Source organism: Aquabacterium soli (genome assembly GCF_003933735.1).
Classification (GTDB): Bacteria; Pseudomonadota; Gammaproteobacteria; order Burkholderiales; family Burkholderiaceae_C; genus Aquabacterium; species Aquabacterium soli.
This window is the reverse complement of sequence record NZ_RSED01000004.1, coordinates 224,551-281,624: the sequence shown is the minus strand read 5'-3', so window position 1 is coordinate 281,624 and position 57,074 is coordinate 224,551. Positions and strand designations below refer to the sequence as shown.

The following is a 57,074-nucleotide window of genomic DNA, read 5'->3' as shown; positions in this document are numbered from 1 at the left end:
CCGTACCAGGCCGGTATCTGGTGGCCCCACCACAGCTGGCGGCTGATGCACCAGTCCTGGATGTTCTTCATCCACTGGTTGTAGGTGTTGACCCAGTTCTCGGGCACGAACTTGACCTCGCCGCTCTCGACCACGTCGATGGCCTGCTGGGCGATGCTCTTGCCCGAGGGGCCAGGCTTGGTCATGGCCACGAACCACTGGTCCGTCAGCATGGGCTCGATCACCTGGCCCGTGCGGGCGCAGCGCGGCACCATCAGCTTGTGCTTCTTGACCTCCACCAGCAGGCCTTCGGCCTCCAGCTGCGCGACGATCTTCTTGCGGGCCACGAAGCGGTCCAGGCCGCGCAGCTCGGCAGGGATCTCGGCCAGTTCATCGACCACCTTCGCTTCGAGCGTGAAGATGGTGATCATGGGCAGGTCGTGGCGCAGGCCGACCTGGTAGTCGTTGGTGTCGTGCGCGGGCGTCACCTTGACCACGCCGGTGCCGAAGGCCTTGTCGACGTAGTCATCGGCGATCACGGGCACCAGGCGGCCCGTGATGGGCAGGCGCACCTGCTGGCCGATCAGGTGGGTGTAGCGCTCGTCTTCAGGGTGCACCATCACGGCGGTGTCGCCCAGCATGGTCTCCGGACGCGTTGTGGCCACCACCAGGGTGTCGCTGCTGCCCTCGACTGGGTAGCGGATGTGCCAGAGCGAGCCGTCTTCTTCTTCGCTCTCGACTTCCAGGTCAGAGACCGCAGACTTGAGGATAGGGTCCCAGCTGACCAGGCGCTTGCCGCGGTAGATCAGGCCTTGTTCATACAGCTTGACGAAGGTGTCGTTGACCACCGTGGACAGCTTGTCGTCCATGGTGAAGTACTCGTGCTCCCAGCTGACCGAATCGCCCATGCGGCGCATCTGGCGGGTGATGGTCGAGCCGCTCTGCTCCTTCCACTCCCAGATCTTGGCGACGAAATTCTTGCGGCCCAGGTCGTGGCGGCTCTGGCCCTGCTCTTGCAACTGGCGCTCCACCACGATCTGCGTGGCGATGCCGGCGTGGTCGGTGCCGGGCACCCACAGGGTGTTGAAGCCGCGCATGCGGTGGTAGCGCGTCAACGAGTCCATGATGGTCTGGTTGAAGGCGTGGCCCATGTGCAGGGTGCCCGTGACATTGGGCGGCGGCAGCTGGATGCTGAAGGACGGCTTGGCCGTGTCGAGCGTGGGCTTGTACAGGCCACGCTGTTCCCACAGCGGGCCGAACTTGGCTTCGATGGGGGCGGGGTCGAATGATTTGGCGAGTTCGGTCATCCCCCGATTTTAGGCGGCGAAGCCCATCCCTTGACGCACTAGCACCTGATTGAGATGCATCAAACCCTGGAAAGGTTCGTCCGCGCTGTCAAGGTGGGTTTTACACAGGGGGTGTCCATGGCACTAAGATGGGCTTGGCTCATCAACACAACAAGCAAAGAGGCCTGCGCCGCAGCAAGACCTGCAACAGGAGACACAGCCCATGTTCGAACACATTCTGGTTCCGGTGGATGGCGGCGATCTGTCGGACAAGTGCATCGAGCACAGCATTGGCCTGGCCAAAATGCTGGGCGCATCGATCACCGGCTTCACGGTCGAGCCGCCGCTGCCCCCGCTGGTGGTGGAGCAGATGGCCGTGCCCTACTACGTGGAGACCTCCAAGGAGCACCAGGAGCGCTGCGAGGCCCATGCCCGCGAGGTGCTCAAGTCCTTCGCAGACCGTGCCGTGGCGGCCGGGGTGCCTTTCGATGGGCAGTTCATGGTGTCCGACAACGTGCAGCAGGCCATCGTGGACATCGCGCAGCGCCAGCAATGTGACCTGATCGTGATGGCCACGCATGGCCGCCATGGGCTGGACGCCTTGATCAATGGGTCGCTGACCAAGAGCGTGCTGTCGCACAGCAAGGTGCCTTTGCTGGTGCTCCATTGACAAACTGACAAGCAATTTCAAATTTCAACGTTTTATTACCCTAGAAAAAGGAGCTTGAAAATGAGCGATACCGCTGAACACCGCGAAAAGCTGATGGCCGACCTGAAAGTGGTCGTGGCCGATGCCGAGGCCCTGCTGCATGCCACTGCTGGCCAGGCTGGCGAAGGCGTGGCCGAGCTGCGCCAGCGCGTGCAAGCCAGCCTGAGTCAAGCCAAGGATGGTCTGATCCACGTTCAGCATGCCGTGGTTGAAAAGGCCCGCGCCACGGCCAAGGCCACTGACGAATACGTGCACGAGAACCCCTGGTCCTCGGTCGGCATCGCCGCAGGCGTGGGCCTGCTGGTCGGTCTGCTGATCGGGCGACGCTGACCGTGGCGGGACAGACGCCCCCGCCGCCCCTCATGTCGGGCCTCTGGGCTTCCGTCCAGAACCTGCTGGCCACGCTGATCGCCATCCTGCAGACCCGCGTGGAGTTGGTCGCCACCGAGCTGGAGGAAGAAAAGCGCCGCCTGCTGGGTGTGATGGCCTGGGGGGCTGTGGCCGTGCTGATGGCCTGCTTCAGCCTGGTGTTCCTGGCCGTGTTCGCCACGGTGCTGTTCTGGGAAGACCGGGTGGTGGTGCTGGGCACGATCACCGTGTTGTTCCTGGTGGCCGGCGGGCTGGCCTGGCGACGGGTGGGCAAGCTCTTGCAGACCTCGTCAGGCTTGCTGTCGGCCAGCATCGCCGAACTGGAAGGCGACCGGCAGGCCTTGGCCGCCGCCGCCGCGCGTGTGGCCGGGCAGGCCGCGCCTTCACAGGAGTAGCCGATGCTGACAGACGAACAACTGGCGCTCAAGAAGCGCTACTTGCAACTGCACAGCACGGTGCTGAGGCACACCCTGGCCCAGCAGGTGTCGTCGACCTTGTCTCCCGTGGCTTCGGCGCAGCAGCGGGTGCAGGCGGTGGCTGCCTGGGCCCGTGCGCACCCGATGCTGCTGGGCGGCGCTGCCCTGGCCCTGGTGTTCTGGCGGCCCAGAGGTTTGAACCAACTGGTCCAACGGGGCCTGATGCTTTGGCTGACCTGGCAACGGGTGCAAACCTTGCGCGGGCCGCGTTGATCTGCGAACTTCAGGCCCGCGTGGCCTGAGCGGGCCGGCGTGCTTCAGCGCCGGTCCGCATCCCTGAACCGCGCGATGCGTTCTGCGTCGGCGGGGTGGCTGCTGAATGCGATGCCCAAGGCATCATCCTCATCGGCCTCGCCATCGTCCTGGCTGCCGCTTTCATGGTCTTCGCCTTGGGGCGCCTTGTTCGCGTCCGGCTCTTCCCGTGCGTCAGGCTCATCTCGCGCTGGCTTGCGGCGATAGGCGTCCAGCTCTTCGAAGAGGGTGACCATCACGGACGGGCGGACACCATTGACCTGCAGCAACTCGATCGACGCGTCGTCGGCCTCGCGCTCGAAATCGCGTGAATAGGCCATGTGGCCCAGCAGCGCCGGCGTGGCGGCGAGCAACTGGCTGAAATCTCCGAATGCCACGCTGGCTGCGGCGCCCAGCAGGCCGGACTGAACCAGCAGGCGCATGGAATGCCGGTGCTGCACATGGCCGAGTTCGTGGGCGAACACGCCCAGCAGCACCTCGTCATGGCCCTTGAGCAGCTTGACCAGGTCGTCGGTGAACACGATGCTGCCGTCCGGCAGGGCAAAGGCGTTGGGGCCGATGCGTGCGCGGCGGAAATGGATCTGCACCGGCAGCACGGGCGCGCCGGGTTCCCGGGCCAGCTGCAGGCGGGCCTGCGCCTGCAAAAACATTTGCCTCAGGCGCTCCTGCTCGGCCTTGGGCAGGCGGCTGGGATGCAGCCATTGGTCTTCCACCGAGCGCATGGCCAACTGCCCGATCTCATGGTCCACCGAGCGGGGCGTGGCGGCGATGATGGTGCGGCTGGCCAGCGGCAGGCCCCACAGGTAGGCGCCGATGCACAGGGCCACCAGCACGACCACGGCGATGCCGACCAGCCGCCAGCTCTGCTGCACCTGGACCACCCAGCCTTCGCCGATGCCATGGTGGCGTGTCCACTGGTCCCACTCCAGGGGGATGCGCGCGTGCAAAGCGCTGCCGTCGGGCAATTGTGCGATGCGGGCGCCATGCCGGGTGCGCTCGGGCCAGCGCACGTCGCGCAGAGGCACCTGACGGTCGAGGCCCTGTCCGGTCAGGTGCAGGTGCCCGCCTTCCACCCGAAGTTCGGCCGCGATGGCCTGGGCATGCCGCCCATCGAAATAGTCGGCGGTCAGCGAAGTGTCATCGCGCATGCGTGGTCACAGGCCGAAGTCGATGCCGGCCAGGTCGGCGGCTGCATCGCCGATGCCTTCGCGGTGCAGCGACCCCTTCTGGCGCGAGACCAGGGTGTCCAGGTCGATGCGGGCGTGGATGCTCACGGCCTGCATGCGCAACCGGGCCATGGCGATGGCCGCGAAAGGCCAGTACAGGCCCAGTGTGAAGACCATCAGCGTCCAGTTGATCAGGGTCTGCCTGAACAGCGGGCCGAAGGCCAGGTGGCTCTTGAAGCGCAGGTCGCGGCTGCCGGTCTGCGTCCAGACCAGGTTCTGCATGCGGGACTGGAAGTAGGGCAGGGGGACGGCGTAGAGCGAGATCATGAAGATGAACATCGTGGGGACGGCCATGGCCGCCATGGCGGCTCGGTCGTCTTGCGTGCCACCTCCCATGCTGATGAGGCTTGCGCCACCCAGCACGGCCATCAGCACGGCGGCGGCCAGGCCCAGTGCGATCGTCAACCCGAAGGTTTTCAGGAACACCTTGCTGACATCGGCGAAGCTGGCGCGGAACTCGGTGCGCACCTGGCCGCAGGCGTAGTTCTGGTGCTGGTATTTCTTGAAGCGATAGAAGGCATAGGGGATGGCGGCCAGATAGGCCAGCACCATCACGACGACGCCCGCCACCATCGCGGCCGAGTTGCGCGTGGCCATCAGCACAGCGCCAATGGCGAAGAAGCCACCGATCACGAGCACGGGCGCCAGGAAGACGAAGTAGGCGTCCTTCATGGAGCCCATGAACTGGAACCGCAGCCCACGCCAGCTGGTGTTGGCCAGGCGGAACTGCATGGAGGCTCGGAACAGCGCCGGCCAGACACCCATGAAGATCAGGGCCGCGATGCCGCCCGCCACCGGAGAGAACTTCAGGGCCATGTTGTAGGCCATGAACAGCGCGGCCATCAGCAGGAACCCGCGTAGCATGCGTTTGGGGTCACCATGGAAATCCAGCGCGTGTCCGGCCACGTGCGTGTTGCCGTAGAAATAGCGCAGCTTGCGCACTTTGGCCCAGGGGTAGTACAGCCCGAAGGTGACCAGGGTCAGCAGAAGGTTGACGATCCAGATGCGGAAGTATTCGCTCCCCGAACCGGTGAACTCGATCGGGTAGCGCTGCACAGGGCGCGGGGTGTCCGGGTTGCCGGTGATCAGCGGCGAGGCTTCGCGCCCCGAGGCGCCGAGATCGTTGGGGATCAGCATGCAAATTCTCCCTGTGATGCCATGTGTATTTGTGTGTAGCGGGCGCAAATTTACCCCAAGCCCGGCGGGCGCCTACAATTTTTGGATGAATTTCATGCCTGACGCCCCTTTGCCCGACCCCTCGGCCGCCTCTTCCGCCTTGCTCAAGGGGCTCAACCCCGAGCAACTGGCCGCCGTCACGGCACCGCCGGGCCCCTGGCTGATCCTGGCCGGGGCCGGTTCGGGCAAGACGCGCGTGCTGACCACGCGCATCGCCTGGCTGCTGCAGACGGGCCAGGTGTCGCCCGCCGGCGTGATGGCCGTGACCTTCACCAACAAGGCGGCCAAGGAGATGCTGACCCGCCTGTCGGCCATGCTGCCGATCAACACGCGCGGCATGTGGATCGGCACCTTCCACGGGCTGTGCAACCGTTTTCTGCGGGCGCACTACAAGGTGGCGGGCCTGCCGCAGGCCTTCCAGATCCTGGACACGCAGGATCAGCTCTCGGCCGTCAAGCGCGTGATCAAGGGGCTGAAGTACGACGAAGAGAAGGTGATCCCCAAGCAGACCACCTGGTTCATCGCCAATGCCAAGGAGGACGGCCTGCGCCCCAAGGACATCGTGCCCCGCGACGAGCTGGGCCGCCTGCAGCTCAGCGTGTACGAGGCCTACGAAGACCAGTGCACGCGCGAGGGCGTGGTCGATTTTGCCGAGCTGATGCTGCGCACGTATGAGCTGATGCGCGACCATGCCGAGCTGCGCGCCCACTACCAGCGGCGCTTCAGGCACATCCTGGTCGACGAGTTCCAGGACACCAACAAGCTGCAGTACGCCTGGCTGAAGATGTTCTCGGGCCGGCCCGAAGAGACCGGCACCAGCGTGCTGGCCGTGGGCGACGATGACCAGAGCATCTACGCCTTCCGTGGTGCGCAGGTGGGCAACATGGCCGATTTCGAGCGCGAGTTCAAGGTGCCCGGCGTGATCAAGCTGGAGCAGAACTACCGCAGCTTCGGCCACATCCTGGATTCGGCCAACGCCCTGATCGCCAACAACAGCCGCCGCCTGGGCAAGACCTTGCGCACCGATGCCGGCGCTGGCGAGCCGCTGCGCATCTACGAGGCCAGCAGCGACTACGCCGAGGCCCAGTGGCTGGTCGACGAGGCGCGCCAGATGCACCGCGAGGGCCAGGCCTTCAAGGAGATCGCCGTGCTCTACCGCAGCAACGCGCAATCGCGGGTGATCGAGTCGGCGCTGTTCAATGCTGGCGTGCCCTACAAGGTGTATGGCGGCCTGCGCTTCTTCGAGCGGGCCGAGGTGAAACACGCGCTGGCCTACCTGCGCCTGATCGAGAACCCGAACGACGACACCAGCTTCCTGCGCGTGGTGAACTTCCCGGCACGGGGCATCGGTGCGCGCACGGTCGAACTGCTGCAGGATGCCGCGCGAAGCAGTGCTCGCAGCCTGGCGCAGAGCGTCACGGCCGTGCCCGGCAAGAGCGGCGCCAACCTGCAGGCCTTCGTGGCCAAGGTGGATGCCATGCGCGAGGCCACCCGTGGCCTGACCCTGCGCCACATCATCGAGCACGTGGTGGAGGCCTCGGGGCTGGCCGATTTCTACCGAACCGAGAAAGAAGGCCAGGAGCGGCTGGAGAACCTGGCCGAACTGGTCAACGCGGCCGAGGCCTTCGTGACGCAAGAGGGGTTTGGCAAGGACGCCGTGGCCTTGCCGGTGGACGAGCCCGTCGGCACGATCGCGCAAGGCCTGCCAGCCGCCGTGGCGCGTGTGGACACGCTGCCCGATGCCGAGACGGGCGAAATCATCTCGCCCCTGGTGGCTTTTTTGACGCACGCGGCGCTGGAAGCCGGTGACAACCAGGCCCAGGCGGGCCAGGATGCCGTGCAACTGATGACGGTGCATGCGGCCAAGGGCCTGGAGTTCGACAACGTGTTCATCACCGGCCTGGAAGAGGCCCTGTTTCCGCACGAGAACTCGATGAAGGACGGTGACAGCCTGGAGGAAGAGCGCCGGCTGATGTACGTGGCCATCACGCGGGCCCGCAAGCGCCTGCACATCAGCTTCTGCCAGACGCGCATGCTGCATGGCCAGACGCGCTACAACCTGAAGAGCCGCTTTTTGGAAGAGCTCCCCGAAGAATCCCTGAAGTGGCTCACGCCGCGCAACCAGGGTTTCGGCTCAGGCTACGCGCGCCAGTACCAGGAGGCCTGGGCCAGCGGGCGGGGCCTGGGCTCGATGGTGGGCGCAGGAGCCCAGCCATGGCGCGGTGGTGGGGCGAATGCGGGCAGCAGCGGCTACGCCGGCAAGGCCCGTGGCGAAGACGATTTCAAGGACCTGACCGCGCCCCTGCCCAGTCGCATGGCCCAGGCCAAGTCCGAGAGCGGCTTCAAGGTCGGGCAGAGCGTGTTCCACGGCAAGTTCGGCGAGGGCGTGATCCTGACGCTGGAAGGGCAGGGGCCTGATGCGCGTGTGCAGGTCAACTTCGGGCGGCACGGCACCAAGTGGCTGATGCTCAGCGTGGCCAAGCTCACCCCAATCGAGTGAGGCGGGCCTAGCCCTTAGGTGCGGTATTGCACTCCCCTTCATCAAGGGCGCCTGCAAAGGCGCTACGATGAAGGTTCAAGACAACCCCTAGGATCCAGGAGTCTCCGCACCATGGCGAAATCCGAGAAGAAACCCGCCGCCAAAGCACCTGCCAAGGCACCCGCCAAAACCGCTGCCAAAACCGCTGCCAAATCGGCCGTCGCCTCGATCGACATCGGCATCTCCGGCCCGGACCGTGCCGCCATTGCCAAGGGCCTCAATGGCCTGCTGGCCGACACCTTCACCCTGTACCTGACCACGCACAACTTCCACTGGAACGTGACGGGGCCGATGTTCAACACGCTGCACGTGATGTTCATGGACCAGTACACCGAGCTGTGGAACGCCGTCGACCCGATCGCCGAGCGCATCCGCGCGCTGGGTGTGTGCGCCAGCGGCTCTTTCGGTGATTTCCGCAAGCTGAGCACGCTGCCTGATGCGCCCAGCACGCCGCCCAAGGCCAAGGAAATGATCCGCACGCTGGTGGCGGGGCATGAGGCCGTGGCGCGCACGGCGCGTTCGCTGTTCCCGTTGGTGGACAAGGCCTCTGACGAGCCGACGGCCGATCTGCTGACGCAGCGGCTGGACGTGCACGAGAAGGCGGCCTGGATGCTGCGTTCGATGCTGGAAGAGTGATGTTGCAAGGCCTTTGAGCCTTGTGCGTGCGAAGGGAGCCTTGGGGCTCCCTTTTTTGTGCGGATTCGAGCGCCGCTCAAGCCCTGGCGCTTTGTCGTGAGAGTGCGGGGCACGGGATGTGTGGCAGCCGTACGAGCACCGGAGAGCAGTCACGCCGAAGGCGGGACCGCCAACATTGAAGCCCGGCCAGAAGCCTCCTCAGACCCCGCCCCGCGCTGCCCCGAAAAACGAGCCAACCGCCGCACGCAAAAGCACGGCCGCCAACACCTCAAACCAGCCCGTTGCGAATCGCGTAGACCGTCAGCTCTGAGTTGTTCGTCAGCCCCAGCTTCTCAAGCACCCGGGCCCGGTACACACTCACCGTCTTCGGGCTCAGCAGCAACTGCTCGGCGATGTCGGACAGCCGCTTGCCCGACGCGATCATCACCAGCGTCTGCAACTCCCGGTCCGACAGCTTCTGGTGCGCATCCTCCGGCGCCGGGGTGGTCAGGTTGTCCACCAGCATCTGCGCCATCTCCGGCGTGACGTACTTCTTGCCCTGGGCCACCGTGCGCACCGCCGCCACGATCTGTGCCGCGTCCCCGCCCTTGTTGAGGTAGCCGCTGGCCCCGGCCTTCAGGGCCCGCATGGCGTACTGGTCTTCCGGGAACATCGACACCACCAGCACCCTGAGCTGCGTGCCTTCTTCCTTGAGCACGTGCAGCACGTCCAGGCCGCTGCGGCCGGGCAGGTTGATGTCGAGCACCAGCACGTCGCAGGAGCGATCGCGCAGCAGGGTGCGCAGCTCGCCGTAATCGCCCGCCTCGCCGACGACCTCGATGTCACTGGCGTCGGCCAGGGTGTCGCGGATGCCGCGGCGGATCAGGGCGTGGTCGTCGCAGAGAATGACTTTGATCATGGTTGCCCCCACACGGTGGGATCGTCAGAGTCGAGCTCGCCTGCCAGGGGCTGGGAGTCCAGCGCAGGCGCCAGCAGGTCGATGAAGCCATTTTCCGGCCCCGACAGAGGCACGGACAGGATGAGGGTGGTGCCCTGGGGGCCGCTGCTGATGTCGACCCAGCCGCCCACGGTTTCGGCGCGCTCGCGCAGGCCGCGGATGCCGAAGGAGCGGGCCTTGGCCAGATCGTCCTGGCTCAGGCCCCGGCCGTTGTCGGACACTTCCAGCGACAGCACGCCGCCCGCCTGCGTCAGGTCCACCGTGACGCAATCCGCATGGGCATGCTTGGAGATGTTGGTCAGTGCTTCCTGGGCGAAGCGGTAGGCCACGAGCGGCACGGCGCTGGGCAGGGCGAGCGTTTCATGGCTGGTCCGGAAGGTGGTGTCCACGCCGGTTCGTTTGCCAAAGCGGTCTGTCATCCATTGCAGCGCCGCGATCAACCCTTGTTCCAGGATGGCGGGGCGCAGGTTGTGCATGATGCGCTGGCTGGCCTCGTGAGCCATGTTCACCGCCTCCATGGCCTGCAGGGCCCGCTCGGCCACGGGCGTGCCTTCCGCATGGCGCACGATCCAGGCCAGGTCGAGCTTCACGGCGGTCAAGGCGCCCCCGACATCGTCATGGATTTCCCGCGCAATCGCGGCCCGTTCCTGTTCAATGCTGGTTTGGAGGTGCTGGGCCAGTTCACTGAGCTGCTGGCGTGACTGACTCAGGGCCAGGTCGGCCTTCTGCTTGGCAATGCGGGTGCGGTTGGCTTCGATGGCCAGCAGGGCAGCCGGGGCCAGTCGGGCCAGGTTGCTCTTGAGCAGGTAGTCGTTGGCGCCGTTGCGCATGGCCTGCACGGCGATGTCCTCTCCGATCTCGCCGGACACCAGGATGAAGGGCACCAGTTTGCCGGTGGCACGCACTTTGCCCAACGCTGCCAGGCCGGAATAGCCCGGCAGGTTGTAGTCGGACAGGATCAGATCCCAGTTGTCTTCGAGGGCCTCGGCCAGGCCTTGCTCGGTTTCGACGCGTTCGATGTCTGCGTCGATGCCGCCACGGCGCAGGTGGGCCGCCACGAGAGCATGGTCGGCCTCGTTGTCTTCGAGGTGCAGGACACGAAGCCTGAGGGGCATCGTGGGGTCGCCGGAAAAGGCTTCATCCACTTGAGAACTCTCGATCTTCGGATTTGCGCCAAGTTTTACCGCGTCATCGGCACGACTTGACGCGCTGCAAGATGAAAAATTCTAACAACCATGCACATCATGTGCGTTGATCCGGGCCCAGGGACTTCACGTGTGTGTGTCCTACGAGACGCCTTGGTCTTGGAGCCTCCATGCAGACCTTTACAGAAAACCCAGATTTGCCTCAGGAACGGGACATTCCGCTCTTCGTGGCGGCGGAGCTTCAGGACCACCTGATGACGGCCACCAACGACCTGGAACGTCTGCAGCGCCTGCTGGACGACGCCTATGGCGTGCTGCAGGAAGGGTTTCATGGCACAGCCCACCAGCTGGGCCAGGCCATTGATGGCGGGCAGGGAGACATTTCGTCCATGCAGAACGCCCTGCAGACACTTTACAAGGCCGTGACCGCGCTGCAGTTCCAGGACATGGCCACCCAGCTGATCCACCACACCAGCAAGCGCCTGCGCAATTGCGCAGACCAGATTGCCCGCGATGCCATGGGCGATGACCCCGACGGCGAGGCCATCGTGGAGGAGGAACCCCTCAAGCCCAACCCGGTGACCCAGGACGAAATGGACGCCGGTTCCGTGGAATTGTTCTAAAGCCTGACAGTTTTTGGCCGAAAAAATCGCAAATCGCCTCTCGGCCGACACGTCTACTTCGCCTCTACAGACTCTCACTCATAAAGCTCCGGAGAGAACCATGCATTCGATTCTTGCCGTCGATGATTCGGCTTCCATGCGCCAGATGGTGTCCTTCACCCTCAAGAGCGCGGGCTACAACGTCGTGGAGGCCGTGGACGGGCAGGACGCGTGGGAGAAGGCGGGCGGCCGCACCTTCGATCTCGTGCTGACCGACCAGAACATGCCCCGCATGGACGGCATCAGCCTGACCAAGAAGCTGCGCGAATCGCCCCAGTTCAAGGCCACGCCCATCCTGATCCTGACCACCGAGTCCAGCGACCAGATGAAGCAGGCGGGCCGCGCGGCCGGGGCCACGGGCTGGCTGGTCAAACCCTTTGATCCCACCAAGTTGATCGAAGTCATCAAAAAAGTGCTTTGAACGGAGGCCGCCAAGGCCTCTTTTCAAGCAGGTACACGTTTCTTCAGGTTTAGCAGGAGCCAGTCATGGCAGACACGAGCACGGACAGCGGTCAGATGGATGCAGGCATCGACCTGAGCCAGTTCTACCAGGTCTTCTTCGAGGAGGCCGGTGAGAACCTGGACACGATGGAGCAGCAGCTGTTGGAGCTGGACCTGACCGAGGCCGACGACGAAGAGCTCAACGCGATCTTCCGTTGCGCGCACTCGATCAAGGGTGGCGCCGCCACCTTCGGCTTTGCCGACGTGGCCGAGCTGACGCACCAGATGGAGACCCTGCTGGACAAGCTGCGCCGCCACGAACTGGCCCCCAATGCGTCGATGGTGGATGTGCTGCTGGCCTCGGGCGATGCGCTCAAGTCCATGCTGGCGCGCCATCAAGGCTCCAGCGGCGAGGTGATCGACACCACCGAGCTGCTGGCCAACATCCGCGCTTTGGTGGCCGGCGAGGTGCCGCCGCCGGCCATGGCCAGCGCGCCGGTGAAGGCCGCTGCACCCGTGCAGGCCGCCGCACCGGCCCCGGTGGCCGCCGCTCCGTCCGCCCAGGCCGCGCCCACCACGGGCCAGCGCACGGTGGAGCTGCAGGTCGGCCCGCTGAGCAACCCGGCCCAGGCCGACAACCTGATCGACCTGTTCAAGGAAATCACCGACCTGGGCACCATCGCGCCGCTGCCCGATGACGCCGGTCTGCCTGGCGTGCGCCGCTTCACCGTGAGCACCGCCTCGGCCGAATCCGATCTGCTGGATCTGTTCACTTTCCACGTCGCCCGGGAGCAAGTGAAGTTCCTGGCGCTGGGCGGTGGCGCAGCACAGCCTGGCGCCGGCGCAGCGCACGATTTCTTCGCCGAGGCAGAAGAGGACCAACCGGGCCCTTCCAGGGAAACGCCGGGCTACGGTTTCTTCGACAACGCGCCGGGCGCGCCTGTCAACACGGCCCTTGAAACGGTGGGCAACCCCGAATCGCAGGCGGCCAAGCCTGCCGCCGCCTCCGCCGCCGCGAAGCAGCCCACGGCCCCCAAGGCCGAGAAGCCCCAGGCCGCGCTGGAAGCTTCCACCATCCGCGTGTCGGTCGAAAAGGTCGATCAGCTCATCAACCTGGTGGGCGAACTCGTCATCACCCAGGCCATGCTGGCGCAGAACAGCCGTGGCCTGGACCCGGTGCTCTACCAGCAACTGACCAGCGGTCTGACCGACCTGGACCGCAACACCCGCGACCTGCAAGAAGCCGTGATGTCGATCCGGATGATTCCGATGTCGACCGTGTTCAGCCGCTTCCCGCGCATGCTGCGCGACCTGGCCAACAAGCTGGGCAAGAAGGTCGAACTGGTGATGCAGGGCGAGGCCACCGAACTGGACAAGGGCCTGGTCGAGAAGATCACCGACCCGCTGACCCACCTGGTGCGCAACTCCTGCGACCACGGCATCGAAATGCCGGACGATCGCCTGGCCAAGGGCAAGTCCGAGGTGGGCACCATCACCCTGGCCGCCTCCCACCAGGGTGGCTCGATCGTGATCGAGGTGCGCGACGACGGCCGGGGTCTGAACCGCGACAAGCTGCTCAAGAAGGCCCGCGAGAAGGGCATCGACGCGCCTGACACGATGACCGACTCGGAGGTGTGGAACCTGATCTTCGCGCCGGGCTTCTCCACCGCAGACGAGGTGACGGACGTGTCCGGCCGCGGCGTCGGCATGGACGTGGTCAAGCGCAACATCACCTCGCTGGGCGGCACCGTCGAGATCGATTCAGCCGAAGGTTACGGCATGCGCGTCTCGGTGAGACTGCCCTTGACGCTGGCCATCATGGACGGCATGAGCGTGGGCGTGGGCGAAGAGGTCTACATCCTGCCGCTGTCCTCCGTGGTAGAGAGCTTCCAGGTCAATACCGAGATGGTCAAGACCATCGGTGGCTCGGGCCGCGTGGTCGAGGTGCGCGAAGAGTACATGCCGGTGATCGAGCTGGAGAAGGTCTTCCAGGTGCCCCGGTTCGACTGGGAGCACACCAGCGGGATCATGGTGGTGGTCGAGGCCGAGAGCGGGCGCGTGGCCCTGTTGGTCGATGAACTGCTCGGCCAGCAGCAGGTCGTGGTCAAGAACCTCGAATCCAACTACCGCAAGGTCAATGACGTTTCGGGTGCGACGATCATGGGTGACGGCCGCGTGGCCCTGATCCTGGACGTGGGCGCCCTGGTGCGCCGTTCGCGCCACTGATCAGCATTAGGAGAACACACGCCATGGGCATGATGGAAAAGATCGACGTGCAGACCAGCCTGGCACGCGAGTACCTCACCTTCCGGCTGGGTGACGAAGAGTACGGCATCGACATCCTGAAGGTGCAGGAAATCCGCGGCTACGAGAACCCGACCCGCATCGCCAATGCGCCGCACTTCCTCAAGGGTGTGGTCAACCTGCGCGGCACCATCGTGCCCATCGTAGATTTGCGCATGCGTTTCGGCTGCTCGTCCAGCGAGTACAACAGCTTCACGGTCACCATCGTGCTGCACATCGGTCAGCGCACCATCGGCACCGTGGTCGATTCCGTCAGCGACGTGATGGAGATCCCGGCCGAGGCGATCCGCTCTGCCCCCGAGATGTCCTCGGCCATCGATGCCACCTACATCCGCGGCCTGGCCCAGGTGGGCGAGCGCATGGTGATCCTGCTGGACATCGAAAGCATGCTGATGAGCCCTGACATGGGCCTGATCGACTGAACACCAGGGCCCGGCAACGGGCCCTTTTCTATTTCGCATCCAACCCCGGGGCGCGCTGCCCCTTGTATCCCGCAGGAGAAACGACATGAAGACGGTCTCTGGTGTGGTTGGCGCGGCCCTGTGCGCCGCGCTCGTGGTGATGATGCCGGCCCACGCGGCCGATGGCGGTGCGAACAAGGATGACGCCATCGCAATGGTCAAGAAGGGTGTGACGCAGATCAAGGGGCAGGGGGCCGACAAGACCTACGCCGCCATCATCGACAAGGACAACAAGGACTTCCACGACCGCGACCTCTACCTGGTGGTCTACGGCCTGGATGGCACGGTGAAGGCCCATGGTGCCAACACCAAGATGGTGGGCAAGAACCTCATCGACCTCAAGGACATCGATGGCAAGCCCTTCGTGAAGGAGCGTGTCGAGATGGCCCAGAAGCAGCCCAGCTTCTGGCAGGACTACAAGTTCACCAACCCCGAAACCAAGAAGATCGAGCCCAAGAGCATGTACTGCGAGAGGCTCGAGCAGACGGTGGTCTGCGGCGGTATCTACAAGTGACGCGGGCACCGTCGTGAGGCGGTGCGGCGATCTCCCGACACAGGCAGGGGCAACCCTGCCCTTCAGCCTAGGTGCATGACCTGTCGGAACAGGTGGATGGCGGACACGGCCTGTTGCAGGCGTGGCAAGATCCCCCATGTGTTGTTGCAGACGGAGATCGCGCGTGTCCAAGAACGTCTTTGCCTCGGTGGTGCTGGGCGTGGCCCTGTGCGTGGGCCACGCGCAGGCCCAGCAAGCTCGGACGGTCGATGGCAGCGAGACCGAGGCGCGTGTGGCGGCCCTGCAGGCCTTGTGGCCGGCCGATCTCGTGCAACTGACCGGCCAATACTTGCAGCAGTATCCCCGCGGCCCCTGGGCGGATGTGGCGCGCAACTGGCAAAGGCGTGCCACGGATTCGGTGCGCGTGCTCAGCCGCGGCGATGTGCACCTTTACCGCAGCGCTTTCCAGGGCACTGGTGAAGCGGCGTCCATCAACGATGAGATCCGCGAAGCCGCACTCGGCAGCCAGGCCGCAGCCCTGCGCCTGGCCTACAGGTACCAGAAGGGTGAAGGCGGGCTCACGCAGGATCAGAACCGCTACGTGGGCTGGATGCAGTTCGCCTCCGTGCTGGGCAGTGCACCGGCCTCCTACGAGCTGGCACTGTATTTCCGCAAGGAAGGGCAGCCCGCGCTGGCCTCCCAATACGAGGCACGCGCCGTCAGCCTGGGCTACAACCCCCCGCTTGCGCTCGACCACGTCCGTAAATAGTCACGGAAAACCCATCTGTCAACCTGCAGATGGCGGCAAAACGGTACTAGTACCGCGGCGGTTACCCCCATTTACGAGGGGATCTGCAACACTTCTTTCATCGACGGCCCTTTTGGGGGATTGCCATGATGATCAAGAATGTTGTTGCTTCCTGTGTGCTCGGCCTGGCCTGTGTGGCCGGCGTGGCGCATGCCGCCACCGCCGTGGCAGAACCCGCAACGACCGAGACCAGCCTGCGGCAGTCGATGCAGGAAGCTCTGTGGCCTGCAGACATCGTCCAGGCGGCCGGGGACTACCTGCGGCGCTACCCGAACGGTGACTGGGCAGACGCTGCTCGCGCCCTTTACGAGCGCGCTTCCGGCACGGCACAGGTGCTGAGCCGCAGCGATGTGCGCCTGTACCGCGGCGCCTTCCAGGCTGATCTGCTGCCCACGCCGGTCAAGGATGATCTGCGCAAGGCTGCTCTGGGCGACCCGGCCGCTGCTGTGCGCCTGGCCCATGCCTACAAGCAGTCTGGTGGCGACAAGGCTGGCAGCCGCTATGTGGGCTGGCTGCAATACGCCGCCACGCTGGGGCACGAAAAAGCCGCTTACGAGCTGGCACTGCACTTCCGCACCCAGGACCAGCCGGTGCTGGCCTCGCAGTACGAGGCCCGGGCCGTGGCGCTGGGTTACGTGACGCCCACGGTGTTGGACCACGTGCGCAAGTGATCAGGGCGGGTTCTGCCTGCCGCTCATCAAAAAAGCCTCCGTCAGGAGGCTTTTGTTTTTTTCAGGCCAGGCTGAGCTTGATCTGCCCATCCAGCTCCGGCAGCTTGGCCGGATCGAAAGGCAGGTCGGTGGGGGCCTCACGCTGCTGCGTGCCCCAGATCGGCTGAGGGAAGTGCGGGTCGTCGCGGTAGCGGGCGATCAGGTGCCAGTGCAGGTGCGGCACCATGTTGCCCAGGCTGGCCACGTTCATCTTCAGCGGTTGCAGGTGCATGCGCATCAGTGATTCGACCAGGGCGATGGCGTCCATGCAGCGCACGCGCTCTGGCTGGGACAGATCGCTGAACTCGGCCACGTGGTCGTTCCAGATCACGCGGTAGAAGCCCGGGTGCAGCGCGTCGTTCACGCGCACCACGCGCAGATCGGCCGTGCGTGCCACGAGCACGCCGCCCGGCTGTTCGCACAGCTCGCAACCGGCCCGGCGCGTGGTGTCCAGCTGTCCCATGATGGTCACGGTACCGGGCGCCTCACACCAGCACGCGTTCGATGCCGCCTTCGTTGGCGCGCTTGACGTAATCGGGCATCCAGTTCTCGCCCAGTATCTGGCGCGCCATCTCCACGACGATGTAGTCGGCCTCGAGCAGGCCGTTCTGGGTGTCCTCGCCATAGCGGCTCAGGCCCTGCAGGCAGGCCGGGCACGAGGTCAGGATCTTGACGTTGTCCTTGGCGCCGAGAAGGCCCTGGCCGCGCAGCTCGGCCTCGCCCTTGCGAATCTCTTCTTCCTTGCGGAAGCGCACCTGGGTGGACACATCGGGGCGGCTGACGGCCAGCGTGCCGGCCTCGCCGCAGCAGCGGTCCGACTTGAGCACGTTCTCGCCCACCAGCGCCTTCACCGTCTTCATCGGGTCCTGCAGCTTCATGGGGCTGTGGCAGGGGTCGTGGTACAGGAAGGCTTCCTTGCCTTGCAGCGTGATGCCCTTTTCCAGCAGGTACTCATGGATGTCGATGATGCGGCAGCCCGGGAAGATCTTGTCGAACTGGTAGCCCTGCAGCTGGTCATAGCAGGTGCCGCAGGACACGACCACGGTCTTGATGTCCAGGTAGTTCAGCGTGTTGGCCACGCGGTGGAACAGCACCCGGTTGTCGGTGATCATCTTCTCGGCCGTGTCGAACTGGCCGGCGCCGCGCTGCGGGTAGCCGCAGCACAGGTAGCCCGGCGGCAGCACGGTCTGCACGCCCGCATGCCACAGCATGGCCTGCGTGGCCAGGCCCACCTGGCTGAACAGGCGCTCCGAGCCGCAACCAGGGAAATAGAACACCGCCTCGGTGTCGGCCGTGGTCTGCTTGGGGTCGCGGATGATGGGGACGTAGTCCTTGTCCTCGATGTCCAGCAGGGCGCGGGCGGTCTTCTTGGGCAGACCGCCCGGCATCTTCTTGTTGATGAAGTGGACGATCTGTTCCTTGATCGGCGCGGTGCCGACCGAGGCGGGGGGCGCGTTGGTCTGCTTGCGCGCGGCCAGCTTGAGCACCTCATTGCCCAGGCGCTGCAGCGGCATGGCCACGTCCACCAGCGCCGAGCGGACGATCTTGATCGTCTGCGGGTTGTTGGTGTTGAGCATCAGCATGCCGGCCTTGGCCGCGGGCCTGAACGACTTCTTGCCCAGCTTGTTGAGCAGGTTGCGCATGTTCATCGACACGTCGCCGAAGTCGATGTTCACGGGGCAGGGCGTCAGGCACTTGTGGCAGACCGTGCAGTGGTCGGCCACGTCCTCGAACTCCGACCAATGCTTGATGGACACACCACGGCGCGTCTGCTCTTCGTACAGGAAGGCCTCGATCAGCAGCGAGGTGGCCAGGATCTTGTTGCGCGGGCTGTACAGCAGGTTGGCGCGCGGCACGTGGGTGGCGCACACGGGCTTGCACTTGCCGCAGCGCAAGCAGTCCTTGAAGCTGGCGGCGATGTCGCCGATGTCGCTCTGCTGCATGATCAGCGACTCGTGCCCCATCAGACCGAACGAGGGCGTGTAGGCCTCCGTCAGGTCGGCGGCATGCACGTCATCGCCCAAGGCCTTGAGGTGCGAGCCGCGCAGCAGCTTGCCCTTGTTGAAGCGGCCCTGCGGGTCGACGCGCAGCTTGTAGTCCGTGAAGGCCTGCATCTCGTCGTCGGTCAGGAACTCCAGCTTGGTGATGCCGATGCCGTGCTCGCCCGAGATCACGCCGTCCAGGTCGCGCGCCAGCTTCATGATGCGCGCCACGGCCTCGTGGGCCGTCTGCAGCATCTCGTAGTTGTCGCTGTTGACCGGGATGTTGGTGTGCACGTTGCCGTCGCCGGCGTGCATGTGCAGGGCCACCCACACGCGGCCACGCAGCACCTGTTTGTGGATGCGCTTGAGCTCGTCGACGATGGGGGCCAGCGCCGCGCCGTTGAAGACCTTGGCGAGTTCGTCGCGGATCTCCTTCTTCCAGCTGACCCGGATGCTCCACGTCTGCAGCAGGTTGAAGACGGTGTCGCCATCCTGCACCGGGTAGGTGCCGTCGCGGTGCTGCTCGTAGCCCAGGGCCACCAGGTGATCGCCCGCCACGCTCAGGGGCACGTCGATGCGGTCGTGCAGGAACTGCCAGCGCTCGCGCACCTGGGCCAGGTGGGCCAGCGCGGCCTTGACCTTCTCGCCCAGTTGTTCGGGGCTGGGCAGCTCGGAGGAATCCTCGACCTTGCCCAGGGGCAGGTTGCCGGTCTTGAAGAAGGCCTCCAGCGCGTCGACCAGGGCCAGCTTGTTGCGCAGGCTCAGTTCGATGTTGATGCGCTCGATGCCCAGGGTGTACTCGCCCATGCGCGGCAGCGGGATCACCACGTCTTCGTTCACCTTGAAGGCGTTGGTGTGCTTGGCGATGGCGGCGGTGCGCTTGCGGTCGGCCCAGAACTTCTTGCGGGCGTCGGCGCTCACGGCCACGAAGCCTTCGCCCGAGCGGCCGTTGGCCAGGCGGATGACCTCGCTGGTGGCGCGGGCCACGCGGTCTTCGTCGTCGCCGACGATGTCGCCGATCAGCACCATCTTGGGAAGGCCGTTGCCGCCCACGTTGCGCTTGCTCTTGGTGGCATAGCCCACCGCGCGCAGGTAGCGGTCATCAAGGTGTTCAAGCCCCGCGAGGATGGCGCCGCCAGGCTGCTTCATCTCGTTGAACATGAAGTCCTTGATCTCGACGATCGAGGGCACGCAGTCCTTCGGGTTGCCGAAGAACTCCAGGCACACGGTGCGGGTGTGCTTGGGCATGCGGTGCACCACCCAGCGGCAGCTGGTGATCAGGCCGTCGCAGCCTTCCTTCTGGATGCCGGGCAGGCCGGCGAGGAACTTGTCGGTGACGTCCTTGCCCAGGCCTTCCTTGCGGAAGATGCGGCCGGGGATCTCCAGGCGCTCGGTGCGGATGGGCGTCTTGCCGTCGGGCTGGAAGTAGCGCAGCTCGAAGCTGGCCACGTCCACATCATGGATCTTGCCCATGTTGTGGTTCAGCCGGACGACTTCCAGCCACTGCGCATCGGGCGTGACCATGCGCCAGCTGGCCAGGTTGTCCAGGGCGGTGCCCCACAGCACGGCCTTCTTGCCGCCGGCGTTCATGGCGACGTTGCCGCCCACGCAGCTGGCTTCGGCCGAGGTGGGGTCGACCGCGAAGACGAAGCCCGCGCGCTCGGCCGCATCGGCCACGCGCTGCGTGACCACGCCGGCACCTGTCCACACGGTGGCCACGGGGTGGTCCATGCCGGGCAGCGTGACCATCTCGACCTCGGTCATCTGCTCGAGCTTTTCGGTGTTGATCACCGCGCTGCGCCAAGTGAGCGGCACGGCGCCGCCGGTGTAGCCGGTGCCGCCCCCACGGGGGATGATGGTCAGGTCCAGATCCACGCAGCCCTTGACCAGGGCGGCCATTTCTTCTTCGGTGTCGGGCGTGAGCACGACGAAGGGGTACTCGACGCGCCAGTCGGTGGCGTCGGTCACGTGCGAGACACGGCTCAGGCCGTCGAACTTGATGTTGTCCTTGGCGGTGACCTTGCCCAGCACCTTGGTGGTGCGTTCGCGCAGGGTGCCCATCTGCTCGAAGGCCTTGGCGAAGCGGTCCACGCAGGCACGGGCGGCGGTCAGCAGTTCGCCGACCAGGGCGTCGCGCGAGGCATCGGCGGTGGCATCGACCGAGGGGTTGCGGCGCTTGTCGACCTCGCCCAGGCGGTGGTGCAGGGCGTCGATCAACTGGCCGCGGCGCTTGGGGTTGTCCAGCAGGTCGTCCTGCAGGTAGGGATTGCGCTGCACCACCCAGATGTCGCCCAGCACCTCGTAGAGCATGCGGGCGGAACGGCCGGTCTGGCGCTCGGTGCGCAGCAGGCTGAGCAGTTCCCAGGCGCGCTGGCCCAGCAGGCGCTGGACGATTTCCCGGTCTGAGAACGAGGTGTAGTTGTACGGGATCTCGCGCAGGCGGGGTTGGCCGTCGCCGTGGCCGTCGGTGGCCTGGGCGGTCATGTGGGTCAGCTCGGTGGGTGCGTTCATGAGGGCGCCAGTCGCGAAATGGGCCTGAAAACTGAAAAGATCAAGCGTCCGGAGACAGTGTTTGCGTCCGGACGCGATGGGGAATGTGGTTTTTCGCGGCTGAGGTGAGATGGTACCGCAGCAGGGCATGCCCTGACCGGAATTGGGGCCTCGCCAGCCCCCGAGGCGGGGGCACAGGCGCGTGCCTGCAACGCTTGGCTGCCGGGGGGAGGGGGCTTTGCTAAGCTAGTGCGTCCTAACATGTTCAGCAGATGAGGCCGTTGATGCAGACGACAAGGGATCCGCTCTCTGAAATCACCCCTCAGGGGCCCTGGCCCTACCCGCGCTGGATCGCCCACCGCGGGGCGGGCAAGCTGGCGCCCGAGAACACGCTGGCGGCGTTTGAGCGGGGGGCATCCTACGGATTCCGGATGTTCGAGTGCGATGTGAAGCTCAGCGCCGATGGCGAGGCCTTTCTGCTGCACGATGCCGAGCTGGAGCGCACGACCAGCGGGCGCGGGCTGGCAGGGGCCTTGCGCTGGGATGAGCTGTCGCGCCTGGACGCGGGCCTGTGGCACAGCGCCCCCTTTGTCGGCGAGCCCTTGCTGCACCTGGACAGGTTGGCCGCCTGGCTGCGGGCTGGCGGGCACCTGGTGAACCTGGAGATCAAGCCCACCCCGGGCACGGAGCGCCTCACGGGCGAGGTGGTGGCACGGCGGGTGGCGAAGCTGTGGGCCGGCGAGGCGGTCAAGCCGCTGCTGAGCTCTTTCCAGCCATTGGCCCTGGCGGCAGCCGGTGAGACAGAGCCATCATTGCCCCGGGCCCTGCTGCTGGAGCGCTGGCTGCCCAACGCGGTCGCGCTGGCGCAGGGGCTGGGTTGTGTCGCCCTGGTGGTGCAGCACGCCGGCCTGAACGCGGCCCGCATCGCCGAAGGCCACGACGCAGGGCTGCGCATGCTGACCTACACGGTCAACGAGCCGGAGCGGGCGCAGGCCCTGTGGGCGGACGGACTGGACGGCCTGATCACGGACCGGGTGGACCTGTTCGATCCGCGGTCCGTGCCGGCGGCGTGATCAGCCCAGCGCCTTGAGCAGCTTGTCGTGGATGCCGCCGAAACCGCCGTTGCTCATGCACAGGATCTGATCACCGGGCTGGGCGGCCTTGACCACCTTGTTCACCAGCGCGTCGATCGTGTCGGCCACGAAGGCCTTGTCGCCCATGGGCAGCAGGGCTTCGTGTGCGTCCCAGCCCAGGCCGCCGCTGTGGCAGAAGGCCAGATCGGCTTCTTCCAGTGACCACGGCAGCAGGGCTTTCATGGTGCCCAGCTTCATGGTGTTGGAGCGGGGTTCGAACACGGCCAGGATGCGCTGATCGGGCCCCACCTTGCGGCGCAGGCCGTCGAGCGTGGTGCGGATGGCCGTGGGGTGGTGCGCGAAGTCGTCGTAAACGGTGATGCCGCGCACCTCGCCGCGCAGCTCCAGCCGGCGCTTGACGTTGGCGAAGCGGCACAGGGCCTCGCAGGCAGCCTGCGGTGCCACGCCGGCGTCTTCGGCCGCGGCGATGGCGGCCAGCGCATTCATCTGGTTGTGCTCGCCCAGCAGGGGCCATTCCACGCGGCCGATCAGCACGCCGGCCTTCATCACATCGAAGGCATGCGGCTCGCCGCGGGCACGGAAGCCGGGCGTGTCGCCGCGCACGCCGAAGCGCGCCACGTCGCTCCAGCAGCCGCGCTCGAGCACGCGCTGCAGATTTTCTTCGCGCGCATTGACGACCAGGCGGCCGCCGCGCGGCACGGTGCGCACCAGGTGGTGGAACTGCGTCTCGATGGCGGCCAGGTCGGGGAAGATGTCGGCGTGGTCGAACTCGAGGTTGTTCAGCACGGCGGTGCGCGGCCGGTAGTGCACGAACTTGCTGCGCTTGTCGAAGAAGGCGGTGTCGTATTCATCCGCCTCGATCACGAAGGGGTGGCCGGTGGCCGGGCGGCTTTCAGCATCGACGCGGCCCAACCGGGCCGACACGCCGAAGTTCTCGGGCACGCCGCCGACCAGGAAGCCAGGCTGGTGGCCCGCATCCTCAAGAATCCAGGCCAGCATGGAGGTGGTGGTGGTCTTGCCGTGCGTGCCGGCCACGGCCAGCACATGTCGGCCGCGCAGCACGTTCTCGCTGAGCCACTGCGGGCCGCTGGTGTAGGGCAGGCCCGCGTCGAGGATGGCTTCCATCAGGGGGTTGCCGCGCGAGACCACATTGCCCACCACGAACAGGTCGGGTTTGAGCTCGATCTGTTCAGGGCCATAACCTTCGATCAGGTCGATGCCCAGGGCCCGCAACTGGTCGCTCATGGGCGGGTAGACACCCGCATCGCAACCCGTGACCTTGTGGCCTGCTTCGCGCGCCAGGGCGGCGACGCCGCCCATGAACGTCCCGCAGATGCCGAGGATGTGAATGTGCATGGGGCGGATTCTAAGCCGCCCGCATGCCTCGGCCACCTGCCTGTTCGGGTGATCTCAGCCAGCGGCCAGGGCCCGGCGCGCAGCGCCCACCGTGGCAGCGATGTCCTCGGCCGTGTGCGCGGCGCTGACGAAGCCTGCTTCATACAAGGCCGGTGCCAGGTACACCCCGGCGTCCAGCATCTGGTGGAAGAAGCGGTTGAAGCGGTCCTTGTCGGTGGCCAGCACGGCAGGGTAGTTCTGCGGCAGCTCGGGCCCGAAGAAGAACCCGAACATGCCGCCTTCGCAATCGCCCGCCATGGGCACGCCCGCCTGGCGTGCGGCGCCCGTCAGGCCTTCCGACAGCTCGCGCGTGCGCTGGCTCAGGGCCTCGAAGAAGCCGGGGCGCTGGATCAGCTTGAGCGTGGCCAGGCCGCAGGCCGTGGCCACCGGGTTGCCCGAGAGCGTGCCGGCCTGATAGACCGGCCCCAGCGGGGCCAACTGCGACATGATGGCTCGGGGGCCGGCGAAGGCCGCCAGCGGCATGCCGCCACCGATCACCTTGCCGAACACCGACAGATCAGGCTTGAAGCCAGGGATCTGGCGGGCGTACAGGCTTTGCGCGCCGCCCAGGGCCACGCGGAACCCCGTCATCACCTCGTCGAGCACCAGCAGGGCGCCGTGGTGGGTGCACAGCTCGCGCAGGCGCGTCATGAAGGGAATGCTGGCCCGCACGAAGTTCATGTTGCCGGCGATGGGCTCGATCATCACGCAGGCGATCTCGTCGCCTTGTTCGGCGAAGGCCTCTTCCAGCTGTGCCACGTTGTTGTACTCGAGCACCAGCGTGTGCTGCACCACCTCGGGGGGCACGCCGGCGCTGGTGGGGTGGCCGAAGGTGGCCAGGCCCGACCCGGCCTTGACCAGCAGGGCATCGGCATGGCCGTGGTAACAGCCCTCGAACTTGACCAGCTTGGCGCGGCCCGTGGCGCCGCGCGCCAGGCGGATGGCGCTCATGGCCGCTTCGGTGCCCGAGCTGACCAGGCGCACCTGTTCGGCGCTGGGCACCAGCTTCAGGATCTCTTCGGCCAGTTCGATCTCGCGCTCGGTGGGTGCGCCGTAGGAGAAGCCTTCCTCGACCGCCTTGCGCACGGCGCCCAGCACCTCGGGGTGCCCATGGCCCAGGATCATCGGCCCCCACGAGCCGATGTAGTCGATGTAGCGCTGCCCTTCGGCATCCCACATGTACGCGCCCTGCGCCCGGGCGATGAAGCGCGGCGTGCCGCCCACGGCGCGGAAGGCGCGCACCGGCGAGTTCACCCCGCCGGGGATGACGGCCTGGGCGCGTTCGAACAGGGCTTGGTTGGTGGCGGCGCGGTGCTCAGTGGACATGGCGGGGATTGGGCGGGGTGGTGGACTCGTCGGCGCCGTGGCCTTCACCACCGTCGGGATCGTCTTCGCCGGGCTCGTCAGGGGGCAGGGCCCAGAAGAAGCGGTCGGGAACGACGCCGCCCATGCCAGGACGGAAACCCGCGTCGAGCGATTGGTCCAGGAAGCTCAAGGCTTCGGACACGGCCTGGTCCACCGCCTCGGTGGTGGCCAGGATGGCGGTGAGGGCGGCCGACAGGGTGTCGCCCGCGCCGACGAAGGTGGTCTCGAAACGCTCGAAGCGCTCGCCGGCCAGCGCGCCCTGGGGCGAGGCCAGCACGTTGTCGATGAACTGGTCGGGCAACTGGATGCCGGTGACCAGCACGAACTGCGTGCCCAGCGCATTGGCCGCCACGGCCAGCTCGCGGGCAGAGGGTGCGCGCTCGGATTCCCAGTCGGGCAGCAGCAGGTCGGTGAGCGTCTGGTGGTTGCCCACCAGCACGGTGGCCGACGGCAGGATCAGTTCCTTGTAGGCATCCAGGTAGGACACCTGGCGCTCTTCATCCATCCAAGACACATTGCCCAGGTAGGCCACCAGGGGCACCTCGGAGTAGTCGGCCAGGATCTCGGCCACGGCGCTGACGTTCTCGGCGTTGCCCAGAAAGCCCACCTTCCAGGCGGAAATGGGCGCGTCTTCCAGGATGGTGCGGGCCTGTTCGACCACGGCGTCCGCGTCGATGTCGTAGCTGTCCAACACCTCGGCGGTGTCGCGCACCAGCACGCCGGTGATCACGGGCAGGGCATGGGCGCCCATCGAGGCCACGGTGGTGATGTCGGCCGAGATGCCGGAAGCGCCGCTGGGATCGTTCACATTGAACGTGAGCACGCAGGCCGGCGAGGTCGGTTCCTGGGCCTGGGCGTCGGGAAGGCCGGGATCCTGAGGGGCTGCTGAGATTGACGTCATGTAGTCTTGCCGGTGTGTTTCCGTGATGGAAGGCCCTGGGTGAGCGGAAGAGTTGTATTGAATCGTTACACCAGGGAGCCCGAGGGTAGAAGTGCCCAGAAACCCTGCGTTTCGTGAGGGTTGGCGTGGCTACAATGGGTCGATTGTATTCATGCCGGCCCTGAAAACGTGAAAGCTTCCCGTACCTGGATGTGTCTGATTTGTGGATGGATCTACGACGAGGCGGCAGGCCTGCCTGAAGAGGGCATCGCCCCGGGCACGGCCTGGGAAGACGTCCCGATGAACTGGGTCTGCCCGGAGTGCGGCGCCCGCAAGGATGATTTCGAGATGGTGCAGATTTGAAGCGCCGCGCGGGTGCCTGTGCGGCCATGCCCGCCGCCTGCGCCATGAGCACCATCAGGCCCGCACGTCGTGCGGTTGCGACACCGGCTGAGATTTGCTGGAGGATTTCGTGAGCGATATGGGATCTGACGCAGGGGATCGCGTGCCCGCCAGGGTGCTGGTCATCGATGACAGCAACACCATCCGGCGCAGCGCCGAGATTTTCCTGAAGCAGGGGGGCTACGAGGTATTGCTGGCCGAGGATGGCTTCGATGCCTTGTCCAAGGTGAACGATCACCTGCCCGACATCATCTTCTGCGACATCCTGATGCCGCGCCTCGATGGCTACCAGACCTGCGCCATCATCAAGCGAAACCCCAAATTCGCCGCCACGCCCGTGATCATGCTGTCGTCCAAGGACGGGCTGTTCGACAAGGCGCGTGGCCGCATGGTGGGCTCCCAGGATTACCTGACCAAGCCTTTCACCAAGGACCAGCTGCTGCAGGCGGTCGCCTCGCACGCTGTCCGTGCGCCGAGCGAATCGCCGGGCACCTGAGCGCCCAGAAATCCCCAAGGATGTGAACATGCCGATTCAGAAGATTTTGTTGGTCGACGATTCCAAGACCGAACTGCACGTGCTGTCCGAGCTGCTGACCAAGCGCGGCTACCAGGTGCGCACCGCCGAGAACGGCGAAGACGCCCTCAAGCGCTTGCAGGAAGAGCGGCCCGAGCTGATCCTGATGGACGTGGTGATGCCGGGCCAGAACGGTTTCCAGCTGACGCGCGCCATCACGCGCGATCCGGCCTACGCCGACATCCCCGTCATCATCTGCTCCAGCAAGAACCAGGAGACCGACCGCGTGTGGGGCCTGCGCCAGGGCGCCAAGGACTACGTCGTCAAGCCGGTCAATCCTGAAGAACTGCTGTCCAAGATCAAAGCCTTCGGCTGAGCGCCGCGCCACGGGAGGGGCATCGACGACATGGCCAACAAGGAAGCACTCAGAGAGTTGCAGCAACGCCTGGCGGAGCGCCTGCGGCTGGCGCGCGAGAGCGCGCCCACCCGCAGCTGGCTGGCGGTCGAATCCGGTGGACACGGCTTTTTGCTGCCGCTGGAGCAGGCCGGCGAAATCTTCTCGCTGGTGGGGCTGCAGGCCGTGCCGCACAGCCATGCCTGGTTCCTGGGCGTGGCCAACCTGCGCGGCCAGTTGCATGGTGTGATCGACCTGGGCGCTTTCATCGGGCTGCCTGCGCGCGCGGCGACGCTGCGCGATGTGGCCAGCAAGGATGCCGGCCGGCTGGTGGCCTTCAGTGCCTCGCTGCAGCTGAACTCGGCGCTGCTCATCGACCGCCTGCTGGGCCTGCGGCGCCCCCAGGACATGAGCGAAGCCCCGGCCACCACCGGCGCACGCCCGCACTTCATCACGGCCGAACTGGCCGACGCCCAGGGACGTCCCTGGTACGAACTCAATCTCGCCGCACTGGCCTCGGACGAGGCCTTCCTGAAGGTGGCGGCCTGACAGGCCTTTGGGCCGGCCGCACCTGCAGGATCTGAAGAATCACTGGAGCACCTAGCAATGAGCTTTCTGAGCCGTATCAAGGACCTGGGCAAGTCGCGCGATGAAGACGAAGTCCAGCCCGAAGCCCTGGTGGCGGAAGGCCTGGTCACGGCCGATGGCGCCCAGACGGTGGACACGCAGAGCTCGCATTCCGGGCTGCCCACCTCGGCGCAAGAGGAATCCATCATCTCCGAGGCGGCGCCCTCCGAGTTCCCGGCCGATTACCACGACACGCGCCTGCGCCCGGAGCTCGACCTGAGCGACCAGCTCCCGCCCGAGCCCAAGACCAACCTGCCATTGATCGGCAACCTGGGCCTGGAGCGCCAGCAGCGCCTGCTGGTGGGCGGTGTGATCCTGGGTGTGATCGGCCTGGTGGCCAGCGCCATCTTTGCAGTGAACGCCGCCGACCGCCGTGCCACGCAGGCCGGCGCCACCGGCCAGGCCCTGATGCAGTCGCAGCGCCTGGCCAAGTCGGTGTCGCAGGCCCTGGTGGGCCGGGCCCAGTCTTTCGATGAAGTGGCCGACTCGGCCAAGGTGCTGGCCGCCAATGTGCGCGGCCTGACGCAGGGCGACGCTGCGCTCGGCATCGCCCAGGCGCCGGCCGGTGTGCAGAGCGTGCTGCAGCCCCTGCTGCCCTTCGTGGACCGCGCCGAGAAGAACGCCGGCTTCGTGCTCAAGCAGAAGGACGTGCTGACCAAGGTGAGCACCTCGCTGCGCGAGGTCAACGGCCATTCGTCCGACCTGCTGGACCTGGCCGAAGGCATCGCGACCACCAAGATCGAGCGCGGCGGTGTGTCGCCGGCCGAGCTTCAGGCCCTGAACCAGCTGGTCATGCTGACTCAGCGGATCGGCAAGTCGGCCAACGAGTTCCTGACCGTGGAAGGCGTGTCCACCGAGGCCGTGTTCCTGCTGGGCAAGGACTTGAACGCCTTCAAGGAACTGGCCGAAGGCCTGACCAATGGCAACCAGGAACTGCGCCTGCCCGGCACGCGCGATCCTGAGGTACGCGAACAGCTCGAAGCGCTGCTCAAGCTGTTCGAAGAGATGCGCACCCAGTCCAGCTACATCCTGGGCTCGCTGCAAGGCCTGGTGGCTGCGCGTGACGCGCAGGTCAGCATCGTCGACGACAGCGAACCGCTGCGCAAGGGCCTGGAACAAGCCCAGAAGCAACTCGCCGAAGGCGCCGGCATCGGCGGCGTCAACGTGGCCTTGCTGCTGGTGTTCCTGGCGCTGGCCGGTGCCGCGGGTTATGGGCTGGTCAACGTGTACCTGGCCGAGCAGCGCCACCGTGCGCAGGTCGCCGAGTTCCAGCGTCAGCAGGCCGAGCGCCAGGAGCACGAGGCCAAGCGCGTGAACGACGCCAACCAGGCGGCCATTCTGCGCTTGATGAACGAGCTGCAGATGGTGGCTGAAGGCGACTTGACGCAGCAAGCGACGGTGACGGAAGACATCACCGGCGCCATCGCTGACTCGGTGAACTTCACGGTGGAAGAGCTGCGAACCCTGGTGGCGCAGGTGCAGGGCACGGTGTCGCGGGTGTCGGACACCACAGGGCAGGTGGAAGCCACCTCGACCGAGCTGCTGGCCGCCTCTGACGAACAGCTGCGCGAGATCCGCGAAACCGGTGAGTCGGTGCTGAACATGGCGGGCCGAATCAACGAGGTGTCGGCCCAGGCCCAGCACTCCGCCGAAGTGGCGCGCCAGTCGCTGAGCGCGGCTGATTCGGGCCTCAAGGCCGTGCAGGATGCCATCGGCGGCATGAACACCATCCGCGAGCAGATCCAGGAAACCTCCAAGCGCATCAAGCGGCTGGGCGAATCCTCACAAGAGATCGGCGAAATCACCGAGCTGATCTCCGACATTACAGAGCAGACCAACGTGCTGGCGCTGAACGCCGCCATCCAGGCGGCCTCGGCTGGCGATGCCGGGCGCGGCTTCTCGGTGGTGGCCGAAGAAGTGCAGCGGCTGGCTGAACGCTCGGGCGACGCGACCAAGCAGATCGCGGCGCTGGTGCGCACCATTCAGACCGACACGCAGGATGCGGTGGGCGCCATGGAGCGCTCCACGCAGAAGGTGGTCGAGGGGGCGCGGCTGTCCGATGCGGCCGGTACGGCGCTGAACGACATCGACCGCGTGTCACGCCAGCTGGCCGAGCTGATTCAAGAGATCTCCTCACAAGCGCTGCGTGAAGCCGAATCGGCCAACGTGGTGGTGGCCAATATCCAGCACATTTTCGCGGTGACCGAGCAGACCGGTGACGGCACCCGCTCCACCGCGCAACTGGTGCGCGAGCTGTCCAAGACCGCCGACGAACTGCAGCAGTCGGTGGCCCGTTTCAAGATCGCCTGAGCCCCGCGGCCCGAGCGCATCAACGCCGATAGACGAACCCTTCGATGGACGACCTGATGGACAGCCCGCAAGCCACGCCCATGTCGGACGACCTCAGTGCCCTCGCATGGGTGCACGAGGAAGTGCGCAAGTCCCTGGAGGCGGCCCACAAGGCGCTGCACCGTTGCCTGAAAGAGGCCGAAGCCACGGGCTTCTCCGATGTGGATGCGCTGGACCCGGCCATCCTGCGGTCGGCGCGCCAGCAGATCCACCAGGGCGTGGGTGCGCTGGAGCTGGCCGGCCTGCCGGCCGGTGCCCTGCTGCTGCGCGCCAGCGAAGCGCTGGTGCAGCGCTTCGTGGCAAGGCCGCAGTCGCTCAACGAAGAGGCCATCAAGGCCATCGAGGCCGCGTCCTTCGCCCTGCTCGACCTGATGCGCCGCCGCCTGGCTGGCAAGCCGGTGTCCGCGCTGGCGCTGTTTCCTCAGTACGAAGCCCTGATGGAACAATCGGGCTCCGAGCTGGCTCGCCCCTCCGACCTGTGGGTACAGGAGTGGCCTCCCGTGTCGCTGGACGTGCCTCTGGCTGCCCCGGCAGACGCGGTGCCGCGCCGCGTCGACGACCAGGCCGTGGCCGAGTTCGAGACCACGCTGCTGCAACTGCTCAAGGGCGCGCCGGTGGCGCAGGCCCAGCGGCTGGTGGATCTGTGCGGCCAGTTGGCTGCCGACGCCCAGGCTCGCCAGGCCCACCGCGAGGCCGCCACATGGGTGCTGGCCTGTGGTTTCCTGGAGGCCCTGGCGGGCGCGCGCCTGCCACTGAGCCTGCACGTCAAGCGCGTGCTGTCGGCCCTGCTGAGCCAGTTGCGCAACCTGGTGCGCCAGCCCGGCATGCCGTCCGACCGCCTGGCCCATGAGCTGCTGTTCTTCTGTGCCCAGGCCGAGCCTGAGCCCGGTGCAGATGCCGGTGCGTCGTCCGGCACGGGCGTGCTCGACCGGCTGCGCGAGGCCTTCCGCCTGCGCAGCCACCAGCAGGTCGATCTGGTTCAATCGGCCCTGGGTCGATTCGATCCCGCCTGGGTGGGGCAGGCCGCCAAGCGTGTCGTGTCCGCCAAGGACGCCTGGTCGTCGGTGGCCGGTGGCGAACTGCTGCGCCTCAATGGTTTGCGCGAGCCCTTTGCGCTGGTGGCCGATTCGATCCGCCGGCTCTACCCCGATGGCGATGCGCTGGGGCAGGCCTTGCTGGAGGCCGTGGACGCGACGGTCGCCTCGGGCGCTGCGCCTGGTGCAGCCCTGGCCATGGAAGTGGCCACGAGCCTGCTGTACCTGGAGGCTTCGCTGGACGAAGCCGAGTTCGAACACCCCGCCGAACGCGAGCGTGTCCAGCGGTTGGCCCAGCGCCTTCAAGCCGTGTCTGCCGGCCAGCCGCCCGAGCCGCTCGAGCCCTGGATGGAAGGCCTGTACCGTCAGGTGTCCGACCGCCAGACCATCGGCAGCGTGGTGCAGGAGCTGCGCTCTTCGCTGGGCGAATGCGAAAAGCGCATCGACCAGTTCTTCCGCGACCACGAGCACGTGACGCCCCTGGTCGAGGTGCCTTCGCAGCTGCAGTCCATGAAGGGCGTGCTGGCCGTGCTGGGCCTGGATGCTGCGGCGCACGCGGTCTCGCGCATGCGCGCCGATGTCGAAGCGCTGCTGGCCCCGGGGGCCGATCTGCTGCAGGCGGCGAACAGCGGCGTGCACGACCGGCTGGCGTCCAACCTGGGGGCTGTGGGCTTCCTGGTGGACATGCTGGCCGTGCAGCCTGGCCTGGCCAAGCACCTGTTCGTCTTCAACGCCGACACGGGCCTGCTCTCGCCCATCATGGGCCGCGCCCCGCAGCCCCAGCCCGACATCGACCCCATCGAGGTGATGGCGCGTCCGGCGGAACAAGTCGAGCGTGTGCACTCGCAGGAGGTCGCAGAAACGCTGGCCGAATCCGTGGTGCGTGCCGATGTGCCGCTGGCCGACCTGTCCGACGAACTGCAGCACCTGGCGGACACGCCCCTGGTGCAGGACCAGCCTTCGCTGGCTGCCAGCCTGGCCAACGCCCAGGCCGCGCTTGACCGTGCGGCCGCCACCGACGACCAGGTCGAGCAGCAGCAGGCCCGTGACGAGGCCGTGGCCGCGCTGAACGATTTCGTGCAATCCGTGACCGAGCCGGTGGGCGTCGACACGCCGATCGACGTCTTGCCAGAGCCCTTGCCGCAGGCGCCGCTGGTGCCCGAGAGGCCCGCGGCCCCGGAGGCGACCGGCCTGGAAGAAGACGATGAGATGCGCGACATCTTCATCGAAGAAGCGCGCGAGGTGATCGGCGATGCCCGCACGGCCGTGGCCGGCCTGTCTCGCACACCCGACGACGTGGGACTGCTGACCACGGTGCGCCGCGCCTTCCACACGCTCAAGGGCAGCTCGCGCATGGTCGGGCTGGGTGATTTCGGCGAGGCCGCCTGGGCCTACGAACAGCTCTACAACACCTGGCTTGCATCGCAGGTGCCTGCCAGTGATGAACTGATGGGCCTGAGCATCGAGGCGCTGACGCACCTGGAGCGCTGGGTGGATGCCATCACCGCCCGGCAGGACCGCGGCTGGTCGCCCGCTGGCTTGGTGCGCGCCGCCGAGGCCCTGCGCCAGGACGGCCGCCGCGAGACCATCGTGGCCCCCGATGTGCCTTCGGTCGCTGAGGCTGCGTTGCCTGCCGACGCGCCCGCTGACCTGCCGGCCGAGTTGCCCGAGCCCGTTGAGCTCGTGCTGCCAGAGCACGCGGAGCCGCTCGTCGAACTGCCCGAGTTGCCTCCCGAGATCGAGCTGATCGAAGTCTCGCTGGTGGACGACGACGCCGTGGCGCGTGAAGCCGAGGCGCAGGCCCTGGCTGCGACCGCGGCCGCCAACGACACGCCGCCCCTGACGGACACGGTGGCCGATGTGTTCTCGCCGCCCGAGGTCGAACCGCCGGCCCATGCGGGCGATCCGGTGGAGGCACCGCCTCTGCTGGAGGAGGCAGTGGACCGCCTGGTCCTCAACCTCCGTGAAGATGAGGCCTCACGCGATGCGGTCTCTGAAACCACGCCTGCGGAGCAGACGCCAGCCTTCGAGGACACCGCGCCGCCCGTGTTCTCCGACACGCTGACGTACGAAGAGGGGCCGCCTCTGGATGTCGCCCTGCCTGAGGCCTTGTCCGACGAGCCCCTGCCGACCGACCAGATCGAGATGATCGACATCGGTGAGGCCATCGAGATGCCGGCCGATCCTGCCGACACCGCGGATGTCACCGGTGGCCTGGACCTTGCCGAGCCGGACTTCGCCCTCGATCTGCCCGATGAGCCCGCTGCGGAAACCATCAGCCTCGACCTTTCCGAGCCTGAGCCAGCGCTTGACACGGCGCCAGAACCGCTGGTTGAAGGCGGGCTCAGCGACGATGAACAGGTCAAGGTGATCGGCCCCTTGCGCATCAGCATCCCGCTGTTCAACATCTACCTCAACGAGGCCGATGAACAGTCGCGCCGCCTGAGCATGCAGCTGGGAGAGTGGGCGCTCGAGTGGCACCACCGCTCGATCGGCGACGAGACCATCGCCCTGGCGCACTCGCTGGCCGGCAACTCCGGCACGGTGGGCTACACCGAGTTGTCGCGCCTGGCGCGGGCGCTGGAGCATGCCCTGGCGCGCTCCCAAAGTTCCGGCCGCGGCGACGAAGCCTCGGCCACCCTGTTCAGCGACGCGGCCGAAGAAATCCGGCGCCTGCTGCACCAGTTCGCCGCTGGCTTCCTGAAGTCACCGCCCGAGGATCTGCTGCAGCGCCTCGAGCACTACGAGCCGTCCGAGGCCCTGCGCGCCGACGTGGCCAACCGCCAGCACCTGCGCCTGGTGCGCACCGATGGCGACGAGGCCCTGGACGTGGACGCGGCTGACGCGGGCGAGCCGGCCTTGTCTGACGATCCTGCCGAGCCCCCGTTCGAGCAGGCACCTGAGGTGCAGGCACCGGACGAGCCTGTGCCGCAGGCGTCCGTGCCGCCCGATGACGCCCAGTCCGAGGTCGTGGATGTCCCGTTGGACAGCCTGCCCCAGCAGACCGTGTCGCTGGGCCTGCCGGAAATCAAGCCCTTCGAGCCCCTGCCCGAAGAGCCCGCCAGCGAGCACCTGGTGCGCGCCGTCGGAACCGACGTCGACCTCGGCCCCGATGCAGACATTGAGTCGGTGGACGCCATCGACGCCGATCTCTTTCCGATCTTCGAAGAAGAAGCGCTCGAGTTGCTGCCGCAACTCGCCGGCGACATGCGCCAGTGGGTCCAGCATCCCGAGCGGCAAGACCTGGCCACCGCCTGCATGCGCACGCTGCACACCTTCAAGGGTGGGGCACGTCTGGCGGGTGCCATGCGCCTGGGCGAACTGGCCCACCGAATGGAGTCGGCCATCGAGCGGCTCATCGCCGGTGACCAAGCCGACCCCGCTGATCTGGAAGCCCTGCAGGCCCGCAGCGACGTGCTGGCCGAGGTGTTCGAATCACTGCAGCGCCGAGACCTGAGCGTTCAGCAGGACCTGGCCCAGTTGCCGGCTTCGCTGGTGGCGCCGGGCACGGGCGACATGGCGCCGGCCTACGATGGGCTGGTGCGTGACGCTGGCGACAGCGCATTGGCCGACCTGCCGTCCGCCCAGGTGGGCCCGGCCTCGACTCAAGCGCAGGATGGCCAGGCCTTGAGCGCGGTGCCCATCGACTGGTCCAGCGTGCGCACCGACTTCCAGCCGGGGGCCCAGGCCGGTGCCGATGCGGTCGCGGCCTCCAGCATTGCTGCCGTGCGTGTGCGTCCCCGCCTGCTCGACCGCCTGGTCAACCATGCCGGCGAGGTCAGCATTGCGCGCACCCGCCTGTCGGCGCAGATGCAGCAGATGCGCGGCTCGGTCGGCGACCTGACCGAGAACCTCGATCGCCTGCGCCAGCAACTGCGAGACATCGAACTGCAGGCCGAGACACAGCTCAGCACCCGCATGGAGGCCGCCCGTGCCTCCCAGCAGAACTTCGATCCGCTGGAGTTCGACCGCTACACGCGCTTCCAGGAGCTCACCCGCATGATGGCCGAGTCGGTGAACGACGTGGCCACCGTGCAGCGCGGCCTGGTGCGCAACCTCGAATCGGCCGAAGACCAGTTGGCCGCCCAGTCCCGCCTGACGCGCGATCTGCAGGACGACCTGCTGCGCACGCGCATGGTCGAGTTTGAAGGCCTGTCCGACCGCCTGTACCGTGTGGTGCGCCAGGCCGCCAAGGAGACCGGCAAGCAGGTGCGCCTGGACCTGGTGGGTGGCCATACCGAGGTCGATCGTGGCGTGCTGGATCGCATGGCCGGCGCGTTCGAGCACCTGCTGCGCAACAGCGTCACGCACGGCATTGAAGCCCCCGCCTCGCGCCAGGCCCAGGGCAAGGAGCCCATGGGCACCATCATCGTGGCCGTGCACCAGGAAGGCAACGAGGTGGCCATCGAGTTCCGTGACGATGGCGCCGGCCTGGATCTGGAACGCATCCGCCGCAAGGCCGAGGCACAGCAACTGCTGGTCCCTGGCGCCGAGGCGTCCGAGGCCGATCTGGCCCAGCTGATCTTCACCCCCGGCTTCTCCACGGCCGAGTCCGTCACCGAACTGGCGGGCCGCGGCATCGGCATGGACGTGGTCCGTGCCGAGGTCAACGCCATGGGTGGCCGCATCGAGACGGCCACGGCAGCCGGGCAGGGCACCAGCTTCAAGCTGATCCTGCCGCTGACCACCGCCGTGACCAAGGTGGTGATGGTGCGCTGCGGTGACCTGGTGGTCTCCATCCCGACCAACCTGGTCGAGCTGGTGCGCCGCGCGCGCGCCGAAGAAATCGAACATGCCTACGCCAGCGGCACCTTGCCCTACGCCGACCTGACGCTGCCGTTCTTCTGGTTCGGGGCCTTGCTGCAGCACAGCCCGCGAGGCCTCGCCGAGGGGCGTTCGCTGCCTGTGGTGGTGGTGCGCTCGGCGCAGCAACGCGTAGCCCTGCACGTCGATGAAGTGCTGGGCAACCAGGACGTGGTCGTCAAGAACCTGGGCCCACAGCTCTCGCGGGTGCCCGGCCTGGCCGGCATGACCCTGCTGGCCTCCGGGGCCGTGGCCCTGATCTACAACCCCGTGGCCCTGGCCACGGTGTACGGCGCGCAGGCGCAGACCTGGTCCCGCCAGGCGCGCGTGGCGGAGGCCGGTGCGCCTGCCGATCAGGTCGATGCTGCGCGCAGCCCTGCCGCGCTGGAGGCGCCCGCCGCACCACTGGTGCTGGTGGTGGACGATTCCCTCACCGTGCGTCGTGTTACTCAGCGTCTGTTGACGCGTGAGGGCTACCGCGTCACGCTGGCCAAAGACGGCCTGGAGGCCCTGGAGAAGATGGCCGAGGAAATCCCGCTGGTCGTCTTGTCCGACATCGAGATGCCGCGGATGGACGGCTTCGACCTGGCCCGGAATCTGCGTGGCGATGAACGCTGGAAGAACGTGCCGATCGTGATGATTACGTCACGGATCGCCCAGAAACATCGCGATTACGCAGCCGAGCTGGGTGTGAACCATTACCTGGGCAAGCCGTACAGTGAGGAAGAATTGGTGAGCCTGGTGGCGCGTTACACCCATGCGGCCTTGTCGCAGCAAGACGCCGAAGGCTGAACAGCAATCCATGGATGCCTAGAGCGCAGGGCAGCCCTGGGCCCTGATGGAGTGGTATGAACGGCGCGATAGAGCATCTGGTCTCCCTGACCGCGTTGCGTGACCGCGAGCAACTCGACCTGTCCCTGGCGCAAGCCCTGGGATCGATGATGCAGGCGCGTTCTGCTGGCGTCTACCGGGTCGTGCTGGACAAGGCATCGGTGGCGCGGTGGCTGTCCTGTGGGTTGTCTCGCCCCGACACCTTGCTGGCAGCCGATCCCAGCTGGATCGATCCGGACGAACTGCCCGAGCTGGATACCTTTCCGCTGCGCCAGGAGGCGCTGGAGCTGCAGGCCGTCCTTCAGGTGTCCACCCAGCCGCCCCAGCTCGACGGCTGGCTGACCTTGCTGCCTCTGATGGGCGACTCACACCAGCCCGGCGTCATCGAAATCGAGACGGCGCAGGCGCTCACGCCCGCGGAGATCCGCCAGATCGAGACCCTGCTGAAGGTGTTTGACAACTTCCAGCGCCTGCTCGATTCCAGCCAGCGTGATGCGCTCACCGGCCTGCTCAACCGCCAGACCTTCGACACCACCTTCATGGCCGCCTCGCTGCCGCGCACGGTGGGCATCTCCGAAGAGCACGAAGACCGCCGCCGCCTGGTGGGCGACACCTGGTGGCTGGGCGTGATCGACATCGACCACTTCAAGCAGGTCAACGACCGCTTTGGCCACCTGATCGGCGACGAGGTGCTGGTGCTGGTGGCGCGCATCATGCGCCAGACCTTCCGCCACTATGACCGCCTGTTTCGTTTCGGGGGCGAAGAGTTCGTGGTGATGCTGCGCTGCACCGAAGGCGAGGGCGCCATGGCCGCATTCGAGCGCATGCGGCACAACATGGCGCACTACGCGTTTCCACAGGTGGGGCAGGTGACCATCAGCATCGGCGTGACGCAGGTGCTGGGCTCGGACACGCCCAGCGCGGCTTTCTCACGCGCCGACGACGCCGTCTACGAGGCCAAGCGCCAGGGCCGCAACCGCGTGCTCAACCACGAGGCGCTGGTGGCGCAAGGCGCGGTGGAAGAGACGCGCCACGAAGGGGATGTCGAGCTGTTCTGAGCTTGCCTACGTCGGGGTCTTGACCACGGCATAGCGTTCGAGCGTCTGCGCGCGTGCCTCGTCGTGGGCCACGATGGGCTTGGGGTAGTCGCGCCCCAGCACGAAGCCCTCGGGCAGTTCGGCCGGCCTGGCCTGCCATGGCGCGTGCAGTGCGCGGTCGGGCAGGGCGGCCAGTTCGGGCACGTAGCGGCGGATGAACTTGCCTTGGGTGTCGAATTTCTCGCTCTGGCTCACCGGGTTGAAGATGCGGAAGTAGGGCTGTGCATCGCAGCCAGTGGAGGCCGCCCACTGCCAGCCTCCGTTGTTGGCCGCCAGGTCAAAGTCCAGCAACTGTTCTGCGAAATAGGCCTCGCCACGCCGCCAGTCGATGCCCAGATCCTTCACCAGGAAGCTGGCCACCACCATGCGCAGCCGGTTGTGCATGTAGCCGGTCTGGTTGATCTGGCGCATGGCCGCATCCACCAGCGGGTAGCCGGTGCGGCCTTCGCACCAGGCCTTGAAATCGGCCTCTGCTTCCTTGCCGCGGCGCCATTTGATGCGGTCGTACTCACGCTTGTAGGCATGGCCGACCACATGGGGGTGGTGGAACAGCACCTGGTGGTAGAAATCCCGCCAGATCAGTTCCGACAGCCACACCTGGGCCCCGCGCGAGCCCTTCTGGGCGTGCTCCCAGGCCAGGCCGGCCAGGTGGCGGATGCTCACGGTGCCGAAGCGCAGGTGGGTCGAGAGGTAGCTCGGGCCTTTCACGCCGGGGAAGTCGCGGGTCTTGTCGTAGCGGTCCAGCCGGGGCAGGAAATCATCCAGCAGGGCCTCGGCCCCGCTCATGCCGGCCGGCACCTTCAGCTCGCCGCAGGGCTCGAACCCGATGTCCTGCAGGGCGGGCACGCGGGGTGATGCAGCCACCTTGGCCGGGATGGCCGCCAGATGCTCGGCGTGGCGTGACACGGGGTAGGGCTTCACGTAGAACGGATCCAGCTTGCGCAGCCAGGCGTTCTTGTAAGGAGTGAAGACGCCATAAGGCGTGTCGTTGCCGGTCAGCACCTCGTTGCGTTCGAAGATCACGCAATCCTTGGTGGTGTACAGGGCCGCGCCCAGGTCGCTCAGCTTGCCCCGCACGGCGGCATCGCGGGCCAGGGCCGCCGGGTCGTCGTCGTGGTTGGCGTACACCGCCTGCACGCCCAGCTCGGCGGCCAGGCGCGGCAGCTCCTTGAGCGCGCTGCCGTGGCGCACGATCAGCCCGGCACCGTGCTTGAGGCCGCCCAGGGCGGTGTCCAGCTCGGCCAGGCTGTCCAGGATGAAGGGCACGCGCCGGTCCTGGCGGGGCAGGGCGTCCAGGATGTCGGTGTCCAGCACGAAGGCGCACCACACCCGGCGGGCGTTTTTCAGGGCGTGGTACAGCGCCGCGTGGTCCGTGTGCCGCAGATCCCGGCGAAACCAAACCAGGGCGGCGTCGATCTGTTCACTCATCGTGTTCCATCGTCAGCGGAGGGGATCGCGCAGGACTTAAAATCCCGCTCATGTCCGACAGCCCCCCGATCAACCTCACCAACCAGTTCCTGATTGCCATGCCGGGGATGACCGATGGCAATTTCGCAGGCGCGGTGGTGTACATGTGCGAGCATACCGAACGCGGAGCGCTGGGGTTGATCATCAACCGGCCCATCGAGATCGGCGTGCAGCAGCTCTTTGAAAAGGTCGATCTGGTGCTCGAGCGCGACGACCTGCTGTCCACCCCCGTCTACCTGGGCGGCCCGGTGCAGACCGAGCGCGGCTTCGTGCTGCACGAGCAGCTCGACGAAGAAGGCGGCCACTACAGCTCCACCCTCAAGATCGACGGGGGCCTGGAGATGACCACCTCGCGCGATGTGCTGGAAGCCATGGCCAATGGTGCCGGCCCGCGCAAGGTGCTGATCACCCTGGGCTATGCCGGCTGGAGCGCTGGCCAGCTCGAAGAAGAGCTCAGCCGCAACGGCTGGCTCAGCGTGGCGGCCGACCGCGCCATCATCTTCGACACACCCGTGGAAGAGCGTTACGACCGTGCCTTGTCCCTGCTGGGCATCGACAGGGGTTTCCTGTCGTCCGAGGCGGGTCACGCATGACCAGTACTTTCCTGGCCTTCGACTACGGCCTCAAGCGCGTGGGCGTGGCCTGCGGCAATGGCCTGATGCGCCAGGCCCAGGCGCTGCGCACCATCGCGGCCGAGGGCGATGCGCGCTTCAACCAGATCAAGAAGCTGATCGACGAGTGGCGCCCCGACGCGCTGGTGGTGGGCGTGCCCTTCCACCCCGATGGCGCCGAGCACGAGATCACGCAGCGCGCACGGCGCTTCGCCCGCCAGCTCAACGGCCGCTTCCACCTGCCCGTGCACGAGGTCGACGAGCGCTACTCCAGCGTCGAGGCCGAGCGCGATGACCCGGATGACCTGGATTCGGCCTCGGCCGCCATCATCCTGCAACAGTATTTCGACGAGACTGCCGTGCGCACCGCCGCTTCCCCATCACCTTCATCGGAGGATCCCGCCCCATGAGCACCTCCCAGCCCTCGCTGCGGCTCGACGCCGAACAGTTGTATGACGTCCTGCTCAAGGGCGTGCGCAAGTTCCTGGACCCGGACACGGCGCTGGTCGGCGTGTGGTCCGGCGGTGCCTGGCTGGCCGAGCGGCTCAGCAAGGACCTCGGCCGCACCGAGGCCCACGGCACCATCTCGTCGGCCCTGCACCGCGACGATTTCAGCCGCCGCGGCATGGCCGTCTCGCGTGATGCCACCCAGCTGCCTTTCGAGATCGAGGGCCGCCACATCCTGCTGATCGACGACGTGCTCTACACCGGCCGCACCACGCGCGCCGTGATCAACGAGCTGTTCGATTTTGGCCGCCCGGCCAGCGTCACGCTGGTGGTGCTGGTCGACCGCGGCGGGCGCGAGCTGCCCATCGAGCCGGTCTTCTCGGCCGCGCGCATCACCCTGCCGGCCGAAGAGCGCGTGTCCCTCGGGCGCGACGACACCGGCCAGTTCACATTCCAATTCGAGAGGGTTTGATGCAACGACGCAACCCCCAGCTCAACAAGAACGGCGAGCTGATCCACCTGCTGAGCACCGAGGGCCTGCCCCGCGACGTGATCCACCAGATCCTGGACACGGCCGGCACCTTCGTCAGCGTCAACGACCGCGAGGTCAAGAAGATCCCGCTGCTGCGCGGCAAGAGCGTGTTCAACCTGTTCTTCGAGAACAGCACGCGCACGCGCACCACCTTCGAGATCGCGGCCAAGCGCCTGTCCGCCGACGTGATCAACCTGGACATCGCGCGCTCGTCGGCCTCCAAGGGCGAAAGCCTGCTGGACACCATCGCCAACCTCAGCGCGATGCACGCCGACATGTTCGTGGTGCGCCACGCCGAATCGGGTGCGCCCTACCTGATCGCCCAGCACGTGGCGCCGCATGTGCACGTCGTCAATGCCGGTGATGGCCGCCATGCGCATCCCACGCAGGCCCTGCTGGACATGTTCACCATCCGGCACTACAAGAAGGATTTCAGCAACCTGACCGTGGCCATCGTGGGCGACATCGTGCATTCGCGCGTGGCCCGCTCCAACATCCACGCGCTGACCACCCTGGGCGTGCCCGAGGTGCGCGTGGTCGGCCCGCGCACCCTGGTGCCCGGCGACCTGCGCGAGATGGGCGTGCGCGTGTGCCACGACATGGCCGAAGGCATCCGCGACGCCGACGTGATCATCATGCTGCGCCTGCAGAACGAGCGCATGTCCGGCGGCATGCTGCCCAGCGCCGGCGAGTTCTTCAAGGAGTTCGGCCTCACGCCCGAGAAGCTGGCGCTGGCCAAGCCCGACGCCATCGTCATGCACCCCGGCCCCATCAACCGCGGCGTCGAGATCGACTCGGCCGTGGCCGATGGCAAGCAGAGCGTGATCCTGCCGCAGGTCACCTTCGGCATCGCCGTGCGCATGGCGGTCATGTCCATCATCTCGGGTAACGACGCATGAAAGTCCTGATCAAGAACGGTCGCCTGATCGACCCCGTCAGCGGCCTGGACACCCTCGGTGACCTGGCCCTGGCCACCGGCCGCATCGTCAGCATCGGCCAGGTCAATGCCGATTTCGACGCCGACCGCGTGATCGATGCCACCGGCTGCATCGTCGCCCCCGGCCTGGTGGACCTGGCCGTGCGCCTGCGCGAGCCGGGCCATGAGCACGAAGGCATGCTGGAATCCGAACTGGCCGCGGCCGCCGCGGGCGGTGTGACCAGCGTGGTCTGCCTGCCCGACACCGACCCCACGCTGGATGAGCCAGGCCTGGTCGAGATGCTCAAGCTGCGTGCCCGCAAGCTCAGCCGATGCCGCCTGTTTCCGCTGGGCGCGCTCACGCGCGGCCTCAAGGGTGAAACGCTCACCGAGATGGCCGAACTGCACGAGGCCGGTTGCGTGGGGTACTCGCAGGCCGAGGTGCCCGTGCGTGATACCCAGGTGCTGCAACGCGCGCTGCAGTACGCTGCCACCTTCGGCTACACCGTGTGGCTGCGCCCGCAGGATGCCTGGCTGGGCAAGGGCGTGGCCGCCAGCGGCCCCATCGCCACGCGCCTGGGCCTGTCGGGCGTGCCCGTGGCCGCCGAGACCATCGCCCTGCACACCATCATCGAGCTGGTGCGTGTCACCGGTGCGCGCGTGCACCTGTGCCGCCTGTCCAGCGCCGCCGGCGTCGACATCGTGCGCCGCGCCAAGGCCGAGGGCCTGCCCATCACCGCCGACGTGAGCATCAATTCCCTGATGCTGACCGACATGGACATCGGCTTCTTCAACCCGGCCATGCGCGTGGTGCCGCCGCTGCGCCAGGGCCGCGACCGCGATGCCCTGCAGGCCGCGCTCAAGGACGGCACGCTCGATGCCCTCGTCTCCGACCACACCCCGGTGAGCGAAGACGAGAAGATGCTGCCCTTCGGCGAGGCCGAGCCCGGCGCCACCGGCCTGGAACTGCTGCTCAGCCTGGCGCTCAAGGGCGCGGGGCTGGAGGCCGGGCCCGCCGCCTCGCTCGACGGCAAGCGTCTGGCCGCGGCCCTGGCCACCGTCACCAGCGGCCCGGTCAAGGTGCTGGGCGAGGCCATCGGCTCGCTGGCCTCCAGCGCCGGCCGCCTGGTGCAGGGCGGTGTGGCCGATGTCTGCGTGTTCGACCCGGCCGTGAGCTGGAAGGTCGAGGGCAGCGAACTGGTCAGCCAGGGTTGCCACACGCCTTTCGCGTACGAGTCCACCGGCTTTGAGCTGCCAGGTCGTGTGCGTGCCACCCTCGTGGCAGGGCAGTTGGCCCACGAGGCACCGCAGTCTGTACAGGCCTGAGCCTGTCCGTCCGTCGTTGCAGTGCACTGATCCGATGTCCGACCCTTCCACCGCTGGCGCCCCGTCCTTGAAGCGTCCCGATGCCGACATCGGCCTGCTGCGGCGCCTGCGCGCCGTGGCCCGCCTGGGGCACATGGCGGCCTACTTGTGCTTCATCTCGCTGTGGATGCGTTGGCGTTTCGAGGCGATGGACCAGCGCACCCAACTGGCCCGCATGCAAGCCTGGTCCGCCGGCGTCTTCCGTTGCCTGGGCGTGAAACTGGTCGTGCGGGGCCTGGCGCCTCACCCGGGGCCCAAGCTGGTCGTGGGCAACCATGTCTCCTGGATGGACATCATGTCCATCAACGTCGTGGCCCCCAGCCGCTTCGTGTCCAAGGCCGAGGTGGCGCAGTGGCCGATCGTCGGGCGCATGGTCACCCTGGCGGGCACGCTCTACCTGGAGCGTGCCCGCCGCCGCGACGCCATGCGCGTGCTGGGCCTGCTCACCCAGAGCCTGCGTGATGGCCACACCGCCGCCGTGTTCCCGGAAGGCACCACCGGCGATGGGCACCAACTGCTGCATTTCCATGCCAACCTGCTCCAGTCGGCCATCGACGCCGATGTGCCGGTGCAGCCCGTGGCCATCCGCTACAGCGATGCCGATCACGCCATCAGCCCGTCGGCCGCGTTCGTGGGCGACACGTCCGTGGTCGAGTCGCTCTGGTGGATCGCCTGCGCGGACCAGCTCACCGTTCATGTGACCGTGATGCCGCCCCAGCGTGTGGACCATGCCGATCGCCGTGCATTGGCGACGCGCCTGCACGACGAGATCGCCCAGGCCTTGTCCTCGGAACATTAGGGGCCATCTGGGGTCTACCCGATGTGCTGTCTGCGAAAAGCGGACAGTCTCGTGAATACCGCGCATTTGATGGGCCTTACCCGCACACCTCGGGGACGGCTGTCGCGCCACACTGGTGGCAAGGCGCGGCGTGCCCCACCCCTTTGAGGTGATCTTGCGTTTCGGCAAGTAAAAGGATGCCGGGGCTCTCTTACAATCTCGCGTTCTCTGAGAGGTCTTTTCAATGCTTGATTTGCTGTCGTCGTCGGCTCTGCTGGATTCCATGGTCAGCTGGCTGTCCGACGGGTTGCTGGACGCTGCCTGGTGGCAGGTGGTGCTCTACACCCTGGTGCTGACGCACATCACCATCGCGTCGGTGACGATTTTCCTGCACCGCAGCCAGGCTCACCGCTCGCTGGACCTGCACCCCATCGCCTCGCATTTCTTCCGGTTCTGGCTGTGGTTGACCACGGCCACGGTGACCAAGGAATGGGTGGCCGTGCACCGCAAGCACCACGCCAAGTGCGAGACCGAGGAAGACCCTCACAGCCCCGTGGCCCATGGCATCAAGACCGTGCTGCTGCAAGGTCGCGAGTTGTATGCCGTTGAGGCTGCCAAGAAAGAAACCTTGGCCAAGTACGGCCACAACACCCCCAACGACTGGCTTGAGCGCAACATCTACACGCGCTTCTCGGCCAAGGGCGTGCTCCTGATGCTCCTGATCGACATCGCCCTGTTCGGCGCCATCGGCATCACCGTTTGGGCCGTGCAGATGCTGTGGATCCCGATCACCGCCGCCGGCATCATCAACGGCCTGGGCCACTGGTGGGGTTACCGCAACTTCGAGGCAGCCGATGCCTCCACCAACATCAGCCCCTGGGGCATCCTGATCGGTGGTGAAGAGCTGCACAACAACCACCACACCTACCCGACCTCGGCCAAGCTGTCCGTCAAGTCGTATGAGTTCGACATCGGCTGGACCTACATCCGTGGCCTGGAGATGGTGGGCCTGGCCAAGGTCCGCAAGGTGCCGCCGCGCCTGACGCTGGGCGAGATCAAACCTGTGGCCGATGCCAAGACGCTGGAGGCCCTGGCCGCCCACCGCTATGAGCTGATGGCCTCGTATGCCCGTGAGGTGCGTGCCGCCTGCGCGGCCGAGCTGTCGCGCCTGAAGTCCAGCGGCCAGCAGTCGGCGGCTGCCAAGCTGCAGAAGGTGCGTCACTGGATGCACCGTGATGTCGAGAAGGTGCCTCATTCGCTGCGCGTGGACATCGAGAAGGCGCGGGCCGAGCATCCCAGCCTGGACAAGCTGTTGACCATGCGTGAAGAGCTGCGGCTGGTGTGGACCCGCACGAATGTGTCGGGAGAGCAGCTGGTCGCTGATCTTCAGGGCTGGTGCCAGCGGGCCGAGGGCAGCGGGATCAAGGCGCTGCAGGAGTTCTCTCTGAAGCTGCGTGCGGCGCATGCCTGACATCTAGATTCCCTGGAATCCTTTTGAAAGAGCCTCGCTTTTTTGAGCGGGGCTTTTTTGTATTCGGGCATGCCTGGTGGGGGCTTCGGGGCGAGGCGGCGCTGGGCAGGGCTCCAAGGGTGTCGGTCCTGCGCAAGCGCAGGACTGCTCTGCGGTGCTCGGTTCGGGCAGGTGGCTGCGGAACTCGGGCCCCTTGGGCCCTCAGACATCCTCGCCATCCCCTGGCCAAAGGCCAGGGGCAACCTGCCCGAACCTGCGCTCCTCGACGCCACCCAGTCGCCCTGCCCAGCACCGCCTCGCCCCTCCGGTGTGGCGGCATGCGAAGGCCGTGGCATGCCATCACCGAGCATCAGCCGTGCCAGTACGGTGATGGAGTCGTGCGATCAAACCGTGCCAACACACCACCCGAGTGGCGTGCCGCGGTTTGTCGGGCGAAGGGTGTGCGGGGCGGGCGGGGAAGGGCCTCAGGGGCGCTGAGGAGCGCAGGGCGGGGCAGGTTGCCCCTGCCGAAGGACAGGGGATGGCGAGGACTGTCTGAGGGCCTGCAAGGCCCGAGTTCCGCAGCCACCTGACCCGACCGAGCACCGCAAGGGAGTCTGACCAAAGGTCAGACCGCCCCTGTGAACCGCCCCCGCCGCCCCGCTCACCCTTCGCCACGCGCATCAACCGCAAACAGAGCGAGCCCAAAACAGAACCTGGAAAAACAAAAAACCGCCAAGGCAAACGCCAGGGCGGTTTTTCAGAGAGGCAGCAGAAGGATTACTTCAGCTTCACTTCTTTGTAGGCCACATGCTTGCGAGCCTTGGGGTCGAACTTGTTGAATTCCAGCTTTTCAGGCGTGGTCTTCTTGTTCTTGGTGGTGGTGTAGAAGTGGCCGGTACCCGCAGTGGATTCCAGCTTGATCTTTTCGCGTCCGCCTTTAGCAGCCATGGTTCACTCCAATCACAGTTCGCCGCGGGCACGCAGATCCGTCAGGACCTGGTCGATACCCACCTTGTCGATCAAACGCAGAGCGGCCGTGCTGATGCGCAGGCGCACCCAACGGTTTTCGCTCTCGACCCAGAAACGGCGGTACTGCAGGTTGGGCAGAAAACGACGCTTGGTCTTGTTGTTGGCGTGGGAAACATTGTTCCCCACCATCGGGCCCTTGCCCGTGACTTGACAGACGCGTGCCATGACGCTTCTCCGTTCGCTGATTAGGCGTTATGTTGCGGATCGGTGGGCAGAGCAAGGACAGGCCAAAACCTGTGCTTGGTGCTCACCCTTCCGGCTTTCCGCAGCGCCTTCGGGACCATCCATGAAAGACAGAGCCAAAGTAGCCGCCCCAAAAGCCGGGACGAATTTGGGAAAACCGAGATTATAGCCAGAAAAGGCGCATTCGCCAACTTCAACGCCAATCGAGCGCCGCCGGCCTGCGCCGGACGGCTCATCCCAGGCTATCTCACTGGGCGTCAGCCCCCGTTCTGCTCCAGGAAGCGCTGAGCATCCAGTGCGGCCATGCAGCCCGTGCCAGCGCTGGTGATGGCCTGGCGGTAGATGTGGTCCTGCACGTCGCCGGCCGCGAACACGCCCGGCACGCTGGTCATCGTGGCAAAGCCTTCGGAGCCGCTCTTGGTCAGAATATAGCCATCCTTCATCTCCAGCTGGCCCTTGAAGATGTCGGTGTTGGGTTGGTGGCCGATGGCGATGAAGCAGCCCTTGAGCTCCAGTTCCTTGGTCGAGCCGTCGGTCGTGCTCTTGAGGCGGACGCCGGTCACGCCGGTCTGGTCGCCCAGCACCTCGTCCAGCGTCTGGAACAGGTGCAGTTCCATCTTGCCGGCCTTGACCTTCTCGGCCACCTTGTCGATCAGGATGGCTTCGGCGCGGAACTTGTCGCGGCGGTGGATCAGGTGCACCTTGCTGGCGATGTTCGACAGGTACAGCGCTTCTTCGACGGCCGTGTTGCCGCCGCCGACCACGCAGACCACCTGATCGCGGTAGAAGAATCCGTCGCAGGTGGCGCAGCCGCTCACGCCGCGGCCCATGAAGGCCTCTTCAGAGGGCAGGCCCAGGTACTTGGCCGAGGCGCCGGTGGCGATGATCAGGGTGTCGGTGGTGTAGGTGCCCGAATCGCCCTTGAGCGTGAACGGGCGCTTGGACAGGTCGACCTCGTTCACGTGGTCGAACACCATCTGCGTCTGGAAGCGCTCCGCGTGCTCCAGGAAGCGTTGCATCAGCTCGGGGCCCTGCACGCCATGGACATCGGCGGGCCAGTTGTCCACCTCGGTGGTGGTCATCAGCTGGCCGCCCTGGGCCATGCCGGTCACCAGGGTGGGCTTGAGGTTGGCGCGTGCGGCGTAGATGGCGGCGGTGTAGCCGGCTGGGCCGGAGCCCAGGATCAGGACGTTGCTGTGGGTCGTGTCGGACATGATCTAGAGGAGCCTTTCGGGCTGAATTGTGCGCCAGCCTCGCGATTTGCAAGGGGGATGAGGGCATCAATTCTTTTAATGGCCTTCTTTGGCGGTGCACCTTCAGGCATGGTCTTCACACGCAAAACGAAAAAATGTCTAAAAATCCCGCCACTGGTGCCGAAAATTGTAGGGACTGGTGACGGACTGCACGTCGCTCGGGCCTGTTTGGCCGCGTGGCCGCAGGTTGAACCCACCGGAAAATCCGATTGCAAGCTGCAATCGCAAGGCACCAAAGAGGAGCTGCCATGGCCATGTTGTCCAACCTCGATCTGATCAGGCGTGTACCGCTGTTCTCCATGCTCACGCAAGCGCAGGCCGAGTCCATCGCTGAGAGCGTGGTGAAGCGTCGTTACCGCCGGGGCGAGCTGATCGTCGAACGCGGCCGCAAGACGAACTCCCTGTTCATCCTGCTCACGGGCCGTGCCCGCGTGGTCGCCGCCGACGAGCGGGGCCGCGAAGTGATCCTGGCCGTGCTGGAAGCCGGCGACTACATCGGCGAGATGAGCCTGATCGACAACGAACCGCATTCGGCCACCGTGCGCGCCGAGGTGCAGACCGATGTGCTGGTGCTGGGCCGCCAGGAGTTCGCCCGCTGCCTGCCCGAGAATTCATCGCTGTCCTATGCCATCTTGCGTGGCCTGGTGCAGCGCCTGCGCAATGCCGACCGCCAGATCGAATCCCTGGCCCTGCTCGATGTGTACGGCCGCGTGGCCCGTGCCCTGCTCGACATGGCCGACGAGGACCATGGCGCCAAGGTCATCCGCGGCAAGGTGTCGCGCCAGGATCTGGCCAAGCACGTGGGCGCCTCTCGCGAGATGGTCAGCCGCGTGATGAAGGACCTGGAAGAGCGCGGCCTGATCGAGACGCAGGACACCGGCAGCGTGGTGCTCAAGGAGCGCCTGGTCGCCACGGCCTGACAGTGCCCCAGGGCCGGGCTGCGCCCAGCCCCCCGAGGGGGACAAGGCAACTTGGGGCGGCCCGGCGTTGCCTTGTGCTCCCAGCTTTCATCGATTGGATTCAGTCTTGACGCTCCGGCGCCAGACGCCGCCACCGTGGGTCGCCCGCGTGGCGGCCATTTGCGTTTGGTTTCAGCCTTGACCGAAGGGCCCAGGCCGGCGCCCTGGCAGAGGGCCTTTCCTCTGCGTTTTCACGCGCAATCTCCCGCACAATCGGGCCATGACCTATCCCCTGGGCTCCCTGAACGCGGACGGCGGCGACGACCGCCGCCACGATCCTGCCACCTCCCTGCGCCTGACCGGGCGCCTGCACCGCCAGCCGGCTTCAACCGTCATCGCGCCTTCCGCGCCCGTTGAGACCACCTTCCGTTTCCAGGCCCTGCTGCTGGTCGGGGCGCTGGCCTGGATCCTGATGCTGCTGGCCATGGTCAGCCACAACCGGCTCGATGCCGCCTTCACCACCTCCGGCCTGAACCGCGAGGCGGTCAACTGGGTGGGCCATCTGGGCGCCCTGGCATCCGACCTGCTGTACACCGTGCTGGGGTTTTCGGGCTGGTGGACATTGATCATCGGCGGGCGCGTGTGGCTCAGCGCCTTCGCCCGCTGGCTGCGGCGCGATCCGGCCCTGGCCCACATGTCGCACCACGCACCGGCCGTGTCCTACCCGCGCTGGCGTTTCTGGCTGGGAGTGGCGCTGTTGCTGGCCGCCAGTTGCTCGCTGGAATGGACCCGCCTGTACCGCCTCGAATCGCAGATTGCGGGTGAGCACGCTGGCGGCATCCTGGGCTTGCTGCTGGGCCCGCTCAGCACCAAGTGGCTGGGCTTCAACGGCTCCGGCGTGCTGTGGATCGCGATGCTGGTCACGGGCATGGCCATGGCGCTGCGTTTCTCGTGGTTGGACGTGGCCGAGCGCATCGGCTCGGTGGGCGATCTGCTCAAGGAGCGGCGCGAGGCCCAGCGTGAGGCGCACCTCGACCAGGTGCTGGGCCAGAAGGCCGTGATCGAGCGCGATCACGAGCGCGAGGTCGAGGTGGTGCGCCATGCGCCGCCGGCCGATGTGGACGTGGATCTGGATCTTGAGCCGGGCCAGGTGGCCGCCCCGGCCTACGTGGCTCCTCCGGCCCCCATCCCGCTGGTCATCGAAACCCCGATGACCGAGGTGCCCAAGTCCGACCGCATCATCAAGGAGAAGCAGAAGCCGCTGTTCAGCGAGATGGCCGACACCAAGCTGCCGCAGATCGATCTGTTGGACACCGCCGTGGGCCGCATGGAGACCATCACGGCCGATTCGCTGGAGATGACCTCCCGCATGATCGAGAAGAAGCTCAAGGACTTCGGCGTCGAGGTGCGGGTGGTGGCGGCCTCGCCAGGCCCCGTCATCACGCGCTATGAGATCGAACCGGCCACGGGCGTGAAGGGTTCGCAGATCGTCAACCTGGCGAAAGACCTGGCGCGCTCGCTGTCGCTGGTGTCCATCCGCGTCGTTGAAACGATTCCCGGCAAGAACCTGATGGCGCTGGAGCTGCCCAACGCCAAGCGCCAGATGATCCGCCTGACCGAGATCCTCGGATCGCAGGTCTACAACGATGCGCAATCGATGCTGACCATCGGGCTGGGCAAGGACATCATCGGCGCCCCTGTGGTGGTGGACCTGGCCAAGATGCCGCACTGCCTGGTGGCCGGCACCACCGGTTCCGGCAAATCGGTGGGCATCAACGCCACCATCCTGAGCCTGCTCTACAAGGCCGAGGCGCGCGATGTGCGCCTGATCCTGATCGATCCGAAGATGCTCGAAATGAGCGTCTACGAAGGCATCCCCCACCTGCTGTGCCCGGTCGTGACCGACATGAAGCAGGCCGGCAACGCGCTGAACTGGGCGGTGGGCGAAATGGAGCGCCGCTACAAGCTCATGAGCAAGATGGGCGTGCGCAACCTGGCTGGCTTCAACAAGAAGATCGACGAGGCCAAGGCACGCGGCGAGTTCATCCCCAACCCCTTCAGCCTCACGCCCGAAGAGCCCGAGCCGCTGGAGCGCCTGCCTTTCGTCGTGATCGTGATCGATGAGCTGGCCGACCTGATGATGGTGGTGGGCAAGAAGATCGAAGAGCTGATCGCCCGCCTGGCGCAGAAGGCCCGTGCGGCCGGCGTGCACCTGATCCTGGCCACGCAGCGTCCCAGCGTGGACGTGATCACGGGCCTGATCAAGGCCAACATCCCGACGCGGATCTCGTTCCAGGTGAGCAGCAAGATCGACAGCCGCACCATCCTCGACCAGATGGGCGCCGAGGCGCTGCTGGGGCAAGGCGACATGCTCTACCTGGCGCCGGGCACTGGCCTGCCCGTGCGCGTGCACGGCGCCTTCGTGAGCGACGACGAAGTGCACCGCGTGGTCGAGTACCTCAAGACGCAGGGCGAGCCCAACTACATCGAGGGCATCCTCGAAGGCGGCTCGCTGGGCGACGAGGGCAGCAACCTCGATGGCTCGCCGGCCGGTGGCGGCGATGGCGAGTCCGATCCGATGTACGACCAGGCGGTGGCCATCGTGCTGCAGCACCGCAAGGCCTCGATCTCGCTGGTGCAGCGCCACCTGCGCATCGGCTACAACCGTGCGGCGCGTCTGCTGGAGCAGATGGAAAAGTCCGGGCTGGTGTCGAGCATGTCCACCAATGGCAACCGCGAGATCGTCACGCCCAACCGCGGCGGCGAGGGCGGTGCCACGGCCGCGCCCTGGGACGCCTGACCCCACCTAGAACAAGGGGCGGCGTTTGCGTTCTTAGGGATGGCCGCGCCCTCGGGGGCAACCCTAGGATGCCGTCAAGTCCAAACAAGGAGAACGGGCATGAAAGCATCCTGGCTGGCCGCGCTTGGCCTGACGGTATCGATGGTGGGTGGCAGCGCCTGGGCCGATCTTCAGGCCGACGTCTACAACAGCTGGCAACTGGACGGCAGCGGCAATATCTCCACCTCAGGCCTGACGCATGTGGGCAGCTTCATCGACCCACAGATCGATCACTGGGACGGCACGCTCGGGTACCGCTGGAACCCGCTGGGCGTCGATGAGCTCTACACAGTGACCTGGGCCGGCTACCTGCTGGCACCCGAGGCTGGCACTTACCAGTTCCGCACAGTGTCGGATGACGGTGTGCAGGTGTTCATCGACGGCCTGTCGGTGGTCAACAACCCTGGTGTCCAGTGGTACGGCGAAGGCCTGGGCAGCGCCACGCTCACGGCAGGAGCGCATGCGCTCGATGTGCGTTTCTATGAGAACTACACCTACGACGGCATCATCTTCCAATGGAAGAAGCCGGGCGATGCAGACTGGTCCATCGTGCCGGCGAGCGTGCTGGTGACCGCCGTGCCCGAGCCAGGCGCCTTCGCCCTGGCACTGGCGGGCCTGGCCGTGGCGGGTGGATCGGCGTCCCGCCGTCGCAAGGCCTGACGCGGCGGGGCCATGACAAGGCGGCAGGGTCATGCAGCCCTGAGCCGCCAGCGGGCCCGGGAACCCATGGAACAATCGGATCTCCATTCCCTCAGGAGACCCTGATCCGATGACGCAGTCCAGGCACACCGTTCCCGCCGTCACGACGACGCTGTCCACCTTGCCACGAGCGGCCTTGCTGGCCGCTTGCATGTCTGCCTTGTGGGCTTCACCCGCGCAGGCCGATGCCGTGGCCTCCTTGCGTGCCTTCGTGAAAGACGTGCAGAGCGGCCAGGCCAGCTTCAAGCAGACGGTCACCTCGCCCGATGGCAAGAAGGCGCGTACCTCGACCGGCACGCTCGAATTCCAGCGTCCCAACCGTTTCCGCTTTGCTTACGACAAGCCCATGGAGCAGTTGATCGTGGGCGATGGCCAGAAGGTGTGGCTGTACGACGCCGACCTGAACCAGGTGACGGAGCGGCCCATGAGCCAGGCCCTGGGCGCCACGCCGGCGGCCCTGCTGTCAGGATCGTCTCTGGAAAAGGATTTCGTGCTCAAAGCCGTGCCACCCACGGGATCACAGGGTGCGGCGTCCGCGACCCCGGCGACAACGCAGGCGGCAGGTTTGATCGAATGGGCCGAAGCCTTGCCCCGCGTCAAGGAGGGGCAGTTCCAATCGGTGCGTGTCGGCTTCACAGGGGGCACCTTGGTGGCCCTGGAAGTGCTCGACAGCTTCGGGCAGAAGTCGCGACTGGACTTCACCCGTTTCGACACGAAGGCGGCCTTGCCCCCTTCGCGCTTTCAGTTCACGCCCCCGGCAGGGGCGGATGTGCTCAAGCAGCCTTGAGTCGCTCGGACTGCGGGCTGGCTTGAAGCAGGCGCCAGCCGGGTTGCTCCCGGCCCGGCGCCTGAACCATCAGGCGATCAATCAGCCTTCGCGCTTGCCGAAGCCGGGGCGCTTGCCGCCGAAGCCGGGCTTCGGGCCACCCGACTTGAAGCCGGGCTTGTCGCCGAAGGGCTTGCGGTCGCCGCTGAAGGACTTGCCGGCGTAGGGCTTGCCGGCACCTGCCGGCTTGCCGCCAAACGGCTTGTCGCCGAAGGGCTTGCGGTCGCCGCTGAAGGACTTGCCGGCGTAGGGCTTGCCGGCACCTGCCGGCTTGCCGCCAAACGGCTTGTCGCCGAAGGGCTTGCGGTCGCCGCTGAAGGACTTGCCGGCGTAGGGCTTGCCGGCACCTGCCGGCTTGCCGCCAAACGGCTTGTCGCCGAAGGGCTTGCGGTCACCGAAGGGCTTGTCGCCGAACGGACGGGCTTCGCGGTTGTCACGCTGCGGGCGGTCGCCGAAAGGACGGTCACCAAAGGAGCGCTCGCCTTGCGGACGATCACCACCTTCGCCGGGGCGGAAGCGTGGGTCATGGTGGTCGGGCTTGCCGAAACCACCGGCACGCGGGCCGCCACCGAAACCACCGCGGTCGCCACGGTCCTGGAAGCCGCGCTCACCGCGGTCCTGGAAACCACGGTCGTTGCCGCCGCCGAAGCCGCCACGGTCACCATAGCCGCCGCGCGGAGCGCCGCCGAAGCCGCGGTCATCGCGGTGGCGTTGACCGGGCATGGGCTTCTTGCCGCCGCGCGGGGGCGCGCCGCGATGATCGGCCTGCATCTTGGTCTTGGGCTCCAGGCCCGCGATCACGGCTTCAGGGATGCGTTGCGTGGTGAAGCGCTCGATGCGGCGCACCATCGGGATGTCGCGGCGCTCGGCCAGCGTCACGGCCAGGCCACTGCGACCGGCACGGCCCGTGCGGCCGATGCGGTGAACGTAGTCTTCCGGCTTCATGGGCATGCCGTAGTTGATCACGTGGGTGATCGTGGGCACGTCGATGCCGCGGGCGGCCACGTCGGTGGCCACCAGCACGCGCAGCTCGCCCATGCGCAGACCTTGCAGCACGCGGTTGCGGCGGCCTTGCGGCATGCCGCCGTGCAGCGCGGCCACGGCGTGGCCCATGTCGGCCAGGCGGTCGGCCAGGATGTCGGCGTCGCGCTGGGTGCTGGTGAACACCACGGCCTGGTCCACTTCCTTCGTGGTCAGCAGGTGGTCCAGCAGGTCGTTCTTGTGGGCCAGCGTGTCGGCCAGGTGCAGGCGCTGCTCGATGTTGTCGTGGCTGTCGGTGTGCGATGCCACTTCGATGTTCAGCGCGTTGCGCGTCAGGCGCTCGGCCAGCTTGCCCACGTGGCCCGCGAAGGTGGCGCTGAACATCAGCGTCTGGCGGTTCTCGGGGGTGTGCTGGGCGATGGTCTCGATGTCTTCGATGAAGCCCATGTCCAGCATGCGGTCGGCTTCGTCGAGCACCAGCGTTTCAAGGTTGCTCAGCACGGCAGCGCCGCTGTTGAGGTGGTCCAGCAGGCGGCCGGGGGTGGCGATCAGCACATCCAGCGGGCCGCGCAGGGCCTTGAGCTGGTAGCCGTAAGGCACGCCGCCCACCACGGTGGCCACGCGCAGGCCTTGCATGTGGCGGCCATAGGTGGATGCAGCCTTGGCCACTTGCAGGGCCAGCTCACGGGTCGGGGCCAGCACCAGCACGCGGGGACCATGCACCTTGCCCTTTTCGCGGCGGTTGCTGTCGCCACGGGCAGCGACGATGCGCTCCAGGGCGGGCAACATGAAAGCGGCGGTCTTGCCGCTGCCGGTGTTGGAGGCGACGCGCAGGTCCTTGCCTTCCAGGGCGGCCGGGATGGCGCGCACTTGCACGTCGGTGGGGCTGGTGTAGCCGGAGTCGGTCAGGGCCTGGACCAGCATGGGGCTCAGGCCCAGGTCGGCGAAGCGGGCGCCGCCGTCATCAATGACTGCGGGCGCTGCTTCTTCGTCGTCCAGCTGGTCGTCGCCGTCGAAGGCGGCATCGGCACGGGCTTCAGCTTCCAGGCGGCGGCTCAGGGCGTCGAGCTGCGATGCGGTGTGCTCGTCGATGACGGGCGCAGCGTCGGGCGCCGGCGTGGTGTTGTCGATGTTGTCGTGATCGTTGTTCATGGATTCTTTCAAGCCAAGGCAAAGCGCGGCGCAGGCCTGTCGACGCCTCGGTGGGCATCGCGAAAAGGCCAAAGCCGCAGAGCCCGGTGTGGCTCGTTGCCAGCACAAGGCCCAGGTAAAGTCGCTGTGGGATCGTGTCCGTACTTCGTGACAGGCGCGCTCGGCGCTGAGGGGCCACGGTGAGTCGGTTAGAGCGACGGCATCGCCGCCAACCGGAACTCAAGACACGTTAGTTGGTTGGCACCCGACGGTGCAACCCGGCTTGAAAAAGGTCAGAGGGGATGAACTTGCATCCGCTTCATAACAAGCGAAGAACGCCATTATGGCGGGTTTTCACGGAGTTGTCCACCCCCTCAGGGTTCACAGCCCTTTGGGAGGCGAGGGGCGGCCCCTCGCTCATTCATTCAGACCGCTTCATCGACACATCGTTGGCTGTGCGGAGGCCGCGAACGCCAAGGAACAGCAGAGCGGGCACGGCGACAAGGCAAAGGATACCAATGGTCAGCATGACGAAACCTCTGTGCAGGGGTGGAAGAAGCGTTCAGCATGCGCCGATCAAATCGTGTGCAATAGGGGGTAAACGTGATGAACTGGACGGCGGGCGGGGGGTATCCAAGGGTTTGTCTGGGGGCATGAGAGGGCTGCGACAATGAGGGTATGCAGGAAAGCCTAGATTTGCCCCTGGATCCCCCAGGTGACGAGGGGGGCGCACCCCGCCATGCCGGCAACGCGGGCGATTTGCCCAAACGCGCCAGCCGCAAGGCCCCGGCCGCCCATGCACCGCTGGCCGAGCGCCTGAGGCCGCAGACGCTGGACGAGGTCGTCGGGCAGGAGCATCTGCTCGGGGCAGGCCAGTCCTTGCGCGTGGCCTTCGGTTCCGGCCAGCCGCATTCCATGATCCTGTGGGGGCCGCCTGGCGTGGGCAAGACCACGCTGGCGCGGCTGATGGCCGGCGCGGTGGATGCCGAGTTTGTCACCATCTCGGCGGTGCTGGGCGGCGTGAAGGACATCCGCGAGGCGGTGGATCTGGCGCAGATGGCACAGCAGCGTGGCCGCCGAACCATCGTGTTCGTCGACGAGGTGCACCGCTTCAACAAGGGCCAGCAGGATGCCTTCCTGCCGCACGTGGAATCGGGCCTGTTCACCTTCATCGGCGCCACCACTGAGAACCCGTCGTTCGAGGTGAATGCGGCACTGCTGTCGCGGGCCACCGTGCACGTGCTGCGCTCGATGGACGAGGCCGCCATGCGCGAGTTGCTGCAGCGCGGACAGGCCGCACTGCAAGGCCCTGCGCTCACGAAGGCCGCGGCCGAACGCCTGATCGCCTATGCCGATGGCGATGCGCGACGCCTGCTCAACACCTACGAGACGCTGGCCGGGCTGCTGCGCGGCACGGCCGAGATCGACGAGACCGCGCTGGAGCGTTCGCTGGGCGAGCAGCTGCGCCGCTACGACAAGGGCGGCGACCAGTTCTACGACACCATCTCGGCCCTGCACAAATCCGTGCGCGGCTCGGATCCGGATGCAGCCCTGTACTGGTTCGTGCGCATGCTCGATGGCGGCGTGGACCCGCGCTACATCGTGCGGCGCCTGGTGCGCATGGCCAGCGAAGACATCGGCCTGGCCGACCCTCGTGCTCTGCGCATGGCGCTCGATGCCGCTGACACCTACGAGCGCCTGGGCAGCCCCGAGGGCGAGCTGACGCTGGCCCAGTGCGTGATCTACCTGGCCATGGCGCCCAAGAGCAATGCAGCCTACGTGGCCTACAAGGCCGCGCG

At 66.6% G+C, this 57,074-nt stretch carries 48 protein-coding genes (2 of these 48 only partly in view); 33 read left to right on the top strand and 15 right to left on the bottom strand.

The window, feature by feature from the left end:
• Positions 1-1,286 carry the 5' end (the start) of a valine--tRNA ligase gene (locus EIP75_RS06900; protein WP_125242494.1) on the bottom strand. Its footprint begins 1,552 nt before the window's first position, so only the first 1,286 of its 2,838 coding nucleotides appear in the window; the start codon lies at positions 1,284-1,286; the stop codon falls past the left edge of the window.
• 202 nt (positions 1,287-1,488) lie between these two features.
• Here EIP75_RS06900 and EIP75_RS06895 point away from each other — a divergent pair, with 202 nt between their 5' ends.
• The 4 genes from EIP75_RS06895 to EIP75_RS06880 are packed head-to-tail and all read left to right on the top strand — an operon-like array spanning position 1,489 to position 3,032.
• The gene (locus EIP75_RS06895; protein ID WP_125242493.1) at positions 1,489-1,935 is read left to right on the top strand and encodes a universal stress protein; all 447 of its coding nucleotides are present in this window, start codon (positions 1,489-1,491) and stop codon (positions 1,933-1,935) included.
• A gap of 60 nt (positions 1,936-1,995) precedes the next feature.
• Complete coding sequence (locus tag EIP75_RS06890) at positions 1,996-2,304, top strand: ElaB/YgaM/YqjD family protein (RefSeq protein ID WP_125242492.1); 309 nt, start codon at positions 1,996-1,998, stop codon at positions 2,302-2,304.
• A 32-nt stretch (positions 2,305-2,336) separates the two neighbouring features.
• Positions 2,337-2,738 carry a phage holin family protein gene (locus EIP75_RS06885; protein WP_125242491.1) on the top strand — a complete coding sequence of 134 codons (402 nt, stop codon included), beginning with the start codon at positions 2,337-2,339 and terminating at the stop codon, positions 2,736-2,738.
• 3 nt (positions 2,739-2,741) lie between these two features.
• On the top strand, positions 2,742-3,032 hold the full coding sequence (locus tag EIP75_RS06880; RefSeq protein WP_125242490.1) for a YqjK family protein: 291 nt from the start codon (positions 2,742-2,744) through the stop codon (positions 3,030-3,032).
• Between the two features lie 44 nt (positions 3,033-3,076).
• Here the strand turns inward: EIP75_RS06880 and EIP75_RS06875 are convergent, their stop codons facing one another.
• Together EIP75_RS06875 and EIP75_RS06870 are read right to left on the bottom strand one after the other, a co-directional pair.
• Complete coding sequence (locus EIP75_RS06875) at positions 3,077-4,219, bottom strand: M48 family metallopeptidase (protein ID WP_125242489.1); 1,143 nt, start codon at positions 4,217-4,219, stop codon at positions 3,077-3,079.
• A gap of 6 nt (positions 4,220-4,225) precedes the next feature.
• Entirely contained in the window at positions 4,226-5,434 is a 1,209-nt protein-coding gene (locus EIP75_RS06870) for a YjgN family protein (protein ID WP_125242488.1), read from the bottom strand.
• A 94-nt stretch (positions 5,435-5,528) separates the two neighbouring features.
• Here EIP75_RS06870 and EIP75_RS06865 point away from each other — a divergent pair, with 94 nt between their 5' ends.
• Together EIP75_RS06865 and EIP75_RS06860 are read left to right on the top strand one after the other, a co-directional pair.
• Entirely contained in the window at positions 5,529-7,973 is a 2,445-nt protein-coding gene (locus EIP75_RS06865; protein ID WP_199758511.1) for a UvrD-helicase domain-containing protein, read from the top strand.
• A 111-nt stretch (positions 7,974-8,084) separates the two neighbouring features.
• Positions 8,085-8,648 (top strand): Dps family protein, encoded by a 564-nt coding sequence (locus EIP75_RS06860; protein ID WP_125242486.1) that lies wholly within the window; start codon positions 8,085-8,087, stop codon positions 8,646-8,648.
• Between the two features lie 268 nt (positions 8,649-8,916).
• Here the strand turns inward: EIP75_RS06860 and EIP75_RS06855 are convergent, their stop codons facing one another.
• Both EIP75_RS06855 and EIP75_RS06850 read right to left on the bottom strand, forming a co-directional pair.
• A complete protein-coding gene (locus tag EIP75_RS06855; protein ID WP_125242485.1) occupies positions 8,917-9,546 on the bottom strand; it encodes a response regulator in 630 nt (209 codons plus the stop codon).
• Positions 9,543-10,700, bottom strand: coding sequence for an ATP-binding response regulator (locus EIP75_RS06850; protein ID WP_125242484.1), 1,158 nt, complete (start codon positions 10,698-10,700; stop codon positions 9,543-9,545). Before EIP75_RS06850 ends, EIP75_RS06855 begins: the two co-directional genes overlap by 4 nt.
• Before the next feature lie 284 nt (positions 10,701-10,984).
• Here EIP75_RS06850 and EIP75_RS06845 point away from each other — a divergent pair, with 284 nt between their 5' ends.
• From EIP75_RS06845 to EIP75_RS06815, 7 genes are all read left to right on the top strand, one after another.
• On the top strand, positions 10,985-11,353 hold the full coding sequence (locus EIP75_RS06845) for a hypothetical protein (RefSeq protein WP_233584718.1): 369 nt from the start codon (positions 10,985-10,987) through the stop codon (positions 11,351-11,353).
• 100 nt (positions 11,354-11,453) lie between these two features.
• Positions 11,454-11,813 (top strand): response regulator, encoded by a 360-nt coding sequence (locus EIP75_RS06840; RefSeq protein WP_125242482.1) that lies wholly within the window; start codon positions 11,454-11,456, stop codon positions 11,811-11,813.
• A gap of 65 nt (positions 11,814-11,878) precedes the next feature.
• The gene (locus EIP75_RS06835) at positions 11,879-14,059 is read left to right on the top strand and encodes a chemotaxis protein CheA (RefSeq protein ID WP_125242481.1); all 2,181 of its coding nucleotides are present in this window, start codon (positions 11,879-11,881) and stop codon (positions 14,057-14,059) included.
• A gap of 23 nt (positions 14,060-14,082) precedes the next feature.
• Entirely contained in the window at positions 14,083-14,559 is a 477-nt protein-coding gene (locus tag EIP75_RS06830) for a chemotaxis protein CheW (protein ID WP_125242480.1), read from the top strand.
• An 85-nt stretch (positions 14,560-14,644) separates the two neighbouring features.
• Positions 14,645-15,112 (top strand): cache domain-containing protein, encoded by a 468-nt coding sequence (locus tag EIP75_RS06825; protein ID WP_125242479.1) that lies wholly within the window; start codon positions 14,645-14,647, stop codon positions 15,110-15,112.
• 163 nt (positions 15,113-15,275) lie between these two features.
• Positions 15,276-15,860, top strand: a complete 585-nt coding sequence (locus EIP75_RS06820) for a hypothetical protein (protein WP_125242478.1) — start codon at positions 15,276-15,278, stop codon at positions 15,858-15,860.
• A gap of 125 nt (positions 15,861-15,985) precedes the next feature.
• Entirely contained in the window at positions 15,986-16,570 is a 585-nt protein-coding gene (locus EIP75_RS06815) for a hypothetical protein (RefSeq protein WP_125242477.1), read from the top strand.
• Between the two features lie 61 nt (positions 16,571-16,631).
• On the opposite strand, the gene EIP75_RS06810 is transcribed toward EIP75_RS06815, so the two are convergent.
• Both EIP75_RS06810 and EIP75_RS06805 read right to left on the bottom strand, forming a co-directional pair.
• Positions 16,632-17,072: an HIT family protein gene (locus EIP75_RS06810; RefSeq protein ID WP_125242577.1), complete on the bottom strand. Its 441-nt coding sequence runs from the start codon at positions 17,070-17,072 to the stop codon at positions 16,632-16,634.
• Between the two features lie 22 nt (positions 17,073-17,094).
• A complete protein-coding gene (locus EIP75_RS06805; protein WP_199758510.1) occupies positions 17,095-21,102 on the bottom strand; it encodes a DUF3683 domain-containing protein in 4,008 nt (1,335 codons plus the stop codon).
• A 263-nt stretch (positions 21,103-21,365) separates the two neighbouring features.
• Between EIP75_RS06805 and ugpQ the strand changes: the two genes are divergently transcribed.
• Positions 21,366-22,154 carry a glycerophosphodiester phosphodiesterase gene (gene ugpQ, locus EIP75_RS06800; protein ID WP_125242476.1) on the top strand — a complete coding sequence of 263 codons (789 nt, stop codon included), beginning with the start codon at positions 21,366-21,368 and terminating at the stop codon, positions 22,152-22,154.
• Here the strand turns inward: ugpQ and mpl are convergent, their stop codons facing one another.
• The 3 genes from mpl to thiD are packed head-to-tail and all read right to left on the bottom strand — an operon-like array spanning position 22,155 to position 25,836.
• A complete protein-coding gene (gene mpl / locus EIP75_RS06795; protein WP_125242475.1) occupies positions 22,155-23,531 on the bottom strand; it encodes a UDP-N-acetylmuramate:L-alanyl-gamma-D-glutamyl-meso-diaminopimelate ligase in 1,377 nt (458 codons plus the stop codon).
• Positions 23,532-23,585: 54 nt separating this feature from the next.
• Positions 23,586-24,896 (bottom strand): glutamate-1-semialdehyde 2,1-aminomutase, encoded by a 1,311-nt coding sequence (hemL, locus tag EIP75_RS06790; RefSeq protein ID WP_125242474.1) that lies wholly within the window; start codon positions 24,894-24,896, stop codon positions 23,586-23,588.
• A complete protein-coding gene (gene thiD, locus EIP75_RS06785; RefSeq protein WP_125242473.1) occupies positions 24,886-25,836 on the bottom strand; it encodes a bifunctional hydroxymethylpyrimidine kinase/phosphomethylpyrimidine kinase in 951 nt (316 codons plus the stop codon). Before thiD ends, hemL begins: the two co-directional genes overlap by 11 nt.
• A 189-nt stretch (positions 25,837-26,025) precedes the next feature.
• On the opposite strand from thiD, the gene EIP75_RS06780 reads away from it, so the two are divergent.
• The 7 genes from EIP75_RS06780 (at position 26,026) to EIP75_RS06750 (ending at position 37,827) form a co-directional block, all read left to right on the top strand.
• Positions 26,026-26,178 carry a rubredoxin gene (locus EIP75_RS06780; RefSeq protein WP_125242575.1) on the top strand — a complete coding sequence of 51 codons (153 nt, stop codon included), beginning with the start codon at positions 26,026-26,028 and terminating at the stop codon, positions 26,176-26,178.
• 118 nt (positions 26,179-26,296) lie between these two features.
• Positions 26,297-26,713 carry a response regulator gene (locus EIP75_RS06775; RefSeq protein WP_125242574.1) on the top strand — a complete coding sequence of 139 codons (417 nt, stop codon included), beginning with the start codon at positions 26,297-26,299 and terminating at the stop codon, positions 26,711-26,713.
• A 28-nt stretch (positions 26,714-26,741) separates the two neighbouring features.
• Positions 26,742-27,107 carry a response regulator gene (locus EIP75_RS06770; protein WP_125242472.1) on the top strand — a complete coding sequence of 122 codons (366 nt, stop codon included), beginning with the start codon at positions 26,742-26,744 and terminating at the stop codon, positions 27,105-27,107.
• A 30-nt stretch (positions 27,108-27,137) separates the two neighbouring features.
• On the top strand, positions 27,138-27,674 hold the full coding sequence (locus tag EIP75_RS06765; protein WP_125242471.1) for a chemotaxis protein CheW: 537 nt from the start codon (positions 27,138-27,140) through the stop codon (positions 27,672-27,674).
• Between the two features lie 57 nt (positions 27,675-27,731).
• Positions 27,732-30,062 carry a methyl-accepting chemotaxis protein gene (locus EIP75_RS06760; RefSeq protein WP_125242470.1) on the top strand — a complete coding sequence of 777 codons (2,331 nt, stop codon included), beginning with the start codon at positions 27,732-27,734 and terminating at the stop codon, positions 30,060-30,062.
• A 56-nt stretch (positions 30,063-30,118) separates the two neighbouring features.
• Positions 30,119-36,730: a hybrid sensor histidine kinase/response regulator gene (locus EIP75_RS06755; RefSeq protein ID WP_125242469.1), complete on the top strand. Its 6,612-nt coding sequence runs from the start codon at positions 30,119-30,121 to the stop codon at positions 36,728-36,730.
• Between the two features lie 56 nt (positions 36,731-36,786).
• Positions 36,787-37,827 carry a GGDEF domain-containing protein gene (locus tag EIP75_RS06750; RefSeq protein WP_125242468.1) on the top strand — a complete coding sequence of 347 codons (1,041 nt, stop codon included), beginning with the start codon at positions 36,787-36,789 and terminating at the stop codon, positions 37,825-37,827.
• 6 nt (positions 37,828-37,833) lie between these two features.
• Here the strand turns inward: EIP75_RS06750 and EIP75_RS06745 are convergent, their stop codons facing one another.
• The gene (locus EIP75_RS06745; protein ID WP_125242467.1) at positions 37,834-39,294 is read right to left on the bottom strand and encodes a cryptochrome/photolyase family protein; all 1,461 of its coding nucleotides are present in this window, start codon (positions 39,292-39,294) and stop codon (positions 37,834-37,836) included.
• Positions 39,295-39,344: 50 nt separating this feature from the next.
• On the opposite strand from EIP75_RS06745, the gene EIP75_RS06740 reads away from it, so the two are divergent.
• From EIP75_RS06740 to EIP75_RS06710, 7 genes are all read left to right on the top strand, one after another.
• Positions 39,345-39,926, top strand: coding sequence for a YqgE/AlgH family protein (locus EIP75_RS06740; protein WP_125242466.1), 582 nt, complete (start codon positions 39,345-39,347; stop codon positions 39,924-39,926).
• Positions 39,923-40,354, top strand: coding sequence for a Holliday junction resolvase RuvX (gene ruvX, locus EIP75_RS06735; protein WP_125242465.1), 432 nt, complete (start codon positions 39,923-39,925; stop codon positions 40,352-40,354). The genes EIP75_RS06740 and ruvX overlap by 4 nt, the downstream gene beginning before the upstream one ends.
• The gene (gene pyrR, locus EIP75_RS06730) at positions 40,351-40,863 is read left to right on the top strand and encodes a bifunctional pyr operon transcriptional regulator/uracil phosphoribosyltransferase PyrR (RefSeq protein WP_125242464.1); all 513 of its coding nucleotides are present in this window, start codon (positions 40,351-40,353) and stop codon (positions 40,861-40,863) included. The genes ruvX and pyrR overlap by 4 nt, the downstream gene beginning before the upstream one ends.
• Positions 40,860-41,822, top strand: coding sequence for an aspartate carbamoyltransferase catalytic subunit (locus EIP75_RS06725; protein WP_125242463.1), 963 nt, complete (start codon positions 40,860-40,862; stop codon positions 41,820-41,822). The genes pyrR and EIP75_RS06725 overlap by 4 nt, the downstream gene beginning before the upstream one ends.
• Positions 41,819-43,165, top strand: coding sequence for a dihydroorotase (locus EIP75_RS06720; protein WP_125242462.1), 1,347 nt, complete (start codon positions 41,819-41,821; stop codon positions 43,163-43,165). Before EIP75_RS06725 ends, EIP75_RS06720 begins: the two co-directional genes overlap by 4 nt.
• 34 nt (positions 43,166-43,199) lie before the next feature.
• Complete coding sequence (locus EIP75_RS06715) at positions 43,200-44,003, top strand: lysophospholipid acyltransferase family protein (RefSeq protein ID WP_233584717.1); 804 nt, start codon at positions 43,200-43,202, stop codon at positions 44,001-44,003.
• 223 nt (positions 44,004-44,226) lie between these two features.
• Positions 44,227-45,453 (top strand): DesA family fatty acid desaturase, encoded by a 1,227-nt coding sequence (locus tag EIP75_RS06710; RefSeq protein WP_125242461.1) that lies wholly within the window; start codon positions 44,227-44,229, stop codon positions 45,451-45,453.
• Positions 45,454-46,212: 759 nt separating this feature from the next.
• On the opposite strand, the gene rpmG is transcribed toward EIP75_RS06710, so the two are convergent.
• The 3 genes from rpmG to trxB form a co-directional block, all read right to left on the bottom strand.
• Complete coding sequence (rpmG, locus tag EIP75_RS06705; protein WP_125242460.1) at positions 46,213-46,383, bottom strand: 50S ribosomal protein L33; 171 nt, start codon at positions 46,381-46,383, stop codon at positions 46,213-46,215.
• A 12-nt stretch (positions 46,384-46,395) separates the two neighbouring features.
• Positions 46,396-46,629, bottom strand: coding sequence for a 50S ribosomal protein L28 (gene rpmB / locus EIP75_RS06700; protein ID WP_125242459.1), 234 nt, complete (start codon positions 46,627-46,629; stop codon positions 46,396-46,398).
• 275 nt (positions 46,630-46,904) lie between these two features.
• A complete protein-coding gene (trxB, locus tag EIP75_RS06695; protein WP_125242458.1) occupies positions 46,905-47,861 on the bottom strand; it encodes a thioredoxin-disulfide reductase in 957 nt (318 codons plus the stop codon).
• Between the two features lie 287 nt (positions 47,862-48,148).
• Here trxB and EIP75_RS06690 point away from each other — a divergent pair, with 287 nt between their 5' ends.
• From EIP75_RS06690 to lolA, 4 genes are all read left to right on the top strand, one after another.
• Positions 48,149-48,820 (top strand): Crp/Fnr family transcriptional regulator, encoded by a 672-nt coding sequence (locus EIP75_RS06690; protein WP_125242457.1) that lies wholly within the window; start codon positions 48,149-48,151, stop codon positions 48,818-48,820.
• Between the two features lie 259 nt (positions 48,821-49,079).
• On the top strand, positions 49,080-51,599 hold the full coding sequence (locus EIP75_RS06685; RefSeq protein WP_125242456.1) for a DNA translocase FtsK: 2,520 nt from the start codon (positions 49,080-49,082) through the stop codon (positions 51,597-51,599).
• A 99-nt stretch (positions 51,600-51,698) separates the two neighbouring features.
• Complete coding sequence (locus EIP75_RS06680; protein ID WP_158622761.1) at positions 51,699-52,298, top strand: PA14 domain-containing protein; 600 nt, start codon at positions 51,699-51,701, stop codon at positions 52,296-52,298.
• A gap of 109 nt (positions 52,299-52,407) precedes the next feature.
• The gene (gene lolA / locus EIP75_RS06675; protein WP_125242455.1) at positions 52,408-53,124 is read left to right on the top strand and encodes an outer membrane lipoprotein periplasmic chaperone LolA; all 717 of its coding nucleotides are present in this window, start codon (positions 52,408-52,410) and stop codon (positions 53,122-53,124) included.
• Between the two features lie 81 nt (positions 53,125-53,205).
• Here lolA and EIP75_RS06670 read toward each other — a convergent pair whose 3' ends face one another.
• The gene (locus tag EIP75_RS06670; protein ID WP_233584730.1) at positions 53,206-55,068 is read right to left on the bottom strand and encodes a DEAD/DEAH box helicase; all 1,863 of its coding nucleotides are present in this window, start codon (positions 55,066-55,068) and stop codon (positions 53,206-53,208) included.
• Between the two features lie 966 nt (positions 55,069-56,034).
• Here EIP75_RS06670 and EIP75_RS06665 point away from each other — a divergent pair.
• A protein-coding gene (locus tag EIP75_RS06665) for a replication-associated recombination protein A (RefSeq protein WP_233584729.1) crosses the window boundary here: on the top strand, positions 56,035-57,074 show its 5' portion. The gene runs 280 nt beyond the window's last position; only the first 1,040 of its 1,320 coding nucleotides appear in the window; it begins with the start codon at positions 56,035-56,037; the stop codon falls past the right edge of the window.

Bases quoted from the DNA above. Each gene is read 5' to 3' on its own strand.
- EIP75_RS06855 (WP_125242485.1), bottom strand. From the start codon at position 9,546: ATGATCAAAGTCATTCTCTGCGACGACCACGCCCTGATCCGCCGCGGC.
- rpmG (WP_125242460.1), bottom strand. From the start codon at position 46,383: ATGGCTGCTAAAGGCGGACGCGAAAAGATCAAGCTGGAATCCACTGCG.
- EIP75_RS06745 (WP_125242467.1), bottom strand. From the start codon at position 39,294: ATGAGTGAACAGATCGACGCCGCCCTGGTTTGGTTTCGCCGGGATCTG.
- EIP75_RS06865 (WP_199758511.1), top strand. From the start codon at position 5,529: ATGCCTGACGCCCCTTTGCCCGACCCCTCGGCCGCCTCTTCCGCCTTG.
- EIP75_RS06875 (WP_125242489.1), bottom strand. From the start codon at position 4,219: ATGCGCGATGACACTTCGCTGACCGCCGACTATTTCGATGGGCGGCAT.
- EIP75_RS06850 (WP_125242484.1), bottom strand. From the start codon at position 10,700: ATGCCCCTCAGGCTTCGTGTCCTGCACCTCGAAGACAACGAGGCCGAC.
- EIP75_RS06815 (WP_125242477.1), top strand. From the start codon at position 15,986: ATGATGATCAAGAATGTTGTTGCTTCCTGTGTGCTCGGCCTGGCCTGT.
- EIP75_RS06895 (WP_125242493.1), top strand. From the start codon at position 1,489: ATGTTCGAACACATTCTGGTTCCGGTGGATGGCGGCGATCTGTCGGAC.
- EIP75_RS06770 (WP_125242472.1), top strand. From the start codon at position 26,742: ATGCCGATTCAGAAGATTTTGTTGGTCGACGATTCCAAGACCGAACTG.
- EIP75_RS06690 (WP_125242457.1), top strand. From the start codon at position 48,149: ATGGCCATGTTGTCCAACCTCGATCTGATCAGGCGTGTACCGCTGTTC.
- EIP75_RS06670 (WP_233584730.1), bottom strand. From the start codon at position 55,068: ATGCTGGTCCAGGCCCTGACCGACTCCGGCTACACCAGCCCCACCGAC.
- EIP75_RS06890 (WP_125242492.1), top strand. From the start codon at position 1,996: ATGAGCGATACCGCTGAACACCGCGAAAAGCTGATGGCCGACCTGAAA.
- EIP75_RS06710 (WP_125242461.1), top strand. From the start codon at position 44,227: ATGCTTGATTTGCTGTCGTCGTCGGCTCTGCTGGATTCCATGGTCAGC.
- EIP75_RS06830 (WP_125242480.1), top strand. From the start codon at position 14,083: ATGGGCATGATGGAAAAGATCGACGTGCAGACCAGCCTGGCACGCGAG.
- EIP75_RS06845 (WP_233584718.1), top strand. From the start codon at position 10,985: ATGACGGCCACCAACGACCTGGAACGTCTGCAGCGCCTGCTGGACGAC.
- rpmB (WP_125242459.1), bottom strand. From the start codon at position 46,629: ATGGCACGCGTCTGTCAAGTCACGGGCAAGGGCCCGATGGTGGGGAAC.
- EIP75_RS06825 (WP_125242479.1), top strand. From the start codon at position 14,645: ATGAAGACGGTCTCTGGTGTGGTTGGCGCGGCCCTGTGCGCCGCGCTC.
- thiD (WP_125242473.1), bottom strand. From the start codon at position 25,836: ATGACGTCAATCTCAGCAGCCCCTCAGGATCCCGGCCTTCCCGACGCC.
- ugpQ (WP_125242476.1), top strand. From the start codon at position 21,366: ATGCAGACGACAAGGGATCCGCTCTCTGAAATCACCCCTCAGGGGCCC.
- EIP75_RS06720 (WP_125242462.1), top strand. From the start codon at position 41,819: ATGAAAGTCCTGATCAAGAACGGTCGCCTGATCGACCCCGTCAGCGGC.
- EIP75_RS06760 (WP_125242470.1), top strand. From the start codon at position 27,732: ATGAGCTTTCTGAGCCGTATCAAGGACCTGGGCAAGTCGCGCGATGAA.
- EIP75_RS06740 (WP_125242466.1), top strand. From the start codon at position 39,345: ATGTCCGACAGCCCCCCGATCAACCTCACCAACCAGTTCCTGATTGCC.
- EIP75_RS06835 (WP_125242481.1), top strand. From the start codon at position 11,879: ATGGCAGACACGAGCACGGACAGCGGTCAGATGGATGCAGGCATCGAC.
- EIP75_RS06685 (WP_125242456.1), top strand. From the start codon at position 49,080: ATGACCTATCCCCTGGGCTCCCTGAACGCGGACGGCGGCGACGACCGC.
- lolA (WP_125242455.1), top strand. From the start codon at position 52,408: ATGACGCAGTCCAGGCACACCGTTCCCGCCGTCACGACGACGCTGTCC.
- EIP75_RS06810 (WP_125242577.1), bottom strand. From the start codon at position 17,072: ATGGGACAGCTGGACACCACGCGCCGGGCCGGTTGCGAGCTGTGCGAA.
- EIP75_RS06860 (WP_125242486.1), top strand. From the start codon at position 8,085: ATGGCGAAATCCGAGAAGAAACCCGCCGCCAAAGCACCTGCCAAGGCA.
- EIP75_RS06775 (WP_125242574.1), top strand. From the start codon at position 26,297: ATGGGATCTGACGCAGGGGATCGCGTGCCCGCCAGGGTGCTGGTCATC.
- EIP75_RS06750 (WP_125242468.1), top strand. From the start codon at position 36,787: ATGAACGGCGCGATAGAGCATCTGGTCTCCCTGACCGCGTTGCGTGAC.
- EIP75_RS06870 (WP_125242488.1), bottom strand. From the start codon at position 5,434: ATGCTGATCCCCAACGATCTCGGCGCCTCGGGGCGCGAAGCCTCGCCG.
- EIP75_RS06755 (WP_125242469.1), top strand. From the start codon at position 30,119: ATGGACAGCCCGCAAGCCACGCCCATGTCGGACGACCTCAGTGCCCTC.
- mpl (WP_125242475.1), bottom strand. From the start codon at position 23,531: ATGCACATTCACATCCTCGGCATCTGCGGGACGTTCATGGGCGGCGTC.
- hemL (WP_125242474.1), bottom strand. From the start codon at position 24,896: ATGTCCACTGAGCACCGCGCCGCCACCAACCAAGCCCTGTTCGAACGC.
- ruvX (WP_125242465.1), top strand. From the start codon at position 39,923: ATGACCAGTACTTTCCTGGCCTTCGACTACGGCCTCAAGCGCGTGGGC.
- EIP75_RS06715 (WP_233584717.1), top strand. From the start codon at position 43,200: ATGTCCGACCCTTCCACCGCTGGCGCCCCGTCCTTGAAGCGTCCCGAT.
- EIP75_RS06880 (WP_125242490.1), top strand. From the start codon at position 2,742: ATGCTGACAGACGAACAACTGGCGCTCAAGAAGCGCTACTTGCAACTG.
- trxB (WP_125242458.1), bottom strand. From the start codon at position 47,861: ATGTCCGACACGACCCACAGCAACGTCCTGATCCTGGGCTCCGGCCCA.
- EIP75_RS06765 (WP_125242471.1), top strand. From the start codon at position 27,138: ATGGCCAACAAGGAAGCACTCAGAGAGTTGCAGCAACGCCTGGCGGAG.
- EIP75_RS06780 (WP_125242575.1), top strand. From the start codon at position 26,026: ATGTGTCTGATTTGTGGATGGATCTACGACGAGGCGGCAGGCCTGCCT.
- EIP75_RS06885 (WP_125242491.1), top strand. From the start codon at position 2,337: ATGTCGGGCCTCTGGGCTTCCGTCCAGAACCTGCTGGCCACGCTGATC.
- EIP75_RS06805 (WP_199758510.1), bottom strand. From the start codon at position 21,102: ATGAACGCACCCACCGAGCTGACCCACATGACCGCCCAGGCCACCGAC.
- EIP75_RS06680 (WP_158622761.1), top strand. From the start codon at position 51,699: ATGAAAGCATCCTGGCTGGCCGCGCTTGGCCTGACGGTATCGATGGTG.
- pyrR (WP_125242464.1), top strand. From the start codon at position 40,351: ATGAGCACCTCCCAGCCCTCGCTGCGGCTCGACGCCGAACAGTTGTAT.
- EIP75_RS06840 (WP_125242482.1), top strand. From the start codon at position 11,454: ATGCATTCGATTCTTGCCGTCGATGATTCGGCTTCCATGCGCCAGATG.